At 34.9% G+C, this 57,671-nt stretch carries 52 protein-coding genes and 1 pseudogene (1 of these 53 running past the window's edge); 12 read left to right on the top strand and 41 right to left on the bottom strand.

Features of this window, described 5'->3' with window-relative positions:
* A protein-coding gene (locus tag AC1RNS_RS18820; protein ID WP_492994874.1) for a pyridoxamine 5'-phosphate oxidase family protein crosses the window boundary here: on the bottom strand, positions 1 to 277 show its 5' portion. The gene continues 275 nt to the left of window position 1, outside the view; only the first 277 of its 552 coding nucleotides appear in the window; its start codon is at positions 275 to 277; its stop codon lies off the left edge, out of view.
* A 408-nt stretch (positions 278 to 685) separates the two neighbouring features.
* Here AC1RNS_RS18820 and AC1RNS_RS18815 point away from each other — a divergent pair, with 408 nt between their 5' ends.
* The gene (locus tag AC1RNS_RS18815; protein WP_492994873.1) at positions 686 to 1,678 is read left to right on the top strand and encodes a hypothetical protein; all 993 of its coding nucleotides are present in this window, start codon (positions 686 to 688) and stop codon (positions 1,676 to 1,678) included.
* A gap of 87 nt (positions 1,679 to 1,765) precedes the next feature.
* Here AC1RNS_RS18815 and AC1RNS_RS18810 read toward each other — a convergent pair whose 3' ends face one another.
* Together AC1RNS_RS18810 and AC1RNS_RS18805 are read right to left on the bottom strand one after the other, a co-directional pair.
* The gene (locus AC1RNS_RS18810) at positions 1,766 to 2,563 is read right to left on the bottom strand and encodes a cytochrome c oxidase assembly protein (protein WP_492994871.1); all 798 of its coding nucleotides are present in this window, start codon (positions 2,561 to 2,563) and stop codon (positions 1,766 to 1,768) included.
* A gap of 11 nt (positions 2,564 to 2,574) precedes the next feature.
* Complete coding sequence (locus AC1RNS_RS18805) at positions 2,575 to 3,048, bottom strand: DUF2243 domain-containing protein (RefSeq protein WP_492994889.1); 474 nt, start codon at positions 3,046 to 3,048, stop codon at positions 2,575 to 2,577.
* Between the two features lie 792 nt (positions 3,049 to 3,840).
* On the opposite strand from AC1RNS_RS18805, the gene AC1RNS_RS18800 reads away from it, so the two are divergent.
* Complete coding sequence (locus AC1RNS_RS18800; protein ID WP_492994869.1) at positions 3,841 to 5,487, top strand: alkaline phosphatase; 1,647 nt, start codon at positions 3,841 to 3,843, stop codon at positions 5,485 to 5,487.
* Between the two features lie 108 nt (positions 5,488 to 5,595).
* Here AC1RNS_RS18800 and AC1RNS_RS18795 read toward each other — a convergent pair.
* Positions 5,596 to 7,022 (bottom strand): annotated as a pseudogene (locus AC1RNS_RS18795) (amino acid permease).
* A 275-nt stretch (positions 7,023 to 7,297) separates the two neighbouring features.
* The gene (gene rocF / locus AC1RNS_RS18790; RefSeq protein WP_492994868.1) at positions 7,298 to 8,203 is read right to left on the bottom strand and encodes an arginase; all 906 of its coding nucleotides are present in this window, start codon (positions 8,201 to 8,203) and stop codon (positions 7,298 to 7,300) included.
* Between the two features lie 537 nt (positions 8,204 to 8,740).
* Here rocF and AC1RNS_RS18785 point away from each other — a divergent pair.
* Positions 8,741 to 9,361, top strand: coding sequence for a hypothetical protein (locus AC1RNS_RS18785; protein WP_492994866.1), 621 nt, complete (start codon positions 8,741 to 8,743; stop codon positions 9,359 to 9,361).
* 253 nt (positions 9,362 to 9,614) lie between these two features.
* Here the strand turns inward: AC1RNS_RS18785 and AC1RNS_RS18780 are convergent, their stop codons facing one another.
* Positions 9,615 to 9,764: a hypothetical protein gene (locus tag AC1RNS_RS18780; protein WP_492994865.1), complete on the bottom strand. Its 150-nt coding sequence runs from the start codon at positions 9,762 to 9,764 to the stop codon at positions 9,615 to 9,617.
* 463 nt (positions 9,765 to 10,227) lie between these two features.
* Between AC1RNS_RS18780 and AC1RNS_RS18775 the strand changes: the two genes are divergently transcribed.
* On the top strand, positions 10,228 to 10,677 hold the full coding sequence (locus tag AC1RNS_RS18775; RefSeq protein WP_492994864.1) for a MarR family winged helix-turn-helix transcriptional regulator: 450 nt from the start codon (positions 10,228 to 10,230) through the stop codon (positions 10,675 to 10,677).
* Between the two features lie 361 nt (positions 10,678 to 11,038).
* Here AC1RNS_RS18775 and AC1RNS_RS18770 read toward each other — a convergent pair whose 3' ends face one another.
* The 18 genes from AC1RNS_RS18770 to AC1RNS_RS18685 all read right to left on the bottom strand — a co-directional run bounded on the left by AC1RNS_RS18770 (position 11,039) and on the right by AC1RNS_RS18685 (position 30,480).
* A complete protein-coding gene (locus AC1RNS_RS18770) occupies positions 11,039 to 11,473 on the bottom strand; it encodes a membrane lipoprotein lipid attachment site-containing protein (protein WP_492994863.1) in 435 nt (144 codons plus the stop codon).
* A gap of 95 nt (positions 11,474 to 11,568) precedes the next feature.
* Positions 11,569 to 11,751, bottom strand: coding sequence for a hypothetical protein (locus AC1RNS_RS18765; protein ID WP_492994861.1), 183 nt, complete (start codon positions 11,749 to 11,751; stop codon positions 11,569 to 11,571).
* Positions 11,752 to 12,368: 617 nt separating this feature from the next.
* Positions 12,369 to 13,310, bottom strand: a complete 942-nt coding sequence (locus AC1RNS_RS18760) for an ABC transporter substrate-binding protein (RefSeq protein WP_492994860.1) — start codon at positions 13,308 to 13,310, stop codon at positions 12,369 to 12,371.
* 118 nt (positions 13,311 to 13,428) lie between these two features.
* Positions 13,429 to 13,575 (bottom strand): hypothetical protein, encoded by a 147-nt coding sequence (locus AC1RNS_RS18755; protein ID WP_492994858.1) that lies wholly within the window; start codon positions 13,573 to 13,575, stop codon positions 13,429 to 13,431.
* Positions 13,576 to 13,616: 41 nt separating this feature from the next.
* A complete protein-coding gene (locus AC1RNS_RS18750; protein ID WP_492994857.1) occupies positions 13,617 to 15,026 on the bottom strand; it encodes a helix-turn-helix domain-containing protein in 1,410 nt (469 codons plus the stop codon).
* 210 nt (positions 15,027 to 15,236) lie between these two features.
* Positions 15,237 to 15,959 (bottom strand): SDR family NAD(P)-dependent oxidoreductase, encoded by a 723-nt coding sequence (locus AC1RNS_RS18745; RefSeq protein WP_492994855.1) that lies wholly within the window; start codon positions 15,957 to 15,959, stop codon positions 15,237 to 15,239.
* Positions 15,960 to 16,514: 555 nt separating this feature from the next.
* Positions 16,515 to 17,060, bottom strand: a complete 546-nt coding sequence (locus AC1RNS_RS18740; protein WP_492994854.1) for a type II toxin-antitoxin system HicB family antitoxin — start codon at positions 17,058 to 17,060, stop codon at positions 16,515 to 16,517.
* Between the two features lie 451 nt (positions 17,061 to 17,511).
* On the bottom strand, positions 17,512 to 17,895 hold the full coding sequence (locus AC1RNS_RS18735) for a VOC family protein (RefSeq protein WP_492994888.1): 384 nt from the start codon (positions 17,893 to 17,895) through the stop codon (positions 17,512 to 17,514).
* Positions 17,896 to 17,990: 95 nt separating this feature from the next.
* Positions 17,991 to 18,269, bottom strand: coding sequence for an ArsR/SmtB family transcription factor (locus tag AC1RNS_RS18730; RefSeq protein WP_492994887.1), 279 nt, complete (start codon positions 18,267 to 18,269; stop codon positions 17,991 to 17,993).
* Positions 18,270 to 18,396: 127 nt separating this feature from the next.
* Positions 18,397 to 19,299, bottom strand: coding sequence for a DMT family transporter (locus tag AC1RNS_RS18725; RefSeq protein WP_492994852.1), 903 nt, complete (start codon positions 19,297 to 19,299; stop codon positions 18,397 to 18,399).
* Between the two features lie 25 nt (positions 19,300 to 19,324).
* The gene (locus AC1RNS_RS18720; RefSeq protein ID WP_492994850.1) at positions 19,325 to 20,149 is read right to left on the bottom strand and encodes a helix-turn-helix domain-containing protein; all 825 of its coding nucleotides are present in this window, start codon (positions 20,147 to 20,149) and stop codon (positions 19,325 to 19,327) included.
* Between the two features lie 118 nt (positions 20,150 to 20,267).
* A complete protein-coding gene (locus AC1RNS_RS18715) occupies positions 20,268 to 21,875 on the bottom strand; it encodes a helix-turn-helix domain-containing protein (protein WP_492994849.1) in 1,608 nt (535 codons plus the stop codon).
* Positions 21,876 to 21,977: 102 nt separating this feature from the next.
* Positions 21,978 to 22,943: an ABC transporter substrate-binding protein gene (locus AC1RNS_RS18710; protein ID WP_492994847.1), complete on the bottom strand. Its 966-nt coding sequence runs from the start codon at positions 22,941 to 22,943 to the stop codon at positions 21,978 to 21,980.
* 626 nt (positions 22,944 to 23,569) lie between these two features.
* Complete coding sequence (locus AC1RNS_RS18705) at positions 23,570 to 24,061, bottom strand: YfbM family protein (RefSeq protein ID WP_492994846.1); 492 nt, start codon at positions 24,059 to 24,061, stop codon at positions 23,570 to 23,572.
* Positions 24,062 to 24,361: 300 nt separating this feature from the next.
* Positions 24,362 to 24,781: a pyrimidine dimer DNA glycosylase/endonuclease V gene (locus AC1RNS_RS18700; protein ID WP_492994845.1), complete on the bottom strand. Its 420-nt coding sequence runs from the start codon at positions 24,779 to 24,781 to the stop codon at positions 24,362 to 24,364.
* Between the two features lie 275 nt (positions 24,782 to 25,056).
* A complete protein-coding gene (locus tag AC1RNS_RS18695; RefSeq protein WP_492994844.1) occupies positions 25,057 to 26,586 on the bottom strand; it encodes a multicopper oxidase family protein in 1,530 nt (509 codons plus the stop codon).
* A 111-nt stretch (positions 26,587 to 26,697) separates the two neighbouring features.
* Positions 26,698 to 27,261: a TVP38/TMEM64 family protein gene (locus tag AC1RNS_RS18690; protein ID WP_492994842.1), complete on the bottom strand. Its 564-nt coding sequence runs from the start codon at positions 27,259 to 27,261 to the stop codon at positions 26,698 to 26,700.
* 135 nt (positions 27,262 to 27,396) lie between these two features.
* On the bottom strand, positions 27,397 to 30,480 hold the full coding sequence (locus AC1RNS_RS18685; protein ID WP_492994841.1) for an ATP-binding protein: 3,084 nt from the start codon (positions 30,478 to 30,480) through the stop codon (positions 27,397 to 27,399).
* A gap of 414 nt (positions 30,481 to 30,894) precedes the next feature.
* Between AC1RNS_RS18685 and AC1RNS_RS18680 the strand changes: the two genes are divergently transcribed.
* Both AC1RNS_RS18680 and AC1RNS_RS18675 read left to right on the top strand, forming a co-directional pair.
* Entirely contained in the window at positions 30,895 to 31,698 is an 804-nt protein-coding gene (locus AC1RNS_RS18680) for a hypothetical protein (protein WP_492994839.1), read from the top strand.
* On the top strand, positions 31,695 to 32,096 hold the full coding sequence (locus AC1RNS_RS18675; protein ID WP_492994837.1) for a hypothetical protein: 402 nt from the start codon (positions 31,695 to 31,697) through the stop codon (positions 32,094 to 32,096). Before AC1RNS_RS18680 ends, AC1RNS_RS18675 begins: the two co-directional genes overlap by 4 nt.
* Positions 32,097 to 32,332: 236 nt before the next feature.
* On the opposite strand, the gene AC1RNS_RS18670 is transcribed toward AC1RNS_RS18675, so the two are convergent.
* The 5 genes from AC1RNS_RS18670 to AC1RNS_RS18650 all read right to left on the bottom strand — a co-directional run bounded on the left by AC1RNS_RS18670 (position 32,333) and on the right by AC1RNS_RS18650 (position 36,836).
* Positions 32,333 to 33,997: an AraC family transcriptional regulator gene (locus tag AC1RNS_RS18670; protein ID WP_492994835.1), complete on the bottom strand. Its 1,665-nt coding sequence runs from the start codon at positions 33,995 to 33,997 to the stop codon at positions 32,333 to 32,335.
* 152 nt (positions 33,998 to 34,149) lie between these two features.
* Positions 34,150 to 35,091, bottom strand: coding sequence for an ABC transporter substrate-binding protein (locus tag AC1RNS_RS18665; protein WP_492994834.1), 942 nt, complete (start codon positions 35,089 to 35,091; stop codon positions 34,150 to 34,152).
* 257 nt (positions 35,092 to 35,348) lie between these two features.
* Entirely contained in the window at positions 35,349 to 35,708 is a 360-nt protein-coding gene (locus AC1RNS_RS18660; RefSeq protein ID WP_492994832.1) for a DUF1304 domain-containing protein, read from the bottom strand.
* 68 nt (positions 35,709 to 35,776) lie between these two features.
* Positions 35,777 to 36,403 (bottom strand): nitroreductase family protein, encoded by a 627-nt coding sequence (locus tag AC1RNS_RS18655; RefSeq protein ID WP_492994830.1) that lies wholly within the window; start codon positions 36,401 to 36,403, stop codon positions 35,777 to 35,779.
* Positions 36,404 to 36,431: 28 nt separating this feature from the next.
* The gene (locus tag AC1RNS_RS18650) at positions 36,432 to 36,836 is read right to left on the bottom strand and encodes an Ohr family peroxiredoxin (RefSeq protein ID WP_492994886.1); all 405 of its coding nucleotides are present in this window, start codon (positions 36,834 to 36,836) and stop codon (positions 36,432 to 36,434) included.
* Positions 36,837 to 36,986: 150 nt separating this feature from the next.
* Here AC1RNS_RS18650 and AC1RNS_RS18645 point away from each other — a divergent pair, with 150 nt between their 5' ends.
* Positions 36,987 to 37,424 carry a MarR family winged helix-turn-helix transcriptional regulator gene (locus tag AC1RNS_RS18645; RefSeq protein WP_492994828.1) on the top strand — a complete coding sequence of 146 codons (438 nt, stop codon included), beginning with the start codon at positions 36,987 to 36,989 and terminating at the stop codon, positions 37,422 to 37,424.
* Between the two features lie 249 nt (positions 37,425 to 37,673).
* Here AC1RNS_RS18645 and AC1RNS_RS18640 read toward each other — a convergent pair whose 3' ends face one another.
* A complete protein-coding gene (locus tag AC1RNS_RS18640) occupies positions 37,674 to 38,258 on the bottom strand; it encodes a hypothetical protein (protein ID WP_492994827.1) in 585 nt (194 codons plus the stop codon).
* Positions 38,259 to 38,599: 341 nt separating this feature from the next.
* Between AC1RNS_RS18640 and AC1RNS_RS18635 the strand changes: the two genes are divergently transcribed.
* Together AC1RNS_RS18635 and AC1RNS_RS18630 are read left to right on the top strand one after the other, a co-directional pair.
* On the top strand, positions 38,600 to 39,109 hold the full coding sequence (locus AC1RNS_RS18635) for a YwhD family protein (protein WP_492994826.1): 510 nt from the start codon (positions 38,600 to 38,602) through the stop codon (positions 39,107 to 39,109).
* Positions 39,110 to 39,120: 11 nt separating this feature from the next.
* Positions 39,121 to 39,357, top strand: coding sequence for a DUF362 domain-containing protein (locus tag AC1RNS_RS18630; protein WP_492994825.1), 237 nt, complete (start codon positions 39,121 to 39,123; stop codon positions 39,355 to 39,357).
* A gap of 459 nt (positions 39,358 to 39,816) precedes the next feature.
* Here the strand turns inward: AC1RNS_RS18630 and AC1RNS_RS18625 are convergent, their stop codons facing one another.
* From AC1RNS_RS18625 to AC1RNS_RS18590, 8 genes are all read right to left on the bottom strand, one after another.
* Complete coding sequence (locus AC1RNS_RS18625; RefSeq protein ID WP_492994884.1) at positions 39,817 to 40,869, bottom strand: Cfr family 23S rRNA (adenine(2503)-C(8))-methyltransferase; 1,053 nt, start codon at positions 40,867 to 40,869, stop codon at positions 39,817 to 39,819.
* Between the two features lie 398 nt (positions 40,870 to 41,267).
* Complete coding sequence (locus tag AC1RNS_RS18620) at positions 41,268 to 42,221, bottom strand: alpha/beta fold hydrolase (RefSeq protein ID WP_492994882.1); 954 nt, start codon at positions 42,219 to 42,221, stop codon at positions 41,268 to 41,270.
* Positions 42,222 to 42,653: 432 nt separating this feature from the next.
* The gene (locus AC1RNS_RS18615) at positions 42,654 to 43,103 is read right to left on the bottom strand and encodes a GNAT family N-acetyltransferase (protein ID WP_492994823.1); all 450 of its coding nucleotides are present in this window, start codon (positions 43,101 to 43,103) and stop codon (positions 42,654 to 42,656) included.
* 426 nt (positions 43,104 to 43,529) lie between these two features.
* Positions 43,530 to 44,039 carry a YfiT family bacillithiol transferase gene (locus AC1RNS_RS18610; RefSeq protein WP_492994822.1) on the bottom strand — a complete coding sequence of 170 codons (510 nt, stop codon included), beginning with the start codon at positions 44,037 to 44,039 and terminating at the stop codon, positions 43,530 to 43,532.
* A gap of 167 nt (positions 44,040 to 44,206) precedes the next feature.
* Complete coding sequence (gene scpC, locus AC1RNS_RS18605; RefSeq protein WP_492994820.1) at positions 44,207 to 45,727, bottom strand: succinyl-CoA:acetate CoA-transferase ScpC; 1,521 nt, start codon at positions 45,725 to 45,727, stop codon at positions 44,207 to 44,209.
* A 1,162-nt stretch (positions 45,728 to 46,889) separates the two neighbouring features.
* Positions 46,890 to 48,851 carry a serine hydrolase domain-containing protein gene (locus AC1RNS_RS18600; RefSeq protein ID WP_492994819.1) on the bottom strand — a complete coding sequence of 654 codons (1,962 nt, stop codon included), beginning with the start codon at positions 48,849 to 48,851 and terminating at the stop codon, positions 46,890 to 46,892.
* A 56-nt stretch (positions 48,852 to 48,907) separates the two neighbouring features.
* Positions 48,908 to 49,036 carry a hypothetical protein gene (locus AC1RNS_RS18595; RefSeq protein ID WP_492994890.1) on the bottom strand — a complete coding sequence of 43 codons (129 nt, stop codon included), beginning with the start codon at positions 49,034 to 49,036 and terminating at the stop codon, positions 48,908 to 48,910.
* A gap of 372 nt (positions 49,037 to 49,408) precedes the next feature.
* A complete protein-coding gene (locus tag AC1RNS_RS18590) occupies positions 49,409 to 49,996 on the bottom strand; it encodes a TetR/AcrR family transcriptional regulator (RefSeq protein ID WP_492994817.1) in 588 nt (195 codons plus the stop codon).
* Positions 49,997 to 50,296: 300 nt separating this feature from the next.
* On the opposite strand from AC1RNS_RS18590, the gene AC1RNS_RS18585 reads away from it, so the two are divergent.
* Positions 50,297 to 50,431, top strand: coding sequence for a hypothetical protein (locus AC1RNS_RS18585; protein WP_492994816.1), 135 nt, complete (start codon positions 50,297 to 50,299; stop codon positions 50,429 to 50,431).
* A 287-nt stretch (positions 50,432 to 50,718) separates the two neighbouring features.
* Here AC1RNS_RS18585 and AC1RNS_RS18580 read toward each other — a convergent pair whose 3' ends face one another.
* From AC1RNS_RS18580 to AC1RNS_RS18570, 3 genes are all read right to left on the bottom strand, one after another.
* Entirely contained in the window at positions 50,719 to 52,992 is a 2,274-nt protein-coding gene (locus AC1RNS_RS18580) for a DEAD/DEAH box helicase (protein WP_492994814.1), read from the bottom strand.
* Positions 52,964 to 53,350, bottom strand: a complete 387-nt coding sequence (locus AC1RNS_RS18575) for a YppE family protein (protein ID WP_492994812.1) — start codon at positions 53,348 to 53,350, stop codon at positions 52,964 to 52,966. Before AC1RNS_RS18575 ends, AC1RNS_RS18580 begins: the two co-directional genes overlap by 29 nt.
* 252 nt (positions 53,351 to 53,602) lie before the next feature.
* The gene (locus tag AC1RNS_RS18570) at positions 53,603 to 53,797 is read right to left on the bottom strand and encodes an endonuclease (protein WP_427549022.1); all 195 of its coding nucleotides are present in this window, start codon (positions 53,795 to 53,797) and stop codon (positions 53,603 to 53,605) included.
* 413 nt (positions 53,798 to 54,210) lie between these two features.
* Between AC1RNS_RS18570 and recU the strand changes: the two genes are divergently transcribed.
* Together recU and AC1RNS_RS18560 are read left to right on the top strand one after the other, a co-directional pair.
* Positions 54,211 to 54,861 carry a Holliday junction resolvase RecU gene (recU, locus tag AC1RNS_RS18565; RefSeq protein WP_492994810.1) on the top strand — a complete coding sequence of 217 codons (651 nt, stop codon included), beginning with the start codon at positions 54,211 to 54,213 and terminating at the stop codon, positions 54,859 to 54,861.
* Positions 54,858 to 57,518 carry a PBP1A family penicillin-binding protein gene (locus AC1RNS_RS18560; protein WP_492994809.1) on the top strand — a complete coding sequence of 887 codons (2,661 nt, stop codon included), beginning with the start codon at positions 54,858 to 54,860 and terminating at the stop codon, positions 57,516 to 57,518. Before recU ends, AC1RNS_RS18560 begins: the two co-directional genes overlap by 4 nt.
* Positions 57,519 to 57,671 lie beyond the last annotated feature (153 nt).

The following is a 57,671-nucleotide window of genomic DNA, read 5'->3' as shown; positions in this document are numbered from 1 at the left end:
TATCCGTTTCGGCAGGCGTTGGGTCTACCATAGTGCCATAGTTTTCACTAATTGTAATACATGCATTTGTATTGCTATTTATAATGTTTATTTTCCTTCCTTCATTTGCTCCATGAAAATAAAAAATCCCATCCTTACATACAAAATTTAATGGAATAACATATGGCATGTTATTATCAACTAGCCCAAGAAAGGCAGTTTGAGCACTTACTAAAAAATTTTTGATTTTTCTTTCATCTGTACAGGCTCTATTTGACATTCGAATTGCTGGTTTCATTAGTATTTCATCTCCTTAAAAGTAGTCTATAATAAGACTTTTTTTATAAAAAGGGACAGTTTTATGAAAACTAATGGGTACAAACTGAGACTTCCATGTTGGGTTAGATAAAGGATGCCTGAATATTTATCCATAGATACCATAAGCCAATCCATTTAATCATTAATAGTATATTTCATATTCATATAATAATTTTAAATATTATTATGTACTTGTTGCACATCGCCAACCCTTATTTTCTTCTCCATCTGCTTTTATGGTTTAAGCTATTAAAATAAAAATAAGGTATTTTTTTGTATAAATGTTAACATTCCTCAGTATTTAACATCTATTGGGATTGTTAGGATATATATAACTCGAGTGTTTAGCTATAGCAAAACTATTAATAAATTGGAGGAGATTTTTTCTATGCAAACTACAATTGATATCGATCTTAAATTAAAACAGGGGTTCCGTTCTTTGTTTCCAGATTATGCGACAAAACTAGAGAAGGCTACATCACAGGAGGAAATTAATCAACTCCAAGCAACATTCATTGAAGAAAGAAAGCTGGAGTTAGCTAAGGTTTTAGGGAAGGATATCTTGGAGCTGAATGCCAGCGATTATACAGCACCATTTCCTTTGAAAAAAGAGACGTATGAGATTCTTGTTAATGCTACTGGAGATACGATAAAAAAGCAGCTTCATGTCATTATTGATGGTCTTGAGCGATTAAAAGGAATGGAAAATGATGAGGCGGGCCTTGTAACTGCACAAATGCTTCTTTCTGGTGTACTAGGGATTGGGTTATTATCAACATCAACAGTTGTAGCAAAATTGGCTGTAGGTGCGGTAGAAGCTGTTGCTGCATTAGCTGGTGTCACGGCTGCAACAGTAGGAATAGTTGTTGCGGTAGTAGCCCTTGTTATTGTATCTATCCTAATTCCAATTATCTACTTCATGGAAAAACCTGCAAATGCAATTGTATTGTTAATAAATGAATTAGACAAGCCACTCGTATTTGAACAAGACCATAATGTGCGTGGTGTACCAGCACTTATGACAGAAACGATACCAGAAGGCATTGAAATTCCTGGGATAGCGAAATATCCTGTTGGTGGATTAATAGCATCCCAAAAAGCAGACAAATCCTTGTATGGAACACAATACGGTTTTACGATGCGATATGGCAGTACAGATACTAAATTATCTTTTGGTGTAGAATGTCCTTTAACATCTCTTTATCATGATAATAATTGTTATTGTGCTATAGGTGAAAGTGCCAAAAAAGCCGCAGAAACTACTACAAAGAAAAATAAGCAATTCTGGGAAACTGAAAAAGATGGCATCAAATTAAGTATCCGTTGTAACTCAGGTAGTGGCTCCATTGCCTATTATGTAGCACGCGCATATAAAGCATAGCATGCAGAAGTATCCCTAACAAATTCTCTAGAACAGAGCAGTTGTTAGGGATCTTTTTAATATCTAATCATAAGACACAGGAAAGAGTTAGCTAGATGATATGACCTTTGTAGATAAAGAACCTCTTGTTTTTTTAAACCATTGGTAAAATAGTAAATAAACGAGTCCAATTTCAATTGCATCTCCACCATAATACATTATCATTGCTCCAAGTTCTGCCTGTTCGGAAGATACATGATTAGGAGGATGAGCATAAATATATTTGGATAATATTGAATGAGCTGTTAATGCTACTAATAAAACGATTGAACGGAAGATATAAGATTGCTGATGAGCAGTTGGATCGATATAGATAAAAGCAATGGTAAATAAATAACCAGCTAGAAAAATATGAATGTGGATCAAAATAAATAAAATTGAGCTTTCATGCATCATGTTAAAGAGCGGTGTAGTATAGAGCAACCATAGACCACCTATATTTAAAATAGTTGCTATGATTGGATTACGGACAAAACTAAAGTAAGAGTTTCGTAATATACGGGAAATAAGACGAGCCGTTTTCACTGGAATTGTTCTTAAGAGTAGAGTCATTGGAGCTGCTAGAGCGATTAAAAGTGGTGCTAGCATTCCAAGCAATAAGTGACCAACCATATGCGCTGAAAAATTTATGTGTGTAAGCTCTGCGAATGGACCAATTAAAGTGATAATGGCGCATAAATGCCCTAGTATCCAACTCATTGTGCGAAAATGAGACCAATTTTTTTTATGCTGATTTGAATAAAAAACAGCAACAATGTAGGAGACAAGAGAAATGAGAAATGGTAAAACTAATATCAGCTGAACGAGAATGGAGAAATTTTGGATATGAGATTCATGAGAATGCAAATTTAAACCTCCTAGCTCTTTTGATGATTGGTTTGTATTAGTAAAACTATACCAATAATGATTAGAATTGCTGCAAGTACATTCCAAACTATATCATAGGGAAGAATTTCGACATTGTAACGGATTTGATGCAGTCTCATGAACTTGTGTTGAATGATGCCATCATATAGTTGAAACACCCCTGCACCAAGAAAAATACCACCAAGCCATCTTTTCAACCAAAAACCATGTTTACGATGAAGGTCAGCGAGTAAAAATGCAGCTCCGATTGTTGCGAAAAAGCTAAAGGCATGGAATAAACCATCTGAAACTAATCCAATATTAGCTGTAGATTTATCATAGAAATGGTGCCAATGCAATAATTGATGAAAGACTACCTCATCTATAAATGCTACTACACCTAAACCAAATAATAAGCCCGTCCACAAATTTTGTTGTCCGTATTGATAACGGTTTTCATGTTTATGTTTTTTTCCTTCGTACATATTAGATATGGCCAAATTTTCCACCTCAAATTACATTTCTAATAGTTTAACCATACGATAAGATTTTAAACAATTACAGGAATTTTTTCATAAAATAACCTCTATCAAACTACATCCAAATATTATTACAAGATTTAGCAGGAGCATTATAATAACTTGTTAAGCTGTATCACTTAATGACCATTGGATTAATTCCCTTATCTATTAAATTGTATCGTTTACCCTCTTAATTGTTTGCTTTTAAAACACCTCCAGCTTCCGTTTCAATTATAAGAATTCAGTCCCGTTCTGTTCCCTTAGGCTTCAGTTTAATGCAATTGGTCAATCAGCAATTTTAAACTTCAAATCCTTCCCCTAGAAGTAGAGAAATTTATAAAATTTCGAGCATCCTATATCCTCACTAATAATTGAATTAAAAGTATAAATTAGACGCTTATTAAAACGATGGACGCACATTTCCACCCTTATGACAGTGGTCCTCTTTGGAATGATTAAGAATCAGGAAGAAATATCGATTTATTTTAAACGCTTCCCTTCTGAAATAACTTATATTCTTTACTTATGGACTTTTTCTTTTTTTAAAATAGATAAAATAGCGTCGGATAATCTGTTTTTTCTGAACCAGTCTGATCTGCTATTCTTAATCCTTTTATATATCTATTTCGCCTATCAAATCCATCCTTTCAAGGTTATAAGTTAACAATATTACCATAATTTATTAACATCTATTTAATTAAGACTTTACAACCTTCCTTTAAACTTACCATTGAACTCATCTAAAGGAGGAAAATCATGAAATATTCTAAAAAATGGACTTCTTTGTTTTTAGCAAGTGCTCTTACTTTATCAACAGTTAGTATCGCTACACCACAGGTACAGGCAGAAGAAGTAAAAAAACCAACAAATGTTATTATGCTTGTGATGGATGGTAGCAGTAATAATGCTATTACACTTTCGCGTTGGTATAAGGGAGAAAGCTTGGCAATGGATGAAATTTTAACAGGTGCCATGCGTACGTACTCTGCTGAGTCAGCTATCACAGATTCCGCTCCTGCAGCAACAGCTTTAGCAACTGGACATAAGTCGAATGATAAATTTATTGGTGTATTGCCATCTGTTGTTAATTCACCAGGATTGGAGCAAGTTGCTAAAGAGGACGCATTTAGACCAGTTGCGAATGTTTTGGAAGGCGCAAAACAGCAAGGCAAGGCCACAGGATTAATTTCTACCTCTGAAATCCAGCACGCTACACCAGCAGGCTTTTCAGCTCATGTTAATAATAGAAGCCAATATGGTGATATCGCTGAACAGCAAGTCTATCAAAATATTGATGTTGTTTTAGGTGGTGGCTTAGAATCTTTATCACCTGGAACAACCAAAAATGCGCGTAAAGATGGTGAGGATTTATTGAACGTCCTCAAGGAAAAAAATTATACTCTTGTCAAAACGCGAGAAGAACTACTAAACAGTCAAGCATCAAAAATTTGGGGTAGCTTTGCGCCAAGTGCCCTTGCTTACGATTTTGATCGTGCCAAAACAAGAGCATCTGAACCAACGCTTGCTGAAATGACAGAAAAAGCGATTAATACGCTGAAAAAGGATGAGGATGGCTTCTTCTTATTTGTGGAAGGAAGTAAGGTGGACTGGGCAGCTCATGCTAACGATACTATTGGGATCATTAGTGATATTTTATCGTTTGATGATGCGGTGAAAGAAGCAATCGATTTTGCAAAAGAAGATGGAAATACATTAGTGGTTGCCGTAACAGACCACGGCAATAGCGGTATTACAATGGGGAATATCAACACAACAAGTACTTATTCAAGCATTCCTGTATCAGCCTACATCGATCCATTGAAGAAAGCTACAATGACGATTGAAGGTGCGCTAGGGCAATTAAAAGAAGATCAATCAAACTTAATAGAAGTTGCTGCACTTTATGGTCTGGATAATCTAACAGAAGAAGAACTTACTACACTAAAATCTGCTAAAGATCTAGGCAGCGAAATGGTCAAAATGCTTGCAAATCGTGCCAATATTGGCTATACAACTGGTGGACATACTGGTGAGGATGTATTCTTATACTCCTTCGGCCCCTCTAAAATAACTGGTCTTGTAGAAAATACAGATTTAGCACATGCAATGGCAAAGTTTATGGGCTTTGAGTTAGATAAGCTAACAGACGAATTATATATACCTGCAACAAAAGTGTTTACTGAAAAAGGCTTCACAACAAAAATTGATGTGGCAGATAAAGAAAATCCTACGTTTATTGCCCAAAAAGCTGATGTTACCATTACAATTCCAGTAAACAAAAATAGTATAGTGTATAAAGACGCTTCAATGAATACGTCTAAAACATATACATTTGATACAATCAATGTTTATAACGGTACTGAATTTTATGTTTCTAAAAAGGTTTTAGATACAATAAAATAAATTGAATATGACATCATAAGCTAGATGGTGAGCTTATGATGTCTTTTTTTACTTATGGGTGACTGCTACATTGTTGTTATCTCATGAGATTCATTGTCTCCATTTTGCTTATAGATACATTTTTTGTTCTAATTTTAACTGTACTTCTTGTTGGTTTATTTTTAAATTTGTAACTTTCTTTACTTTTAGATAATAAACAATATAACAGCCGATAAAGAATGCTCCTCCACAATATAGAGCTAATCGTTGAGATGGATCAAATGCTAAGCTTGCCATGACAATACAGTTTGCTGCTAAACCTAAAATTGGGACGAGTGGATAAAGTGGGGCTTTGAATTTTAAATCCTCCACTTTCCCACCTTGACGTATATAGGATCTTCTAAAAGCAATTTGGGAAGCCGTAATGGCAATCCAACCAATTTGTGCGCCTAAGCCTGCTAGGGAAAGAAGCCATACAAATACTGTTTTTGCAGCGAATACGCTTGATAGCAATGACAAACCAGCCACAGCAAGTGTAATCAGTAATGCATTCATAGGAATCCCTCTTTTATTCACCTTTCCTAAAATGGGACTTGCCATCTTTTCAACAGAAAGGGAGAATAGCATACGTGTTGCTGCATAAAGTCCAGAGTTAGCAACAGATAATAATGCTGTTAGAATAACAAAATTCATGATATCTGCTGCATATGGAATTCCGATACTATCTAGCACAACACAAAGGGACTTTCAACAACACCTGCTTTTTCCATAGGTATCATACCTGCCAGTATAACGACAGATAATACGAAGAAGAAAAGTGTCCGCCAAACTGTTTGTTTAATCGATTTAGGGATTGTCTTTTCAGGATTTTCACTCTCCCCCGCAGCAATACCAATTAATTCAGTACCTTGGAATGAAAAATTCACAGTAATCATGGTAATAAGCAAGGCTGATAGCCCATTTGGAAAAAGCCCTCCCTCATAAAAATGAGAAAGAAATGGTGCATCTGTTCCATCTTTCATATCGATTAGACCAAACATAGCTGCCCCACCAACCACAAGGAACATTATGATTGCCAATATTTTAATGCTTGAGAAGACAAATTCTGCTTCACCGAACGCTTTTGCTGATAAACCATTCAATACAAAGAGCAGTGCTGCAAATAGTAGGCACCACATCCATACTGGTGATTCAGGAAACCACCTTTGCATAAGTTGTCCAGCCCCTAAAAATTCGAGAGCAACAGTTACTGCCCAACCTAACCAGTACAGCCAACCGACAGCAAAACCAGTAGCAGGGCCAATAAATTTCGTCGTGTATGTCTGGAATGATCCTGATACTGGCATAGCGACAGATAATTCGCCTAAACATAGCATTGTTAAGTACATGACTAACCCACCTACTAAATAAGCGAGAATGGCACCAGTTGGTCCAGCTTGATTAATTGTGTAGCCGGATCCAAGAAAGAAGCCAGTTCCAATGCATCCTCCAAGTGAGATCATAAATAAGTGTCTTGCTTTCATACTTCTTTTTAACTCATATTGTTCTGCTGCCATAAAAAACTCCTTACGCAAGTTATCTTGTAAGCACTTTCTTTTTTAAGTGCATTAAGATAACTATTAGAAATTTTAATAATTGAATATCCATTTAATATATTATATAAACTGTCAATATTCTGACAAAATAAATGCTAGTGATTAGCTAGAGCAATTGCCTTTTCTATTGTAAACTTAATCTAGGGAGAGCTACCTTCTTACATTTGGTTGTGGCGACCTAATATTTTAAGAAAAGTTCTTCCTTTATAAGGTAATTTATTGCCCTTATCCATGACTTAAAGTAATGTATCGCCAAATAAAGAGCTGATTAAAGCTACAGCAGCGATAGCCGTCTTATTATATTTGTCCAATACTGGGTTTGTCTCTACAAACTCTGCTGAGGTAATGATATTTGCCTCTGATAGCATTTCCATAGCAAGATGGCTTTCACGATAACTAATACCACCTGCAACTGGAGTTCCAACACCTGGTGCATCGTTTGGATCAAGTCCATCTAAATCTAGAGATAAATGGACACCGTCTGTACGTTCCTTTAAATATTCAATCGTTTCTGACATAACGGTTGTCATACCTAATCGATCGATCTCATGCATAGTATATACTTTTATACCTTGTTCTTTAATAAGCTGCTTTTCTCCTGGATCTAAATCACGAGCACCAATAATCACGACATTTTCAGGCTTTACTTTTGGACCATAGCCTCCAATATTAGTGAGTGCAGGATGACCAAGACCTAAGCTTACAGCCAAAGACATTCCATGTATATTGCCCGAAGGAGAGGTTTCACCTGTGTTTAGATCGCCATGTGCATCATACCAAATGACACCTAAATTCTCATAATGTTTTGAGACACCCGCTAATGTTCCAATAGCAATACTATGATCTCCTCCTAAAACTAACGGAAAGCGATTTGAGGAAATAACATGATCTACTTTTTGACCTAGCTTGTCATTAGCATCTGCTACAGTTTTTAAATTTTTTAAGTTAGTCGTTATTTCTGTTTCTTCACTTTCATTTACTATTTTGATATTTAAATCACCTTCGTCATAAATCGAATAGCCAAGGTCCTCAAGTCGGTCTGTTAACCCAGCATATCTAATAGCACTTGGCCCCATATCAACCCCTCTTCTAGTTTGACCAAAATCCATAGGCACCCCAATAATTGTAACTTCTTTGTTCATGATGTTTTCTCCTCTCGATTAATTACTTTCACAGTATAAAGAAAATGAAAAATTGACTCAACCCAACATTTTTTTAAATTTTTATACAGTTTGGATTATTAAAAACATAGATTCTTTCTTGTATAAATAAATGCATAAACACTATTTGAATGCATAATGATACGTTATTTTCCAATTTCGCTTGATTTTTTGTCAGAAATTTCAAAAGAAAAAATAAATACTATTCTATTTTTATAATTTTTTTAATAGAAAATTAACTGCCGCCATAAAAAAATATCCAAATATCGTACTTACACCCAAATGCAAGAAAAGAATAACCAGTTGTTACTAAGTTGACAACTGGTTGGATGAATAACTATATCCTCTATAATCGCTATTCCTTTGAATTTCTAATCCAGGTCAGAGTACTAATTTAAGTAGTTTTTACCACTATCCCACTTGCACAATATACTTTCCATAAAATCATATAAATTTCCCCTTTCCAATATAATACTAATCTATAACAAATGATTTCTTATAAAAGAAGGGTGATGTTAAGTGACGATTATCACAAAGCCATCCATCGGTTTAACGCAATTTACCGATTTTACGATGAAGGGAAGTGCTGCCAAGACAAAGTTTGTGAAAGACATTAAGTATCAGGGGGACTATCATCCGATTAAAGATTATTGGAGAGCATTACGCGAAGGCTTAAAAAAATATCATGAAAATCGTTATAATGATTCCTATTTACTTACAATCATAGACAATGCCATCCCTGTACGTCAGAAGAATTACCAGGAAGCTATAAAAGCCTATTTAAAATTTTTAAAAAATAAAAATGTGCAGTGGTTTGAGCCCGGTAAGTCCAATTGGTATTGTGATGATTTAACTGTACGTTCTAACCCTGAACTCGGTTTAATCATCGATGATATCCCCTATCTAATTAAGCTGTATTTCAAAGGGAAAAATGAACGCATCGATAAACATAAATGCCGATCTGCCTTGACTCTCCTAAAAGATTCTCACTATTTGATAGAACATCCTGAATCGATTAAACATGCTATCTTGAATGTTCAAAAAGGCCGTTTGATTATAGATGATGAATCAACAGAATATCATCAAATTGCCCTCGAATCCGATGCAGCGCAATTTATGTTTATTTGGAATAGACTATAAACCTAATTATCCAATCAATTTTGCTCTCCATAATTGCGTCTGGAATCGGCTTTGTGCTTAGGCCTGCGTGATGCAGGTCAGTTAGCCGTTATCACCTGGATGTGGGTGCGATGATTTTAGGCTAACATCCTTTATTAACTCCTTTTCGATTACGTGACATCCGCCAGAGACTTTGGGCCAACAGATGTTTTTTGTGCGAAAGCGTAGTGCTAACGCAGCAGCAGCAACATGATGTTGGTCACTCAGTCGTGTTTTATTGTTGTTGTTGTTGTTGCTGTCGCTTCGCTTTCGCACAGATAAAACCGTGTTGCTGTCGCTTCGCTTTCGCACAGATAAAACCGTGTTGCTGTCGCTTCGCTTTCGCACAGATTAAAACCGTGTTGCTGTCGCTTCGCTTTCGCACAGATTAACCCGTGTTGCTGTCGCTTCGCTTTCGCACAGATTAAACCGTGTTGCTGTCGCTTCGCTTTCGCACAGATAAATTGCCACAGGACGTGGCGTTCTTAGACTGAGTTCCTCTATTTCAGTGGGTGTTTGGACACCCGCTGAAAAGAACTTAAATTCGCATTCATCTCACCACCTATATAGATGGGAGACTTCTGTATCTGCCGCTATGCTTACGCGCATAAAACATCTGTCGCTATGCTTTCGATACAAAAAACATTTGCTGGAAGAAGTTAAACAATGTGGATTTGGTATTTTTAATCTATCAAATCCACATAATGTCTGTTTAAAAAAGTAATAAATGCTCTGTCACCTACACGTTTCCATATATCCAACATGAAATAAATCATTGACAATGGCTATATTGTTAAGCAAACTTTACTTAACTAATGACCAATAAATAAATTAAGGATGATACAACTATGCATGATTATTTAATACTTATAGACAAAATCAATCAAAGATTTGAGCAGTTTAAATTGTTAGTTATCAAAGAAACCAAAGAGGTTGAGGAATTAGAGAACTTTCACTTAACTCCTCAGCAAGAAATTATTATGTTTTATATCATTCGGAATGAGCCAGTAATTGCAAATAATATTGCAAATCATTTTGATATTTCTAAAAGTGCGGTTAGCCAAGTTATTTCAAAGCTGGAAGAAATGAAAATGATAGTTCGTCAGGAGAATTCACTAAACCGTAGAGAGACTTTCATTTCTCTTGGGAATAGAGGTCAAGAATTTCATCAACTTCTAAAAAAAATTGACGACATTCTCGTAGAAAAGTATTATTCGAAGGTAAGTTTAATTGAGTTAAAAAATGTTCTTGATACATTAGATAAAATTGTTGGAACAAATAACAGCAAAGAGAGTTAAGCTATGGAAAAAAATTAAAGCAACTCACTCATCGCATATATTTACCATCTGATCCTGAAACAGATCGACCAATACTGTCTGCCATATTCGTGATACAGCAAACTTTAATTATAGATGCAGGAAATTCTGATAAGCATGCTAAGTTATTTCTCGATGCACTAGATCAATATCAAACAACAATTACCACTCTGTCGTATTAACACATTGGCATTAGGTTCATAGCTTTGGAACAAATGAAATGAATTTATTAACATTAGCACAGGAAATGACAAAAAGGTCTTGGAAATAATAGATTATGATTGGCCAAACGAAGCTTTGCACTGTTCATTTTTCTTACGCTTGTTTAATTGAGGGTCCTTAATTATTTAATATTAACATCAAAAACAAATGATTCCTTTCCTTTATTCCATATGGCATTAAGTTCATAAATATAATACCCCTCTTTAGATGGCATGGTTATTTTTTCATCTTTAATTTCAACATTTTCAATTGTGCCATCTTCATTCATTTTAGTTGCCGTAATGGAGATTGGACTCTTATCAATGTTAAATTTTAATATACCTCCTTTTTCGACTTCTAATGTTTCGAAGTTATCGGCTATTTCGCTAATATCAGGAGAACGTTTAAGTCTTACTTCAACATCATCCTCTTTCCATTCATATTTACTCGGTAACATATTATAATGCTCCCCATCAAAAATAACTTGGCCTTCTGGTTGTTTATGAATACCAGCTGGTAATACATTGCATCCAGTCAAAATAAGTACTATTACTATTGGTAAAACTATTTTTTTCATTTGACCACTCTCCTTTTTTACTGAATTCTTTTGATTTATTTAAGTCATGCTACGTTAATACTGCAAATAGTCGCATCATTTCTCAATAAAACAATCTAGAATTCTTTAATAAATGCATCCAGTATAAGTACTAAAATGGCTAATAAAACACAAATATTTACAAAGACTATAGCAAATTTATTGTCATCTTTATTTTCTTTCTGCTGCTGTTTAATCTTTCTATATAAAACTTGAATCTTTTTTTGCATCTGTTTTCTATCCTGTTTTTTTAGGCTCAATCATTTTTCCTCCTTTTCCCTTAAGATTATAGGAAAACAATATTTAAAATTCTTTATTGAATTAAATTTTGTGATTAGCTTAAGTACAAATCAATCAATTATGCCTCGGCATAATTGCGTTCGGGATCGGCTTTGGGCTTAGGCCTACGTGATGCAGGTCAGTTAGCCGTTATCGCATGGATGCGATGATTTTAGGCTAACAAAGTAGTTAAATCGATATTAGCATAAATATCCAATAAAAAAATAGAGAACTATCCTTGAAAAAGTTAAAATAATTTTTCGTCTCAATAAGTACATATATTCCTAATCAAAACGACATAACGTAAATTGGATATGGCACAGAATAAACATCTAACAGGAAATATATTTTCTTCTTCATCATGTGAAGAAGAAATTTCGAAAAAAGAAGGTAAAGATAATAGCATGTTGATCAACTTGGAGTACAAAATAAAAACTCCTCTCGTGGTTTGTCTGAACAACAATTACGATACGGAGTTTTCGTTTTTCTTCTATAGCAAAATGTGAAATTATTGAATTAATAGAAAATCAACCATGAGTTATGGTGAAAAGTTCTAAAGCCTTCCCCATTTCCGGCTCTGTTTTATTAAAAATCATGATTACTGTGTATCACTCAGCATTTTTACAACTTCCTTGATTTGAAGCTCTAATGATATTGGATCATTGCCCCAGAATAAATCTGGGTCAAGCTTGTATACACGTTTATTTTTCACAGCTTCAAGAGAGTTCCAAAGCCCCTCTTTCTCTCCCCATACTTCAGATATCAAATCGCCCTGATCAATAAAAATATAGTCGCCAGCATATTCAGGAATGACCTCATATGAAATTTGTCTATAGGCTTCTTTCCCTATCATTTCTTGTTGCTGTTTCACTGGTGGCTTCAATTGAAGGTGTTTATAAATGGCTTCACCACCCCTGTAGCCCCCGTCACCATAAATATAGAATCCTTTATCCACGACAAATACGCCCATTAGTGCAAAGGTTTCTTCTGGTTTAATAATATCTGCAAGCTCTTTCCTCGCTGTCTCAGCTGTCTTATCTAACTTATCTATCCACTGCTCAGCTTCATCTTCCTTGTCCAGAGCCTTGCCTAAATAACGCATCGTTTCATAAATATCTTTTGTAGAGCCGTAAGGGATAGAGAGGGTTGGGGCTATCTTCTCGTACTGCTGAATAATAGTTTCATCATTCACCCAAGTTACGATTAAATCTGGCTTCAACTCCACTATTGTCTCAAGCGACCTCTCTCCCGTAGTGGCAATTCCGTCAATCTGGTCTTTAATGACTTTGTTCTCCAAATCCCATTGTGTTGAACCAATCGGCTTCACACCAAGCACAAGCAGCTCAGGCAAATATCCGTCCGTTACAATTCTTTCAGGCTTGATTGGAATTTCAACATCCCCACGTTTTGTTTTGACTATTTTGGTCGTTGCATCGGGCTCCACTGATGACTTAGTGGTGTCGTTGGAATTACCACAAGCTGTGAGTATGATTATCAGGGTAAGAAACAATATAGTTTTTAAAATCTTATGTAAGTACAAGATAGAACCTCCTAATTTGATAATGATTATCATTCGCGATGATATGTTCATTATAAGGACAGTCTTGTACAAGGACAACGCATATAAATTGGATATTTCATAGGGAAAATTGTTGGAATTAGTTTTGAGTAGTTAACAATTTTACCATTAAGGCGAGTTGTAGCTCTAATGACAGCCCATCATCAAACCAAAATTCATTCAGCTTAAGTAAATGCAGTTGGCAGCCTTGTTCATATACAATACGCTGCCAAACAGAGCGCTCCATCAGCTTGGTCCTGAAAGTCTCGGTATCGTCGCTTGGAACAATCACGAACATGTGAGTTGCTGCATAGAGAGGCAATCCTGCTCTTTCACCTTACGATGAAGACCCGTTTGGAGTACCTCCTGTTGAATTCGCTCAGGTGCACTCAAACCAAGTAGCTGATACAAGGTGTAAACGGAGCGTACGGAAAGATAAGGAATCAGCCATAAGTTATCGTAGCTTAACTCGAATATGCCTGCTGTAGTTCCTGGTGCTAGAAATGGTGTAATGACTTGTCTTGCTTCTAGGGCTGACTGCTGCAAGTTGGCTATCCAATTCTCAGCTTCTTGGGTTCGTCCAAGTAGTTTGCCAAGCAGCCGTACCTCCTCAAGCTTATCCAGCTTTCCCCATGGAATGGTCAGAACTGGAGCAATTTGTTCTAGCTCTTTAAGCTCGTTTGGATAGTTATATAAATAAGTAGGTGCAATAATTAAATCTGGTGCTAGCTGTCGTAACACTTCGACTTGGTTATCAGAGTCAACTTCTACAATGTTAGGTAATCGTTTGCGTAATAGTTGCGATGATTGAAGCAACTCACGCGTAGTAGCAAGGGGTTGAATGCCCAATGCCAGTAATGCACCAACAAACTGTACTCCGACTATACGGTTTGTATGCTTTCTACCACGAAAGCTGCTAGGCGAAAGATGAACGTACTTGCTAAAAGTTTTTCCCAAATACGAGCCGTCTGCAAAGCCTGTCCTATACGCAATATCCTGTAATTTATCATTCGTTCCGAGAAGCATTAGCTTTGCTTGATCAATTCGAATTTGATTCACATATTCAGCAAAGCTCCAGCCTGTTTCCTTCTTAAACAGTGAGGAAAAATAGCTTTCGTTAAAACCAGTCATCTGAGCCATAAAAGAGCGTGTTAACGGTGCTTCAAAATGTTGTTGGATATAAGTAACTGCCTGTTGTATAGCTTTATCGTTCGTTAGAAAGAAGCTATCTACTTGCTTTCTTTCAAAAATGGTATCAAGCAACTCGTGCAGGAGCAAGTGAAGCTTGGGTCCAGCCTCCATTTTCTGAATCTGACGAAACTGCTCTACCAAATTGTATAACAGTCCTTCAGCATAGCGAGGAAACTCCATTATCTGTCCATGTTCAGGAAGATGTGCCATATCAGCCACATACAACAGTGTATCTTTTTCCCGTTTAGCCAATCGATAGCTATTGAATGAAATACTGTATACAGAGGCAAATACTTCATTGTCACTTGGTAGCATAGTAACATGCTGCTCTGGATGAAGAAGGAATATAAATTGCCCTCTCCCTATTTGCCAGGTGCGATTGACAGTTTGAATAATTATTGGTTGGGTAGGAACAATGATAGCAGGAAATGGGCCAGTCAGCGTGACAGGGCTAATTGTTCCTTCATCTGCTAGTAATCTTGTATCCAATAACTCGTATGTCAACATATCTATTTCTCCTCCCAATTTTTTACACAACAATCTCCCGATCACATCGGTTAACTTGAGGAAATTTGTATTGTGTGCATCAATATTTAAACTGTCAGACTATATTCTTATTGGAACCGAATAATTTTCTAACTGGTTCATATTATAGCAGACGAGAAGAGAGCAAATAAATTCTACCAACCACCGCTTCCTGACCAACATAAACAACAATCAAGCATTTAAATCTGTTATAGCAGGGATATTAATCTCCTTTACACATGAAACAGGTGATAAACTTATCACACATTGGACAATGGATACAATATCTTGAACAGGAATACGAGTACCTTCATACAAAAGAATGGCCTTTTCTGCACCTTCTTCATATGGTATTTCTGCAGCAAGTTCTCCTGGATTAATGCATGTTACGGAGATCCTATCTTTTCTTACATGTTCACGTAGCGCATTTGTTATTCCCCGTAAGCCAAATTTAGATGCGACAAACGAAACTTGTGCATTATTCGTATGATCTAAACCTGCCGTTGAACCAATTAAAATTATTTTCCCATTTTTCGCCTGTCTTAAGTTAGGTAATAGTGCTTGGATATAGGTAATAGTGGAAGTTAGATTAATATTGATTAGGTTTGAAATATCTGCTACTTCATCCTTATCAAATGTATAGTCATCCTCAAAACCACGCTTTTCCCATACCCCAACATTATAAATTAATACATCGATGGCAATCCCTTGTAACGTTTCTTTTAAAATAGTAATTTGTTGTTGACTAGATAAATCAATTGAGAGCCACTTACGATTTACTCCATCATTTAGATCTAAACTATTTGGTCTTGTACGTGACACCATCCATACCGTATCACCCTTTATAGGTAAACCCTTTACAAACGCATCCCCTAGTCCTTGACTTGCTCCAAAAATAATAAAATTCTTACTCATGCTATCAACCTTTCTTAATAACTGTAATTATAAATTATTAGAATAAAATTACCTTAAATAGAGAATATCTGATACCAGTTACTCTCTTAATTGTTATTATATTAATAAATTAACTTTTTAACCTCAATCCATTGTCTGAAATTAACTTTCATCAGATTGAACTAGTAAGAAGTTTCAAGTATACTTTTGAATGATAATAATAATCATTTTTACTCAAATTGTCTGCTTAAAAACTGCATGAAAAAATATACTGATGAGCCAGCTGCATGATTCAAACACTACTGTCATATTTCCTTCTTCTCTGATGATTATTATCAACAAAATTAATTATCAATGATTTCTTTTTCTCTATCTGTAGCGGGAGATTCTTCTTTTATAGAAGGAGCAAAAATTAAGAAAACAACGAAACATGGCAGGAGATGAGAATGAATAATTAACTATTTTTATCAAAAAACAAACAACAAAAAAAACGATTGCATATTTGACAATCGCTTCTTACTCATCAATTTACTAAATAGGTATTTTCTATCTTTATATTGAGTTCATTTAACCATTCTAAATTTCTTTTACTTTAATTACAAAACTATCAAATGCTTCTTCCGCCTCAACACGACGTTGTGCTTTACAAATTTCAGGGTATGTAGGACAAAGTCTTAACAACTTCTCTTTTTTGATTTTAATAGGTAAATCACCATCAACCTTTACATCCCAAAATCCTCGTTTATTCTTATATGCAACGGCTCGAAATTCACTTTGCTCATCTCTTTTAAAATAGATATGCCAATGACGTCCAGGTAAATGATCCTCAATTTCCTTCGCATAATCACTATAAGATGTTTTTATAAAAACCAGTTCCATCTCTTCTGTTACAAGATTAGCAGGAATGGGCGCCTGACTTGGTAAATCTTCATTATCATATAGAACACCCGCTAATAAATATGCTAAAGCCTTCTTTGCTTTTTGAATAGCTTCCTCTTTCGTTGAGCCTGAGCTTAAGCAAACCTCCCACCCATAATCCGGAAGTAATGTTGGAAAATGAACTCCGAAACTTAATTCCTCTTGTCTTATAAACGCTGGATAAACCACATTTTCAAATGCCATATCAGCTTTACCTCCCATACATATTGATAAAAATTCAAATGTAAACTTATTTACTTAAACTATAATTGGCTTTGCACTTGAATTTTGTGCGGCTGTACTTCCAAATCTAAATTAATTTCCGTTTCCCATTCAGTTGTCCAAGAAACTAAAAACATCCTCCTATTAGTAATCCAAGCATTTCTTGCACCTCCATAATTTATATAAATTTGAACGCATTCTTTAATTCTCTCTCCCTCTATTACTACATCAAAATAATTATTAACATCATTATTAACCGTAGCCTTGGAATAAAATTTGATTACATCCCCATGATAAATGAATAAATAGAAAAAGCGTGTTTTGAAATTTGATCAAACACGCTTTTATTTCAAATTAATCATCCCAATTGTAAAATGTTAAAATTTAGACCTGTATAACCTCATCGTAAAAATTGGTTAAGATTAACATAAAGTTACTGCTGTATAATCTGAATAAGGTTGCCACATGTATCATCAAAGACAGCTATTGTGATTTCACCCATTTTTGTCGGTTTCATAGTAAACCTTACGTCTTTTTCTACTAATCGTTCATACTCTTTGTCAATATCTGCAACACCAAACATTGTTACTGGAATACCATCTGCAAATAGCTTCTCTTGATACTCTTTCGCAGCAGGGTGCTCATTAGGTTCGAGTAGAAGCTCAATACTATCTTCCTCATCAGGAGAAACAATCGTTATCCATCTATATGCTCCGCTAGGAACGTCATGCTTTTTTACAAAGCCTAGCGTTTTTGTATAAAATTCTAATGCTTTGTCCTGATCTTGGACGAATATACTAGTAATAATGATTTTCAACATATTTTGTCCTCCTTACTATTAACGCTATATAGTTCACTTCTAACAATCTGGCTACAAATTGCAAAACTCATACATCGTCATTAGTAATAACGTTAATCTATCCATTCTTTCAGCAAATTTCTTAGTGGTTCTTTGTTAAACGTAAGTACTCGATATTTCCCCTTTCGTTCCGAAATTACAAGGCCTGCTTCTTCCAATGTATTAAGATGTTTAGCAATCGCCTGACGTGAAATGGTAAGGTTATATTTCATAACAAGACGTGCCGTAAGTTCATACAGCGTCAGCTCATTGCGTTCGGAAAGTTCATCTAATATAATTCGTCGAGTCGAGTCGCTAAGTGCTTTGAATATACTATCTTTGTCCCAATCCATATGTCGATTATAGGTAACCCTACAGTTGCTTGTCAAATATATACAACTGTAGGGTTTCCTAAAAGTTTGCCCTAACCTTCTTTAAATTCAAAGCTATATAAAATTTCTTGCAATCCATCGGTAGTTACTAATCACCATGTTTGTTTTGCAAAAATTTACTCTCTGAAATAAATAATCCTACTAAAGTAAGTATAATTCCAGTCACAGCGAACACTGTAATTCTTTCATGTAGTACAAGTACTGAAGTAATAACGGTGATTACAGGAACCATATAAATATAAACACTGGTTTTAATTGCACCCAATATTTTTACTGCAGAATTCCACGTCACAAAACAAAGTGCAGATGCTCCTACCCCTAAAAATAGAATATTCAATAGGTTAGTTGGCTGCATCAGTTGATTTATATTTGGTTTATATCCAACAATAAATAATGCAGGTACCATAAAAATCAACCCATAGAAAAAAATTCTTCGTGTTGTTTGAATCGTATTATAGTGAAACTCACTGATTTTCTTTGTCAGTATAGAATAGGCAGCCCATACAGCCGCAGCTAATACAGCTAGTATATCTCCCAATGGATTTAATTTTAAGTTGCTACTTCCGTTGAAGCTAATAAAGAAAATTCCAACGAGTGCAACAGCAAAACCTATAAAAAACTGTAATCTTAATTTCTCGCCATCCAAAAATAAATGTGCAAGGAATGCAGTAAAAAATGGTGCTATCGCAATAATGACACCTACATTGGATGCAAAGGTATAGGTTAGTGCTATATTTTCGAGTAAATAATATAGTGTAACACCACATAAACCAGCACCTGCAAAATATAGCTCCTGTTTTTTTTCTTTCACTCTAAACCAGTGAGGATAAACAAGGAGCAGAACAAGGAAACCAATTATAAATCTCAAAAATAAGATTTCAATAGGTGAAATTGCATCTAATAAGATCTTAGTTGATATGAAGGTTGTACCCCAAATAAAAATAGTGACTACTGCTAAAAAATGTCCATGAATCTCTTTTTTTGTATCCATAAAAATCCTCTCTATGTAATTAAGATCAGTTTCGTGCATCCTTGAAAATATTCATATATTGTTTAGGAGTAAGCCCTATAAACTTCTTGAAAAAGTTAGAAAAATGGCTTTGGTCAGTAAACCCTGTTTTAAATGCCACGTCGATTGGTAATACTCCATGTTCTAGCATTTTTTTTGCCTTTTCAATTCGTATAGTTTCCAAATAGCTATATGGGGAGATACCCATTTGCTTTGTAAAAGATCGAAGTAAATAGTATTTACTCAATCCTGTTAGATTACATAGATCTTCTAGTGCAATATTATCCATATAATGTTTTTCTAAAAATTCACAGATTGCTGTTATTTTTGTGTTTTGCTCTGAAATACTTGTTGATATTCCCTGCTCCGTATATTCTTCAATTAATTGTTCTAAAAGAAAATAAAAAACTTCCTCTTTTCTCAAGCAAACTTCTTCCTGCATAAGCATCTGATGTAGATCCCGGAGTACAACTACCAATTCATTATGAAAAAGTACTTGGGGCGTAAAATAAGGCAGTTGTTCTTTTCCCGTAACTGCAAAGACAGCCCTTCTCATAATTTCTGGTTGGATATTTATACAGCGATAATCCAATGTCTTACCATCAATTTGCTCGCAAGCATGATTGTCACGGGGATTAAATAACAACAAATCTCCTGGTTCAATAATATATTCCTTAGATTTGCAGGATAAAAGTCGTTTACCATTTTCTATAAACCCAATCACATAATATTCATGGAAATGATTAGGGAATTTTTGCATAATCCCCTTAAAATGATAGGCTTCAACCTTTAATTGTGCATCATATTTTACTATTCTTATTTCCTGCTTCATATGTTTTGCCTCCTTTCCTGATTACCTGCAGCTCAGTATAGCAAAAACTGAGATCACGTTCTTGTATGATATTGCCCTTTGCTTAATCAAAAATTCTAGGAGACCTTTCTCATTCCATTTACATTAGTAAAGTGCGCTGAATCGTCATCAGTTGATCATCTAAAGAATATGGGTCCTCAAATGCAAAACGATAAGGATTACAAAAAGAAACATTCCCTTTTTGTACAGTATTTAATCCTTTCCAAGCTTCATTTTCAGTCAGCATCGAGATCTTACCATAGGCAGATAAAAAGATATAATCACCGACATATTCTGGTAGATTAGAAATAGGAATTTCCGCACTTAAAGACAACTCATTCATTTCTTTACGCTGTTTAGCAGGTGACTGAAGTTGTAAGGCTTGATACAAGCTATAACTACCATAGCCAGCATATGGGCCTAGGACATACAACTTATTAGCAAGGAACAATAAGTTTGTAACGGATAAGCTTGTCCCTAACTGGCTAATAATTTGTGACCGTATACGTTCAATGCGATATTCATATTTTTCAATCCATTGCTCTGCTTGCTTCACTTTTCCAACCGCTTCACCAATTAAACGCAACTTTGTAAGTGGTGGTGTGTGACGATATGGAATTACAACTGTTGGCGCTATTGACTTAAGCGTTTTATAATGAGCTTCATTTTGCGTAATAATTAAATCTGGTTGTAGTTGCATAATTCGACTTGAACTTGTAGAAAAATCATTTCCTAAATCTACTGTTTGATGTAAATGTGATGATGTTGACTGTAATGGAGCGATAAAATCTTGTTTCAACATACCTGTTCTGGCACCAATCGGAGTAATACCTAAACATAATAAGTGCCCCATATATTGGTCTGCCACTATTCGCTGTGGCATTACTGGAAGTTTGATAGCCTTAACTGCACCTTTTTGAAGCTTTGTATATTGTCGGGGAGATTTTCCAACTACTTGTTTAAAACGGCGACTAAAATAATATTCATCTTGATAGCCAACTGCTTTTGCGATGGAAGCGAGTGTTTCATTTTTGACTAATAGCTTTTTTGCCTCTTCAATTCTAATATTTGTTATATATTGAGTAACACAGTGACTTGTAATTTTTTGAAATACATGGGTAAATTGTCGCCTACTCATCCCAGCTTTTATCGCAAGCTGCTCTACTGTAAGCTCTTCATGATAAAAGGCTTCTATGTAAGCTATTATTTGTTCCACGGCTTGGACACTATTATGTTCTTGATTCGTTTGTTTCATTTGTTCTGTAAGAATAAGCATCATCCATTCTTGAAAATAAAGATGATTTGTACACTGCTGGAAAACATCCTTACTCCACGCATGACGATACATTTGTTCCAAGCCTCTTGTGAGCGAGCGAATCGGTATTTTCACTTTAGTGGGCATATGCTCTTTACTAGTAAGGTGAAAGAAAGGATCCGACACCCCTTTTTCATTCAGCTGAAAAACTTGATAATTTATAAAATAATACGTACAATTTTCTACATGAACAACTTGGGTAGTTGGCGTAAATACAACTACTTCACCTGCTGTTATTGTCAATTTTTGATTTTGAAATTCACTGACTAAACTTCCCTGAACGACAGCTATAAGGCCAAAATTCTTCATTGGCAATTGCTTTACTTTTTCATTCTCTAGCCGCTCCAAAGATAACAAATGAAAAGCTATACTGCTTGGAATAATCTTTTGCATAGATCTTCCTCCTTTTTTCCATAACCCTGCTTTGAAAAAATGACTAAAACCGTACTTCGCAGCTAGGCAAAGAACGGTTAAAAGTCTATACTTACTATGTTATTATTTTTCTATTGGCATTAATAAATCTTGAATAATTTTTAACTGCGCCTCCATTGAATAAGGGTCATCCATGGCAAAAATAGGTGACTCATAAAAATAAACTTGATTGTTTGCTATAGCAGGTATAGTTTTCCAAAAACTACTTTCCATTAATTCTTTTCCTTTAGCTTCATCGATGACCGTAATAAATGCATGGTCGCCCATATATTCTGGAACCATTTCAAGTGAAAGCTCTGCACTGTTAATCGCCTGTCCACGCAGTTCTTCAGCTTGGGGTGTTGGCTGTAGTTTTAGGTAGTCGTAAATCATACTTCCACCATATGCCCCTTTAGGTCCAAAAGCATAGACATTTTTATCGAAAACCGCCATCACAGAAACAGTCTCCCCTTCTTTTATTTTTCCAGATTGAAGAATCTGCTCTTGCACTTTAGCAACATCTCGTTCAAACTGGTCAATCCACTGTTGGGCTTGCTCTGTTTTATCAAACAGCTCAGCAAGTTTCAGAAACTTATCCATTGGGGACGAATAATTTGGTGAAGCATATGCAATATGAACTGTCGGAGCTATTTTACTATAAGATTCTACATTGTCTGGAAGTGAACTAATAATGAGATCTGGATTTATAGAAGTAAGTGCTTCTAAATTAAGAGGAAATCCTCCTAAGCTTTCAATACCATCAAGTGTTCCTTCCTCTAAGTTTGCTAGGTCAATCCACGTCTCTGTTAACATATTATCACGTACACCCATTGGCTTTATTCCTAACTTCAATAATTGTCCCATATACTGATCAGAAGCAACCCGCTCAGGATTAACTGGCACTTCTGTTTCACCTGACTCATGTTTAAACGTTTTTGTTTCCGGATTTTGTGTTGCTGATTGTTTAGCTTCATTACTAGAACAAGCTGCAAATAAGAGGAATATTGCAATAAAACTTGTCACTAGCGTGATATACTTTATCTTTTTCATTTTTTTCTCCTTTAAATTTTATCAATAATAATAATCATTCTCAATTATAAAATGTGCATAACTAGCTATCAATGGATTATTGGGCAAGTTTTTTGGAGTTTTAAACACTTGAGATAATTTCATAAATTTAATTCCTTTAGTTTCAACGGTCTATAACAATTAAAAACAGGCACCTTCCCAAAATGGTCGCAAACAAACTAAACCATACTAAATGTAATGTAAGGAATGCCCTATGTCTATTTCAATTTATGAGTTTAAGGATAAATTCAATTGTCATAAATAAATGTTTAAGGAAGGGATGGATGAATGAATAACAGAATTGATTTTTTAAATTTATCTAACTTGAAAAGCTGAAAAAGATATTCAATATGAAACTTTAATAGATGTGAAATTTCACCAAACAAGAAGTGATTTTATGTAAAACGCAGTATTGGAATAGATAGCAAACGTCCGTTTTCGAGGTAAAAGCGAATAAATGAAGGATTTACAGGTCAATGACAAAGTTCAATAGATTCGTATATAGTTACAAATTCAGGTAAACGAAATACTAAGTTAATTCTCTATTAGGCAAAAGTCTGGCAGGTGCTACGTTATTCGTGTGCCAGACTTTGTAGTATGCATAGGTATTATGAAATACAGAATACTAGTCCTTTGCCTTCAGATATGGTTTCAGCAAAGAACTTGCGAATGTCCATAAAATAACTGTATAGATAGTCAAAAAACTGTTCTGCTTCTCCATCTTTCTCTTCACCGTCGCCGTAGAGAGGATAGATGTTCTCCTCAAGCATCTTATTATAGTTGTATTTAGCTAGAAGCTCATCTTGTGTCATCGCTTCAATGGCTTGATAGGCTTCACAAATTTGTCGGTGAGTTAAATAAAAGGCACCAATATCTCCAAATTCCAAATAGTTAGCCTGATCCATTGGAACGACATAACCAAGAGGTGGCTCGCCATCACAAATATCTTCGCAGAGTAAGTAATAAAGCGCCTGCCATGATTTATCAATATCAAGATTTTCCCTGTTATAGGGGTCCATGTCCTCTAGCATTTTAGTTCCGCTCGCAAGCTGCTGGATTTCTTCTTCTGGCAAAGCAATGTAGTAACCGATCATTCCCATTTGTCAACACCTCCTCATACTCGCTATTACTTTATTTATTCATAATATAATGTGAATATCGGAAGTTTTTAAGTATTTTTTATATAAACTCAATTAATCTTGCAAAATTAGGGTTATAAAAATACAAATACTCTAATTTGATTTTTAAGGTTTTGGCCAAATTTGAGATTATCAGGACACATTATAACAAACTACAAGTATTAGATAATCTTACAGTGGTTTCTTTAGCACATGCTCAAGCACTGTTGTTCATAAATGCTTAAAAACAACACACTACTAGTATAACTTGTGAAGAGAAATCTAGTTAAAACCATCGATACTGTTCTGAAGTATGTCTTTTACGTACCTATATAAATTATTATACATCTCTTCTTCAAAATCTTTCTGACCCCGTATAAATTTTTCCTTCAGATTGTAATAACAAATTTGAAGATATTCAGTGTCATGATGATTTTTAAAAGGTTTAACATGCTTAACTGACTCTAAATTTCCGAAGTATTTATTCATTTTTTCAAATGATCTAATTTGATAACCACGATTTTTCATTTCTTCAATTACTTTTTCTGTATAAATATACAAATCGTTTTTAGAATACTCATATATATAATTAATTAATATATGTTTATCCTCTTTGGCAAATATACTATTTAATTCTCTCCACTGTGAAAGTAGTTGTCCTTTTGGTAGATACTTTAATAAATCCACATGCCATAATCTCATTTTTTATTGCTCCTTTTAATACGGTTCTATTATTACATAGAATTAAGCCCAGGCTTAAAATAAATGTAAACCTGAGCCTTCAGTGAATGAATAATAAAAATACAATCAGGAATCCTGAATGATGGTAAAACATCATTATTTATAGACTTTTTCATTAAAAAATCCACTAAATATAACAATTTCTGAAACCCGAATACCAACTGTAGAGGCTAAAACAATCAAAGTAAGTACAGGGGTCACTCCATTTATTTGTGGCTTCTAAAACAATTCTATAGTTAATTTACTTCAACTTGCCCCATCATTCCATTTTCTTCATGTTCAAGAACATGACAGTGGAACATGTAAATTCCTTTATCATTAAACTTTACTGCTAATTTAACTGTTTGACCAGCTTCGATTGAAACTGTGTCCTTCCAGCCCTTTAGGTTTGCAGGAGGTTCTTTTCCATCCATTGAAACTATTTTAAATTGCGTACCATGGATGTGGAAAGGATGTATCATGCCACCCATCATATCTGGTTTATTGTGTAATTCCCATATTTCAGTATCACCTTGTCTTTGAGTGAAATCAATACGGTTCATATCAAATTTTTTATCATTTATTGTTACCATTTTTCCCATTCCGAAAAGTTCAAGTTTTTTCGTTACTGGTAAGTTTCTCTCAGCATCTGTAACCATATAATCATTTAAATTTTTTGGGATTTCACTTACATTCTTCTTTTGTTCATCAACTGTAAATGGTAATAAAATTCTATCTTCTTTATTTACTAAAGCGATTTTACTTTTAGAATCAAATTTTGAAAAGTCAACAATAATTTCTGCTCTCTCACCTGGTGTTAATGAAATTTCATTCATAGAAATTGGTTTATTTAAAAAACCACCATCAGTCGCTATTTGTTGGAACTTATCTCCCGTATTTAATTTAAATGTATAATTCCGTGCATTCGATCCGTTCAATAAACGAAGTCTCACTTTTTCTTTACCTACTGTAAGTTTTGGATTTAGTGTACCATTTATTAACAATGCGTCTCCAATTGTACCATCTTCACTAAGCACTGATTGGTAGTCAAATTGTTTTTTTTCAGTAAATTGTCTATCTTGAAATATTAAAGGAAAATCATTTTCTCCGTATTCTTTTGGTAATTCAAGTTTTTTGGAATGCTCATCTTCAATATAGATTAAACCAGCTAAACCCTTGTACACCTGTTCAGCTGTTGCACCCTCTGGATGTGGATGAAACCATAATGTTGCTGCTTCCTGACTTACTGTAAATTTCACATCTTTTAATGCACCTGGTTCAAGTATTTGATGTGGACCTCCATCGCCTTCGCCTGGAATCTCTACGCCATGCCAATGGAATGTTGTTTGTTCGGATAAATCATTTTTAGTTCTAAATGTTACAGTTTCTCCTTCTTTCAAATGGATAATTGGTCCTAAGAAAGATCCATTATATCCATATGTTTCAGTTTCAATGCCTTTAAAGATTTCCGTCGTTCCTTGCTGTGCAGTAATATGAACGATTCCATCCTTGGGTTCTATGAATGGAGGCAGCGCTATTTCATTTTCCCCAGTGGAATTATTTAATGATAATGGATTTGTATGATTCGCATGGCCGTTTTCCATATCTTCCATTTCCTCCTGAGTCATGTTGGAATGATCCATCCCCTCCATGTTCGACATTTCTTTATGACCCATATTGGAATGATCCATGGTATTGCCTTCATTAGCTCCTGAATTACCTGCACTGCATCCTCCAATGATAACCGTTCCAAGTAGTAATGAAGTAATCAAAATTTTAGAATTCATTATGTTTCCCCCTTTATTTTCATTACAATGGAACTGTAACAAAAAAATATGGAGAATCTGTGGATATTAAAATAAACATTCATCTTATGATAAACCTCAATTGAAAGAATACTAAGTATTTCTATTTGCTGTCTCTTTTCTTCTAACTCTCCCAATCCACATCAATATAAGAACGAAGACTGCTAAAATGACAATTTTCCATTTTAGATTGACTTGCATAAAACCAAAGACTGCACCAGCTTCTATAATAAGTGAAGGTATTTTCCCTAAAGTACTAGCCATTGCAAATAAAGTAAGGGAGACTTTTGAATAAGCACTTCCTAGTGTTATAGCACCAGATGGCATAAAAGGGAGAATTCTCAAACTTAAAATAATCCAAAAAGCCTTATATCCTTCAAGATACTTTAGCTTCAACATTATTGGGTGTTGGAAATCCTTTAATCTCCATTTTTTCAGACCCTTTCTATATAAAATAAAGCTAATTAATGCACCTAATCCCTCACCAATAATTGAAACAATTAACCCATGATAAAGCCCAAAAAACGTAAGGTTAGCTGCTGTAATAAAAACACTCGGTAATACGCCTATAATACTAATAAGAATATTAACAAATAAGCTAATAAATATTGCAAAAAGACCTGTATATTCAAATATGTGAAGGGTAGTTTCTTTCATAATCCATCCCATTCTTTAATTTTAGAATCCAGCCCTACCACTATCAGTACACTCTGCTCGATAGACTTGTCAGGCTAAGTAGAGAGATTTTTACTCTAATGACCATGAAGACCTTTTATTTATCAAACAAACCTATCAATCATCAATTGATTGCTGTAAAAGATCTGGTAACTGTTTAGGAATGCAAAATGAAACGATTGTGCCTTTATCTAGTTGGCTTTCAATCTGAATACCTCCTCCGAAAATTCGTTTAAGACGATGGTTTGTATTGGATATGCCGATACCGTGTTCATGCTTGTTTGTCCTTAAAAGAATTGTCTCAACTTGACTATCTGTCATACCAACCCCATTATCCTCTATAGAAACAACATGATAGTTCTCGTAGTTTTTTACTGAAATGACAACGATTCCACCTTCTGTTTTTTTGAGAATGCCATGATTTAGCGCATTTTCTACGATTGTTTGAATTGAAAGAGGTGGTATGAGAATCCCCTTAAGCTCATCTAAATCCCAAGAAACTTCAAGTCGATCGCCAAATCTTTCACTTTCGATAAATAGGTAGGAATGTACAAGGTCAAGTTCTTCTTCTATGGGAATTAAGTTTTTTATGTTGTCTGTACTAAAACTTTTTTGTAAATAATTACCGAATTCAATCAATAAATCTGTCATTCTGGAAGGATTTAATTCACCTAAAGAAGAGATTGTATTTAACGTGTTAAAAAGAAAATGTGGCTTTATTTGAGCTTGTAAATATGCCGCTTCTAAACGTAATTGCTCTTTAATTGCTTGATTTTGTGCAAGCAGCGATTGAACACGTGCTTTTAGTTCAAGGGCATTTGTAGGCTTTGAAACATAATCGTTTGCCCCTGCAAGAAATCCTGTGTAAACATCTATTGGTTGGGTTCTAGCAGTCAGCAGCAAGACGGGAAGCTCTACAATTGTAAAACGCTTGCGAATTTCCTTACATAATTCATAGCCTGACATTTTTGGCATCATAACATCGGAAATGATAATATCCCAATTCCCAATTTCAATCATTTTCAGCGCTTCTACTCCACTTGTGACCGTGTGAATATTATATAGTCCTCCCAAAATACTACTAATAACCTTTAAGTTAATCGGATCGTCATCAACAATAAGTATGTTACTGCTTAGCATTACCCTTTGCTCATCATCAGTTAATTGTTTCTCTGTGGTATCAAGAGAATTTTTAGTTAATGAATCCACATCTGTTGCTGAAACTTCCTTTTCTATAGATACATTTGTATTGATTGCTAGTGGTAACGTGAAAGACAAGGTTGTCCCCTTGTCTTCTACTGATCGTACTGTAATTGTGCCCCCATGGAGTTCAATTAACTGTTTGGCTATATTTAAACCAAGTCCGATTCCCGTTGTAGTAGTCTTTTCAAAACGCTCATAACGAAGGAAAATGCGTTCGATTTCATTCTCACTCATCCCTATGCCAGTATCACTGATAAATATCGTTGCTACCCTATCATCATGAATGGCATTAATCGTAATACTTCCCTCATGCGTGAATTTGACAGCATTATGAAGTAAATTAAAAACAATTTGAACAAGCCTGCTCTCATCCGCATAAACTGGGGGGAATAATGCTGAAATCTCTGAGATAATCTCCACCTTTTTTGTATTTTTTATAAATTGAATCATATCAATAACCCCAGATGTAACACTATATATATTTAATGTTTTTTGATTTAGCTGAATCTGTCCTTCTTCTAATTGATTGATATCTAATAAATCATTCAAAGTAAATGCCATTCGATTGCCAATTTGTAATAGCAACTCCAGATTTTCTTTACTTTTTTTTGTTAATTGCGATGATTCACTTTCAAGAAGCGTTTGTGTAATGTTTAGTATACCGTGTAATGGATTACGAAGTTCGTGGGAAGTATTCGCAAGAAATATATCTTTCTGAACATCCAACCTTACTAGTTTTTCATACTGTTCATTATTTAATCGAATCACATTTATATGTCGTCTAATCAGTAGAAGAGCAATAACAATTATAGAAATGAAATAATCAAATGGATAATAGGGTATATTCACTACAAGAATTTTAATGGCAGTTCCCCAAATACCATTTGATATGAAGCAAATTAAATAAAAGAGTATAAAAATCCCATCAATATTTCCTTTTACAATAGCTGAAATAGTAGGCACGATAAGCTGAGTGGCAATAAAAATTCCGTAAATAATTACAATCAATTTCATAGGTGTGTAGTGCAAAGCTGATGTTGTCAATAGCGTCAGAGATATGGGGATGAATAATACATATAATACATTTGATACTGAAGACTTAATTTTATAGAGTTCATTAATAAATTTTAATGTTAAGAGCAGTAGTCCGATTAATAGTACTATCAGTAATTTAATGTAGAGTGCATTCTTTATAGGGAGATCTAACAGAACATTATCGTCTATTAAAATAATAAATCCATTAAGAATGAGTAAAAAACTAAAATAGAATAATTCCTTTTCATATTGCCCTCTTCCAAGGGAGAAAATGGACAGCGCATAGAAACCGTGTAGAAAAAAAATTACACTAACTAGCAATTGCAATGATTCTGAAAAGGTAGCTCCTTTAGTAATTGCAGATTGGAGCCCAAAATGAACCGAATCTTTTAAACCTCCCGAATTAAAACTATCATAATTGGATACTTGAATAATTAAGTCAATTTCTTTTGCTTTAGAGGAAAATATAGCCGTCATGGGTCCCTGTTTTTTAATTTTCTCTATTGGGGATTTGTTAGCAAGGTTTTCACTATTCACCAATTTTCCGTTCACATAAATACTTGCAAACGACCCGAATCCTTCTAATTTAATTCCATAAATAGTTTCTTCCTGATTGGGAAGCAAAATTTTAAGCCTGTAGGAGCCATAACCTATTGCTGATCCCTCTAACGACTCCATTTTCTCTCTCCAATTCCCAGGAACTTGTATATACTGTTGTTCGTTATTCACACCAGAATCGTCAATAATAAACTTTGAAGGATAAAATAGCCATTCACCATTTAAAAAAATAACTTTATCTTCCTTTAACGTAACATGACGTAAATCAACAATTCCTTTTTCTGCCGTTTGATTCGTAGGAGCATTAAAATAAAGAAACCATCCAAAGCGCAATGATAATAAGCTAACAATAAAACTTATAATTATCAGTAATTTTTTTGATTTCGTAAATTTATGTGCTATCAAAATTATTTACCTATTTTTTTACCTTTCAATAAATTTCGTTATAATTGCTTTAAGCCCTAGCTCTTTTAGTGCGAGGTTTTCTAATGTATAATTTTTACTACCCTTACTATATTCCTTCACTTACTCCAATTTAACTATTTTTTAACTTCTTGTCACTAACAACTTTCTGTACTGCCCTATACTACCAGTAAATATTGTTTCTATACTTTCATTACGAGCATACTATAATCAGAACGCAATACAATTCGAACATTTTCAACATAAAAAGAAGACTGGATTCTATATCTTAGAATAACAGTCTTCTAATTATTACTTACCTTATAATTTTCAAAGCTGGACGGATAACTTTTCGTGCGTTAAATGATGATGACACTATATAATAGAAGAAACTCATACTAAAAGGGACGTGATGACATGAAAATAATTCATATTCCTATTGATGCTGAACGTATTATTAGTACTTCTAGTAAAGGCGATCAATCGAAATGGCGTATTGGCAACAAGTGGGTCAAACAAAATGCACGCGGATATGAAGGACAAGCAGAAGTACTCGCTTCACTCGTGCTTGAATGCTCAACACTTGATCACTCAAACTATGTCGTCTATCAGCCATGTACTATTCAGTTAACTAACGATGAGCAATTTGATGGCTGCTATTCACCAGACTTTCGTGGTACAAAACAGGAAGTGACACTTGAGCGTCTGTTTGAAGCAAATTTCAGCTCGACTGACCCGATTACAAATAACAACACACTTTCTACTACAGAAAAATTCGAGCAATTAATGGGGCAGGTCGAGCAGTTTACAGGTCTTGATGTACGCCAACAGATTGCCCAGCTCTTCGCTTTCGATGCCCTCATTTTAAATGAAGACCGGCATACGAATAACATTTTATTTTTATATGATCCAAAAGAAAAAACGTGGGAGCTAGCACCTATTTTCGATAACGGACTTAGCCTGTTATCTGATGAAAATGACTATCCTCCTAGCAAACCATTAACGATTTTAAAGCGAAAAGTGAAGGCAAAACCACTGAATTCATCTTTTGCAAGGCAACTTGCCCTATACAAGGGACCACCATTTATCGATAAAGATAAGTTAATGGCTGCAATCGAACAATCACTGTATGATTTTGGCCGTTCAAAGGACGTATTACTTTCACAGTTGCGTGATCCCACATTGAAACATTTATTCATGGAAGGGAGTGAAGGTAAATGATTGATTACATGTCGTTTGACGTGCTGTGGATGGATGACATTATTGCACATGTTGAGTTAAAACCGGCTAATGGTGGCACACCTTATGTCATTAACTATATTGATGATTTTAACAAACAATTTTCACCGACTATGGAGGGGCATATTTCCTTAGAAGAACTAGAACGTTGGCTAAAATGGCGAACTTTCCCCCCTACTCGGGTCAATGCCAAAGAATTACTGGCTTCACTGGAAATGCAAGCCTATAATCGTTGGGGCATCGTGCGTAAAACTCATGGTGTCATGGCAGATGACGAAATTTGGCTACGTTTTAAAGGCGAAACCCTCACACATCGGGATGTCTGCTTACGAAAAGAGCTATACTATCCTGAGGAACCAAATTTTCGAGAGTTTCAATAAGTTAAACCATTTAAATGCAATAACCACCTATCGCATCATTTGATAGGTGGTTATTGCATTTAAAATTTATTAAACTAGTGAAGTACTTTTCTACTGAGAATGGAAGAATATTTACGGATTTACAAGTTAAATCAAGAATTTGTTTGAATTTTTAAACTGCGAAAGTTGTGTTAATAATTATTAGGAAACAGAATATAAATTAAATTTGTTTGTGTATACCTTTTTTAACTCCCTGATCAATTAATAGTGCTCTTCTTTAAAATATACGGCAGCACCTCTAACAATCGTCCACGTGTAATGGGATCATCATAATTCCATATAGCATCCATATAATGAATCTTTCTAGGTGTTAACTCGGTTATAGATGCAATCTGAGGACAGTGAGCAACTGTTTGCAATTCTGAGCGAGAAGTCAAAATGAAATTGCGATCTCCAGCATAGTGATTTATTTGATGCTGCTGAATTTCTATCCATGCTTGTTCTTGCTCGATTAGGTGCATCACTTTGGGAGTGGGACGAAAGCCAAGCGATTCATATAGGGTAGCAGCCAATCCGTTCTGGCCCATAATATAAAGTTTTGCACCTAACTTGAGATAAACAGTAGCTGTCTCTCCAGCAACATAAGCATCTGCTAATTGCCTACGTACCAATCTTACTTTGTCCTCATATGTAGTAATCCACTTCTCTGCTACTTTACTACGTTCAAATAGCTTAGCGATATACCGTAACCGTTCAAATAAACTAAACTTCTTGTCCAGTACAACAGTTGGAGCAAGCGCATCTAGTTCCTGCAAATCTTGTGGATAATAGCTAAGCAATATGAATTCAGGCTGCAACTGTGCTATTTTATCCGGATCTGCCCAATACCCGATACTATGAATATTTCGCAGCTTATTGCGATAAATCACGTTATCTTTCATGTTAGAGATGGCCGCTCCTATAGGAGATATGCCTAAAACTAGTAATTCCCCAAGTGTATATTTGCCATCTGTCACAATACGTGTTGCATCTTTAGGAACAAAAACCTTTCTACCAATTGAATCTATAACTGTTCTTTGTTGGGTATGAAGATAGATATTCGTGTATTCACGCGGAGTGTTTCCAGTTAATTTATGAAAACACCGGCTGAAATAGTATTCATCCTTAAATCCAATTTGTCGAGCTATTTTGCTCAATGGCTCGGTAGAATTACACAGAAGTTCTTTTGCCTGGTTTATACGTAAATGGACCAAGTAATCAGTTGGCTTTTTGCCAGTCAATGTTTTAAACTTTTGACTATATTTCCATCTGACCATTCCAGCCATGTTAGCTAGTTGTTCTACTGTTAAGTCCTCTTCATAGTGCTGTTCCATATACTGTACAGTTTGTTGAACCAAATCTATCTTTTCTTTGTTCTGCAACGGGGAAACTTGCTCATCTACCTGAGCCATCAACCCTAGAAAAAGCTGAAGTCTACCTTGCATCAAAGCCATTTCTGATGTGGATAAAGAGGAACAAAATCGATTACTTATCCATGCTTCATTTCCTAATACTTGCTTGACTTGAGAAAATAACAGACTATACGGATAACCACAAATCAATGGTGGATGAGCGACTGGATTCAAAGTCATTCCTTCTACTTCAAAGGTTTCAAAGATAAAGCGTGCAAGCTGTGCCTCTTTGTTATCTGATTGTACAATGCAGCTTTGTACAGGTAAAACTAGAATGCAGCTTCCTTGTCGTAGATCGATTGCAATTTTGTCTACATACAGCCGTATGCCATGACTGAGTGCTATCAATAATGTGCATAAATTTGTTTCATTGTTATTTATTCCCTCAACATGACTACTCTCTGGCATTATCTGGTCAACTTGAAACCTATCATAGTGTTGTAGCCTAATATACAGGGGTGCTAGATTCATAAGCAACTCTCCAACTATCGAAAATGATTCTCATTATCATTATTTTAACATATAATGACCTGCTTTCCACTATAGTTCAGCTTTAATAGTTCGAGTATGTGTTATTTTAGAAAACTAGCGGTTTAAAGATCTGAATGGGCAGATACAATTTCTTACTGTTTGTGCATCCATTGTGGCAGCTTTTCAAACAATTGCTCCAAAGCTAACAAATTATCTGTATTCCATTCATTAGGAACAACATAAACATTTCCCTTTTTGACTGCAGGCAAAGTTCCCCATATCGGGCTTTGTAGCAGTCGGTCAGCTTCTGCTTCACTTTCATCATCCTCTTGTACAATTACAAACAAATGATCACCAGCAAACTCTGGAAGCACCTCTTCGGAAACTTCAAGGAAAGATACCCCTTCTACATCAATAATATTCTTCTGTACAGCTGGTGGAACGGCAAAACCGTTTTCTCCATATATAATGGCACCAAAATTACGATCGCCCATAACATAAAGTATTTTACCTAACTGGTAGAATACTGTTGCGGTCTCCCCTTCTGCTAATTGAAGCTTATCAAACATTTCTTTAGACTGTGTTTCAAACTTAGCAATTATTTTATCTACTTCTTCCTGTTTACCTAAGATATTCCCCATCTCTTTTACACGTTCTGTATAAGGGAGAGCTGGGTTAAAGGGAATAGTAGTTGCGATTTTTGACAATTCTTCGTTAAGATTTGGATCCGACTTGTAATAACCATTAATAATCAGATCAGGTTTTAAAGTCAGAATCGTCTCTAAGCTAGCAGGATTTCCAATATCAACGATCCCTTCAAGTTTATCTCCATAGTAACTAGCAGGATCTTGAGGAAGATTATTACCAACAAGGGGAATATCCATCGCCAAGAAATCACCAGTCGTCTGACCAATATAAACCACTCGTTTTGGATCTGCAGGTATTTTAACCTGTTCACCTGTAATCGTTGTATATTGAACTGTTGTCTCACTTTCCTCTACTTGCACATCAGATTGAGCTGTTTTCTCGGTTTCCTTTTCCTGCGCATCAGATGCGTTGCCATTAGAATTGCATGCAGATAATATCAACAACAACAGGAGGAAACTCCCTCCCCATAGTATAAATTGCTTTCGTAGAAGCTTCTTCACATTTATTACCTCTTTCCTTTTCACCTTTAATTGAAAATGATTATCATTTACAGCATTATTATAGTTGGTATAAAAAGCGGAAACAATGGAAAAAACGCAACGATTTATTTGGATAAATGTCAATAGTCATTCAAGAGCAGAAATATTCGGTCAATTATTTTGTTTTGTTGATTAATAATTCGGTCTTAAAAACTCATTACCTATTAGAAAAACAAAGTTATGATTGCTAAAATTGCTGGACCACCTTGTTTTAATATAATCGACTTTGAACTAGTTAAGCTTCCATAAATTGCGACAATTATAACAAAGATTAAAAAAATGGCGACAATTTCATTTCTTTGATGAGAGAAAAATAAACCATACAATAAGGCGGTGGCAATAAATCCATTATAAACGCCTTGATTTTTGAACAGAACTTGGACATTATGATTCTCTAATGTATTCTCAGACATATTAAATGTTTTTGCTGTTCTTTTTGATGTAGTTACAAACGCTTCTAAATACATAATATAAAGATGTTCAACTGCTACGACTAAGCTTAAAATAAAAGTTAATGAAGACATCTTAATCACTCCTAAAAAAGTTTAAAAAAGCAATGTCCGCAAATGTATTTGGGACATTGCCTAAAAATTTATTTATTGAATCTTACAATGCGATCAATGGGAAGACGAGAAGAACCATAAGCTGGGGCTGCTGCTTCACCAATTGCTAATAACAATATAGGAATTTCATTTGCAGGTAATTCCATGTACTCAGCAAACTTAGTTTTATCAAACCCACCCATCGGAACTGTATCATACCCCATTTCTTTTGCCAATAACATGATTTGCATAGACACTAAGCCAGCATCAAAATGTACTATGTTTTCTAATGTTTTTGATGAAGCAGAACCATACATTGCTAATGCGTCTTGTGCTAGCTTATTGGCAATTTCTTCTGGCATATAGCCTAGCTCCACATTTTTTGCATAGATCTCCTCAGCATTTACATACATTTCAATATCTCCAATGACAGCAATAATGGCAGAGGCTGTTTCTATTTGCTCTTGATTGAATGAAAAGAAATTAATATTCTTTTGAATTTCCTTATCATCAATGACGATAAATCGCCATGGTTGCATATTACTCGAAGAAGGAGCTGAAGTAGCATCTTGTAGTAGCTGTCCTATTGTTTCACGAGATATTTTAGTTTTAGCGTTGTATTTACGAACCGATTTACGCTCCTGCATAATCTGTTTTACTGGTGTAGTTGATGACATGTAATCTCCCTCTTTTTCGAAAAAAAATTTAAACTGCTTTAATTGTTACATTAATATTTCCCATTGTTGCTTTTGAATATGGACAAACAGTATGCGTTAACTCTAATAATTCCTGTGCTTCTTCCAAGGCTAATCCTTCAATATGTCCTTCGATAACAACAGCAAGCACATAATCAAAAGCAGCTTGTTCCATTAATTTAACTGTTGCTTTAATCGTTGATGAATTTTTAAGTTTTTTCTGGCGTTTAATTAAATCTAATGCACTATTAAAGCAGGCACTATAACCAGCAGCAAATAATTGTTCTGGGTTTGTAACATTGTCTAATTTTGAGCCAGGTGGTGCAATTTTTAAAGATAGCGATTGATCCTCTGCATATGATGTGCCACTACGCCCACCATTATTAATCATCGTAGTTGAATATAATTCTTTCATCATCGAAAACCTCTAATCTATTTTAGTATTTTAAATTGCAAACAATCTAATTTTTACAAATTGAATTGTACACAATTTAATTGCGTTTGACAAGTAGAAACTTTATTTTTAATATAAATGGTAGTAGAAGAACTTTAAGAGGGGATTTTTATGCCTAATCATTTAGATAATCAACTGTGCTTTCTTTTGTATGCTACATCAAAAGAAATCATTCGACATTACACAATATTATTGAAGCCCTATGATCTAACTTATACAGGTTATATCACCTTACTAGCTTTAGAAGAAAACGAACAAATAACTGTGAAAGAGTTGGGACAACGTTTATTTTTAGATTCAGGTACATTAACACCGTTACTAAAAAAGTTAGAGGCAAAGGGTTACATTTGCCGTGAGCGTTCCAGGAATGACGAACGACAAATGCAAATTTATTTAACACAGGAAGGAAGTAATGTTCGTCGTAAGCTCCCTGAAGTGTCTCGTCAAGTAATGAGGCAATCAAATATCTCAGAGCAGCAATTTATACAACTGAAAAATGTTCTTCAGGATATCATATACAACGATTGGAAAATAAAAGATGAAAATTAGGGCATAGCTTTGCAATTAAAAACTCCCCTTAGAAAAAAGACTATAGCATCTGTCTTTAAAGGGGAGCATAACCTTCTTGTAAACACATCATTCTTGGAAATACATTCGTAGCTATAGTTAAGTAACAGTTCTATTTGGAAATTTTCAAACTCGCATTAACCAGTTAGAGAAATTTCCTTCGTGCATTGACTGCTACCCAGTTGTGCTTTTCCCCGCTTCCTAAAATCCCTAAAATATGTATACCCAAATTTAAAATAAGTCATAACCATTAATTAAAAAATTGATTTTTATTTTTGTAATACATAGTTGAATCCTTTTTTCCTTTTCCTCTTCTGAGTATTTTTTAGGTGTTTTCATACAAATTCCTAAATCGATCCATGTAACTTTCTTATTTTCTTTATCCCAAAAGATATGTTCAAGTTTAAAATCATAGTCATATCTATTTACATCCATCATAGCTCTTTTTGCTTTAACCAAATGACCAAGAATTATTTTTAATTCTGTAAGACAAATACCCTTTTTTAAAATCTCTGGTAAGGGCCTTCCCTTTGCTTTTTCTATAAATAAAAAATCTCTGGTCTTATATGCGAAAATCGTTGGAAAATAAGGGCTATCATTTAGATCTAATAATGCATGAATATCATTGTCGCCTTTTCCTTTAGATAACAATTTTTTTAAAATAATATCTTTCCCATTAAGATCAAATATAATAGAACGTTTTATATTGTTTTGTATTATTTTAATACTTTCACCCAATATCCTTTCATTTCCATATGAATAAATAATATTTTGACTTTCCTTCGGTAGTCCATGAAAATACTTTGTAACTTGCACTTTTATTTCTCCTTTCGTCTATAACAAAATTCGACAAAAGGAATTATTATCCTTCAATAACTTATATCTGCTTCTCATAACACTATCTATACTATGATTAGCGTTTTTCAAAATTAAAGTTCAAATTACTTTATTATAGTAACCTTACCATTCCAAAAAATTTCAGACGTAAGCCTGAAGACAAGAAATGAAAATAAGTTGTATATTTTATTTATAATAATTAATTAAAAAGTATTAGAGGATTCAGAGTATAGGTTTATTCAAAACAAATAAAATGCTGGGAGCTTACAATTTCAATCTTATATTAATCTAGAAATACAAATTGTCTGAAGGTGATTTCTATGAAAAAAAAAATGCATTTTACTATTTTAAGTAACGATTCAACTGATGGAGATGGAGGTTATGGAGTAGGTACCCTTGATTTAAATAATGTAACACCTATTATTATAGATTGTGAAAACAACCACGTATTTATTGACTTAGAAGCCTTACATGGGCGAAGTATAATTGAAAAAAAAGTTCGCTTTTCCCCTGATTTAGCTCATGCTAGTGACAATTATAATCGTTATTGGATTGTTTGGGTAGCTATTCAAATTGCTCAAAATGGACCTTTTTATGCGGGATGTACAGCAAGTGAAGTACGCGTATCAAAAGAAGAACGCCGAATTAAACTTGGCTATAAATCATTGCCAGAACAAGTAAATTATTTAGACAAGGCACTTAAAGGGAAATTTATCTTGAATCATGTAGATATAAATTCGAAACAACTACTTTATCAGTTTTTATCTGGATTTAATGAAGAGTACTGGAAACAGTCACCTGAAGAATTAAGACAACAACTATCTAGATAGGAGGATTTATAATGGCTTTTGTAATTACAGAATTATGTAGGGATGAAAAAGCAGCTGTCTGTTTGGATGTTTGTCCTGTAAATTGCATTGTTATGACAGATACCCAATATGTAATTAATCCTGATATTTGCATTGATTGCGGTGCTTGTGAATTAGTTTGTCCAGTAGAGGCTATTTATTTTGAGGACGATTTGCCTACTGAATATAATTCGGCAACCCTATTAGCACTTAATCATTTTCGAAACTAAAACGGGATTTGATAATGGTTATGTTTAACTGTCAAATGTTTTTGAAGGGTTTATTACATTAAAACATGATACATAAGCATTTTAAAACTTGGAACATTAATAAATAAAAAAGTAACGGATTTGGAAACTGCCTATCGTCCAAATCCGTTTTATTTGAATAAATTATCAATTATTTTGTGTAGTCAATATTGAACTATGTCGTGGATAACTCAAATGCAATGCACACGACTAACATCCCCTTCTCAAAGATGTGCAGCAAAGGAAATACCTTCTTTAGGCATTCAGAATTTTGTAATCACAAACTAGTTGATTTGAAGTATGCTTTAGAACTATAGAAAAATAAATAATAAACAGACATGATGTTGTAATAATGGAAAGTCCCACATATCCCTTTAGTGTGAGAGAGGCAATCTCTTAGGATACTTCCCACGTTCTAAACATTACTTTCACTTTTATTTATTAATTATTGTTTTTTTGATAGTTTCCATATAACTGCCCGCAAGCAGCATCTATATCAATACCAAATTGACTTCTAATGGTAACGTTAATTCCTGCTGACTTTAATTCTTTATAGAAGTTTAGAACATGATTCTCATTTACTTCTTCAAACCTCATAGGTGAACTAACAGTTGGGTTAAACCTAATGATGTTTACATGGAATAGGTTCCCTCTCTTATATCTACCTCTTAAAAGTTTTACTACTTCTTTTGCATGATCAATAGAATCATTTACTCCTGGTAATATAATATAAGCAATGTAAACTTTTCTTGAGGTCATACGTATATGCTCATCTAATGTATCCATTACATCCAATAATGGGTAGCGTTCATTAATTGGCATTAGCTTGCTCCGCTGTTCATTATAAGGAGAATGTAATGAAAACGTTAGATTGATCTGCGGATAATTTTGGGTCATTTTTTCAATACCCGGAATAATGCCTATAGTCGATATCGATATTCTACGAGGACTTAAGGCAAACAACTCAGAATTTGTCAGTACATTTAAAGCATCATAAACTTGTACATTAGCTAATGCTTCTCCCATTCCCATAAAAGAAATACTATCAATTGAATGTCCCTTTAAGTGAAAATACAAAATTTGGTCAGTAATTTCATCTGATGTTAAGTTGCGTTTTAAACCTATATCTCCAGTTGCACAAAATTTACAACCAAAATTACAACCGCACTGCGAGGATATACAAAATGACTCCCAACCAGCTTTATATTTCATATTTACCGTTTCTATTTTTTCGTCTCCTGCAATTCCAAATAAGATTTTTGAAACTTGCTCAGAATGTTGTTCCTTTAAAGGAGTAACATCTAAAATAGACTCTCCAAATTCTTTAACTAATTTCTCTCTCAACGATTTAGGAAGCACATTCATTTCATTGAACTTATCTATTCTTTCTTTAAAAATGGCATTCAATATTTGTTTCATTCTAAAATTAGGGTAATTATGTTCCTTTAAGAAATCGTTTAATCTTATATACTTATTGCTTTGTTTTAATTGCATCATGCTCATCCTTCCTTATGACTCTCTAGTTTTATAGGAGTAAATAGAAAGGAGTTGTCTATCCCTTAAGTTAAAAATAAACACAAAAAAGGCACCAATAGAATTATCGGTGCCAAACTTCATACAAAAAATATGCTCAAATACATAAGGACACTAAGTCATTACTTTGTAATTTACTTGGCATAGAGGCAAAGCTCCGATAACTATTTTTATATGGTTGTATAGCATAAAAAAGGACAGACTACTCCCTTTGTCCGCTAAACCATTTCCAAGTTTTACATTTTTACCAAAAAGAATTCTAAAAACAGTTAACAATGCTTGCACCTCCCCAGTCAAATTTATTATCGAGTAATTTAACATAATATTGAGTATATGTAAAGTGCTTCTTATAAAATGTATTATTTTATTTCATCCATATACGCCCTGAAATTTTCTACAATTTCTTTTGCTTTGGTACGATATAAATAATGATCTCCTTCAAATGTCATCACTTTCCCATGTTCAGAATCTTTTATTTGTTTTTGATGCTCTGGTATCCATCTGTCAGTTACTGGGTGATTCTCTTGTATAAAGAATATAACGGGAAGATTTTTTGGGAATGATAAATTTTCAGCTGCTCTAAAATTTTCATACATAATTTCAGCTTCATTTAACTGGCTAGGATTATACATGTTTTTGTGCTTAAGAATTCTCATTTGTTCTTTTGTTTTATCATCATAGGGAAGTACCGCGTATGGGTCATCACCTAGCTTCACCTGCAATCTTGCTAAACCCGATTTTTTAAGTAGTTTTATAGTTCTTATTATGGAAGAATCAATTTTTTTCTCACTTATCGTTGGAACACTGCTATCTAGCCCGACAAATGCACTCACTTCGTTTGGATATTTGTTCACATAATCTAGTCCATAAAGACCTGAAATGGAATGGCCCATTAGAATATACCGTTCAATATGAAGACGTTGTAAAGCTTCATGTATTTCACTGACAATATTCGCTGTGCTTCGTTCCTTTTCAGTTAGATCACTTAATCCATAACCAAAAGGCTCAATTACAACAACTTTGTAAAATGGAGATAATTCATCTACTAGTGGTTTAAAATCAAGTGCTGGTGCTGCTGTTCCATAACCAGGTAAAAGCACGATGGTTTCTTCGCCTTCTCCTTGAATGAAGACATTCATATCCTTCCCGTCTACAGTTACAGGCTGACCATAAATATCTATTTTTCCTTGCTCGAATTTGTTACAGACAATATTAACAATAAAAACAATGGCCAGAAAAAGTACTGTTGCAATAGCTATAACTCCTATTGCTTTAAGCATAAAGATGAGTGGTTTACCCATCCTCATTTTCATTACCTCTTCTTTTAGTTTCACTCTCATCTTCTCCTTTTTCTATCTATTTATTAGACATCATATATGAGCATTAAGGATAGCTTATTGGACGAAGATATATTCTCTATGACGATAATATGAACGGAATATGAACAAACAAAAAATGTTAAGGCGCCACATGCAAGAAAGTCTGCATATGACGCCTTAAGATGGGGAATATGAAAATGTTTAAATAATTCGAATGGTCAACATGAATCAAATTGGTGTTGTGATTGGCAAAGTGACAATGAAAGTCAAGCTTGCTTTCCCACACGGATGTAGCCTTGCTAAAGCGATTTATAATTACAAATCTTTAGAAATAATAAAGTTGATTTTTAGACTAGAAAATGCAATAATCATCTATCAAAATGAATGAGATAAATAGTTTAAAACTTTTGTTTATACAGTGAATATCTACATTTTCTTATACAACATTTCAATGTGCTCTATACCATCCTCCAAGTATACTTCTGACACTGACTCAAATCCTAAATCATTGTAAAATTTCAACAAATAGGCCTGTGCAGAAATTCTAATAGTTTGTTCTCCCAAACTATCTGTCACAAAGTTTATAGCATTTTGAACCAATTTCCTAGAAATGCCTTTCTTTCGATGTTCTGCTTTAGTGAGAACTCTGCCAATCGCTGCTTCTGAGTATGAAATATTTGGAGGTAAAATTCTTAAATATGCTACTATTTCAGAATTATCTTCAATAAACAGATGATAGGATACTTCATCTTTTGAATCTAAATCTTGGAATATACATTGCTGCTCGACTACAAATACTTCTGCTCTTACTTTTAATATTTCATATAATTCTTTTGTAGTTAATTGATTAAATTCTTTTACGTGCCAATTCATCATCTTGTTTGATTCTCCTTAACGAATTAAATTTAATTAATATAGCGTAATATAGAACTAAGTAGACCAAAGAACCTTATTAGTATTAGCTTAATATATACCCACTTTGTTGTATTTGCAACAATAAAATGAATTTGTCACTTTGTTCTCTTTATAGAGTCGAACTTCATGTTCAAAAAGGAGAATTTACCGGTTTCTTGGACCAAACGAAGCTACACGTTAAAAATGCTACTCAGACTCGTTTAACCATTTGAAGGGGTCTTTAAAATTTTGGGAGAGTGACATTAAAGTTGTTTAATTTAAAAGTTCAAATAAGTATAACCCCCTCCAAATTTAGGACGGGGTTAACCTGAAAATCTAACATTATTTAAAAATAGAGCCCTTTTCTTTATAAACAATCGAACCTAGGTCACTACCATAAAAATTGTATTATTGCGATAATGCGATTTGTATGTGGGCTAAGTGATGCTCTTCGTGCCAAGCTAGCTTTGCCATTTTTGTTGCAACTGTTATTTTACCGTTTGTCTGGTGAGTAAAGATTCGATCTAATTGAACTTCAGTTAAATTATTTCCTAAAAAAACGATACGCTCATTTATACCTTCTAACATTTTAATTGAGGGTTCTACAGGAAGCATTGTATCTGATTGAATCGCCCACTTTTCTTCATCAAAAGCTGGTACTATTGGATTCTCATCTGTTAAAGCTAGCTTCAAACGTTGATACATGTTTAACTGGGAATCTGCAATGTGATGAACAAGTTGACGAACTGTCCAGCCACCCTCACGATAAGTACTGCTTAATTCCTCTTCATTTAATGAGCCCACTGTTTCTCTTAATCGAGTCGTGTAAGTTTCGATTTTCTTTAGCCATTCATGTATATTTTCAAATGTTACTTTTTCAGGAACTTGTAGTTTGCCAATTGGGTATCTTACATCCATTTTTAATCCTCTTTTCCCTATTAATTATCTTGTTAGTTATTCTTTTGTTTATTCATTTCACTGATAATAATAGTTAAATAACACTTTAAAATATATTCATCTAGACCATGAAGAAAATATAGTAAGTGCTACACGCTACATTTAGTAGCACTTTGTAGTCCCCTACATTAATTTGTTACTTCTTTCTCTTCCATTAACATAGTTCCTTTTTCTATTAGGTTTGTATGGAAAGAGAAAGCTTTTTGTAGAATATGTGGTGTTTGGCCGCCAACTTTCTCTTTCGCTTCTTCAAAGTAAGCACGTAATTGCGGTCTATACTTAGGGTGTGCGATTTCGATAAGCTTTTCCGCTCTCTTTACTGGTGGAAGTCCACGAAGATCAGCATATCCCTGTTCTGTCACAATCACATCCACATCATGCTCTGTATGGTCAATATGCGATACGAAAGGCACAATCGTTGAAATCGCTCCATCTTTTGCTAGTGAAGACGTTACAAAGATAGTAATTCTAGCATTCCTAGCAAAGTCCCCAGATCCACCAATACCATTCATAATTTTTGTACCGTTAATGTGTGTTGAATTGACGTTTCCGTAAATATCTACTTCTATTGCAGTGTTAAAAGAGATCACGCCTAAACGACGAATAATTTCTGGATTGTTCGAAATTTCCTGAGGTCTAAACATAATTTTATCTTTGTATTTCTCTAAATCTGCTGCTAATGAATCCACACGCTTTTTCGAAAGTGAGAATGCAGTACCAGCTGCAAATTTAACGATACCAGCGTCAATTAAATCAAAGACACCATCTTGTAATACTTCAGAAAACACTTCTAGATCTTTAAATTGAGAATTTTTCATACCATTTAAAACGGCATTCGCAACAGACCCTACCCCAGATTGTAATGGAGCTAATGATTCTGGCAATTTTCCTGCTGCTACTTCACCTGCTAAAAAGTTTAATAAGTGATTGGCAATTTGCTGTGTTTCTTCGTTTGGCTCGAATAATGGTGAAGGAACATCAGGTTGCTCTGATAAAACAATTCCTTTTACTTTTTCAGGATCAACTTTGATGCCAATTTCTCCAATTCGATCTGAAACTTTGTAAATTGGAATTTCGCTACGCTCACCTTGCTCTTTCTGTACAAAGATATCATGAAGGCCTTCGTATGCTTTAGGTGCCGTAGTGTTGATTTCAATGATAACGTTTTCAGCTTGTTCTACAAAAATTGGTGAATTTCCTACAGAGCCGGTTGGAATAATATAACCTTCTTCAGTAATTCCAGCTGCTTCGATAATGGCATAATCAATTTTTCCTAATGTTCCTTTTCTTACTTCTTCCGCTGTATGTGATAAATGCTGGTCAATGTAGTATATTTCACTTTTGTTGATTTTCCCACGCATTACAGAGTTTCCTTGGTAGGGAACACGTAAGTTAATGATTTCTGCCTCAGCCATTGATTGGTCAGCAGTTGGTCCTAATGAAGCACCAGTATATAAGTTGACTTTAAAGTTATCTTGCTTACCACGCTTAGAAAGTGCAAGTGGAAATTCTTTTGGCTCACCAAATAGTGTAAATCCACTCATCCCAAGGTTCATTCCGTCTTCAATCCAAGAAGCTGCTTCCTCAACTGAAACAACTTTGTCCAAAAATGCTTTACTTCTAATGAATTGGCTTAAATCTTTTTGCATTAACAATCACCTCGTAATAGTTTTGTATTACTTTTATACTTTGTAAATTTTGCGGGTTAAAATGCATAACATTATTGCAAATCAAAACTCACTTTACATTGTATTCTTCTGCATGAGTTTCTTATCTTCATTGTAAAAAGAACTCAACCATTCGTCTATCACATGATTTCTATGATAATGATAGAAAAAAACTATAATAAATAACTATCAAGAATTAATCCCTTTTTTCCTGTTGAAAATGGAGCTTTTTATAGTAGCTTACTAACTAGTTAGAATCTTGTTTATCTGCAAAGATAACAAGTGTTCCTGACGCTGCTGCTTCATTATTTCCAAATGGCGTGATTATTGTACTAAAGAACATTTCTCTGTCAGTTAAGATTGAACATTGATATTTTCAATCAAGGGCAACAATTTTCTCTCACATATAGTACATCTGTATTAGGTATATATTATAAACACTTAAATTATATACATACATTCTAAAATATTATCGAAAGGGTTTAAGCTACTCAGAAACTACAACAAACACTGTATACCCTTGTAGCCTTCTTTAAACCTCTTTATCAGAACATTCATTTGTATTATTTTGGAAAAATATTAATAATTTACCAAATGTTATTTCTGGAATTAATCAGAACCACCAGTCTTGTACTGCGCCCCAATTGTTAGACACACTATCTAACAATTGGAGGTGCAGCGGTCTTTTTATGGATTTATACAACTATAGTAGTCGTTGCTTAAACTATAGCTATGTTTTAATCACTGAATTAGAACATTCCCTAAAATATTGAGCATAGCCAGCCGAAATAATTAATTTATAATGGAACAATACTGCTCCTAAGTTTAATTATGCCTTGTATTACCTTCATATGGGTATCTTGTTCCACCCTACCATCCCAGTTAATTATCTAACGATGGTTCACCATGTACTATTGTACGCAATTTGGCACTAGGTCTATTTCACCCTTAATTTTGAAGGCTGATAATCTACCACTTGTGACAGAAAGTCAAAAAAATCCGATAGGAATATAAAAAACAGGCAAGGTGAATAACTTTGCCTGCTTTTATTAAAATCTATATGATATTTAAACGTTAACCAGAGTGGAGTTTGATAGATTCTTATGCTGACATTAAAAGTAGTAGTAAGAATTTTGTTGACAATTTAGATAGTCCAAAACAACAAAAAGCGGTACTGAATCATCAATACAATGAACATACAGATTGTTGCTATCAATATAGCATTCCATATTTTTCTTTTTCCGCTAACTTGCTTATCCCTAAATGATCTTAAAATAGGGATAGCTGCAATTACCATGCCAATAGAAAAAACGGCATTGATTATTAGGTGTATCCTAAAATCTCCAATTGGAGAGGACATAGCCGACATAAATCTCAATATAGTCACTATCATGTTGATTATACATAATAGACCGATAACTGGTAATAAATTTGTTTGTTTATATGCCGGTATATAAAGAGTGATCCCCTGCTTTTTACGTTTTCTCAACAAAATGACAGATATGAGCGCAGCGATGGAGCCTGTAATAAAAATTATTGTACAAAAAACAAAAGCAATCTGATTGATCTGGATGTTTTTGTAAAGCGGCATTTTTAAATAGTCCCGAATATTTCCTGTGCGAACTTTATCAACCTGACCGTTTTCATCTAACTCAAAGGATAAAAAAGCGAGAGACCCTCCGCTTCGTTCCAATATAGATGGATTGGAATCCATTCGTTCAAAAACCAAGGGGGCGACCTCTGCAAAGTGAAGTGTTTCTCGATTTGGATCGATGGAAGGCCGTACTTCAATTTCCCCGTTACCCATGTCCTTTACAATAATACTATCACCAGAAACCAAATATAAACTTGAAAGGAAGTTGCTATGAATCATTCGGCCCGAATAATAAGTTCCACTGAGATTTTGGGTATGGCGTTTTGGCACAGTAACCGTTGCTTGATGAGAAAACTGGGCAGAAAGCTTATCTACAATTTCAGTCCGCACACCACCCGATTCTCCAGCTACGTTGGTAAGCACACTAACACCGAAATTCTCTTCCGGGACGAGACTTAAAAATGCGGAAAAATTGGTTGTATTTCCTCCATGTTCAAGTAAACGAACTCCGTTTTCCTGACGCATCCAAAACCCATGGGCATTAGAAGGCATACCAGCAGTAACAGAAAGGGAATCCGTATGCATTTCTTTAAGCGTTTGAGGCGAGTTAAATAATAAGTTTTCTAAAGCACCCTCATAATCCATTTGGGCGATCATAAACTTTGCCATATCTTCTGCGGTTGAGGTAATCGCTCCAGCAGGTGCCTCATTTAAAAAGTTTTCTGGTAGCAGCTCAAATCCTTCTGACGCCCTGCCATAACCCTTGCTTTTATTTTCTACAAACTCTGGCAGGTGATAATAATTTGCATAGGCAGTACTTCTTTGCATATGTAAAGGATCAAAGATATGGTTTTTTACATATTCTTCAAAGAGTTCCCCAGATTTAACTTCCACTATATATCCGGCAATGTCTGTACCGAAGTTAGAATATGCGATAACCGTTCCTGGTTCATATATTTGCTTGGGTTGATGTTTTGCACTCACCCATTTTTCAAGAGGAATAACTTTTTCTTTATCAAAAGTAAGCATTTCACTTGCATTTTCTTCAAATCCTGCGGTATGGTTCATTAAATCTAATATCGTAATTGGTTTATCATAAACCAAATTAAGGCGCTCATACCCGATATATTCTCGTATATCTGTATGCAGATCAATCTTTCCTTCTTCAACTAGTTGCATTACTGCTGTCCATGTAAAAATTTTGCTGACCGATCCAATTTCAAATACAGTAGATGTGGGATCGACAGGAATATCCTCCTTTATGTTTGCTACCCCATACCCTTTGCTGAAAATTAGCCTTCCGTCTTTAACTATAGAAACTGCCGCACCCGGTACGGTAACTCCTATTTTACCTTCCATAATATCATCAACTATTGTTTCGATTTTTGAAATATCCACACCTGATGGAGTTACTTCAGCACTTGCAAATGTTGACATAGGAAAGTAGAAAAAGCAACTGAAAATTGTAATTACGGTGGTTACAAAAGCAACCAGCCTATTTGTTTTTTTCATTATAAGTCTCCTTATTTCCATTACATAATCTTAATATATTTTTAGAAACACAAGTTTTATCTCTTTGTTTGTATGCCTTGCCTGTCAACCGAGCATGTGTAATATGTACGCTTGGCAATGTCGATACCGATGACGAGGACTTTTTCAGTGGCTTGATTAATCTTTTGGTTCGTATTAGAATTCATAAATGGAGTTCTCCTGTGTGATGGTGAATCAATTTAGGCGTTGACACTCATACATCATACAAGAGGGCTTTTTCTTTTTAAGCTCCCGTAAATCCTTCTAATAGGAATGCCCCTAAAATATGAAATAAGAACACCCCAGTTAGATATATATCCTAAAAAAACAGAATAGAAATTCCGATACAAATTTGTCCGCAAATTCTTGCTTTCTTGTTTTATCCACTTTTTTATGTAAGACAACTCCAATCACAAGCAAAATTATGCTGACAGCAATATTTAATATAATGAATAGTGGTGCTAATGTTTTTCAAAAATCCTGAAGGTCTTCAATAAATTCTCAGCCATCTTCTTTTACCTCCATTGATTTTTTTCTCTTTATTCAAAAATTGTATCTATCGTACTATTTAATAGAAATTCAAATACTTCAAAACGGTCATAAGCAAGTTTATCTTTCAATGTCACTAAAAATAGCATCGAACTTATAACAGCATATGCTTTTGCTTTTTCAACTTTCAGTCTGAGTCCTGCAAGATCAATGGTATCGTAGAAAAAAGTTTCGCTATCAAAGTGTAGTTTTTCGATACGGTCTTTAGGTATTTTGTTTAAAAAGGCTAAGAAATCTGGAGTTCCCAGATCATATAGAAATGGTGATTTATCAAATTCTTTAAAATGCCATTTCATGGCACTAATAAAACCAGCTTTGCCCCTTTCACTATTAATAATTTCTTGCAAATTGCTTTTTAACCTATTTTGCACGCGCTCTAAGGTGTCGCAAAACAAATCCTCTTTAGCCGAATACAATAAATAAAATGATCCTGTTGATATTCCTATTTTTGCTGTTAATTCACCAATACTTGTTTTCTTGTAACCATGTAATGCCCAACTCCGCTCACATTCAGTACAAAGCTTTATTCTTAGCTCAACTTTTTCTTCATCAGAAAAGCCTTTTGGTCCTTTTGCCATTTATTACACCTCCTCATTTTATTATGAATTAATTTGTTTTTTAATTCATAATAAAATAATACTCTCTCTTGTATTGGCTGTCAACCATACTTGAAAATAATTAACATAATGCTAAAGGCAAAGTGTATATTTTTCAGTAGTTTCAACAGGATATTTTCACAGGTGTGTGCAGGAAATTTTTATAGTTAATTAAAAAAATAAACTTAAAACGTCTAATAATACAAATTAATGCTTCTTTATCATAAATAACAAATTCATTTTAAAGTATCTTGATGATGTAATTTTCGAGGAGGAAAGGTTATGATCACTGTTTATTTGCATGGGATGAGATTCAATATCGAAAAATTGCGCATTGAAATGGAGAAGGAATATGGGAATAGTCTTAGCAAATTAAAGATGGCTAGAATAAGAGGCTCTTTATCAAAACATTATTAAAGCAGTCACAGATATTTTAACAAATAAAGAAACGGCACATAAATACATTGATTCAGATGAAGATGATTTACAATTAGAAATTAAACGGTTAACCAAACAAGAACAATCAAATCACGAAAAATTGTACTTGGATGGAACTTGGTCAAAAGAGAAACTAGATGAAAATCGTATATAATTGGATGAACAACTCAAAACTCCATGATGATTTAACCGTAAAGTGATTTATAAATTAATAAAAGAAGAGGGATTGAAGATTTAGTCCATATCCTCTTCCCCTCTATATTTAACTAATAATTATTATTTAACATTTGAAGTAGTTTCACGACTTTACTTTTTACATTAATCATAGAGTCTTGTGGACCAATACAAGACGGACAGCCCGTCTCACAAGGACAGCTTATGACATGGTGCTGCGTTTTTGTTAATAAGTCCTCCCATAAATCATAGACCTTTTCACTTAATCCGATTCCTCCAGGATACTTATCGTAAACAAAAAATGTTGGTAGCTCATTATGGGATGCTTTGACTTGAGGCACGACTGCTACATCACTACTATCACATTGAATGAACAGAGGAATAAAGGCATTCATTGCATAGGCTATTCCAATCATTACCTCAGTCAATTCCGCCTCTGACCACTGTTCTGATATATGAAGTGATAGCCAAGAAGCACTTGTATGCATCTCATCTGGTGGTAAATGTATTGGACCCGATCCGATATTATCGTGTGTGCCAAAGCGTATTTTTTTAAATAGTGTGGCTTGAGCAACTAACCCAACATCACCAAAGCTAATTGTACCACCACTATAATCTCTATTACGATCCTCTTCTAGCACTTTCATTTCAACTGCTAGATTAGCATCTGTGTAATAATCGACATCTACTTCTCGTACAAAGGCTTTCTTTTCTTCCCAATCAAGCTTTTCTACTTGAAATTGAATGCCCTGATGTAAATAGATTGCCTCTTCATGCAATAATGTCATTGCGCTGTGACGATCCATTTCACCGATGACCTTTGTTTGTGCAGGAATTGTCATATCGATGATTACCACATTTTCCTGAGAGGCTGAGCGCAGACTAATATCGTGCGCCGGGAAACGATCACTCATCCAATGCCACTTATCGCTTGTTTTAAAAACAACGCCTTCCTCTGCTAGGTAATCTAATAATTCTTGAATTTCATACTCTCCGTATGCATCATGCGTTGAAAAAGGTAGCTCAAATGCTGCACATTTTAAGTGGTCCATTAAAATCAACATATTTTCGGGATAAATACGTGCTTCTTCAGGTGCACTCCCAAGTAAAAAGAGTGGGTGATTGACCACATACTGATCCAGTGCAGACGATTGTGCTACATAAATAATTAACGCCTCGTCCTGCCGACGACCAGCACGTCCCGCTTGCTGCCAGGCACTTGCAATATTTCCTGGGTAACCCGTCATAATGCATGCTTGAAGTTGACCAATATCCACTCCTAATTCCAATGCATTTGTGCTAACAACTGTTTGAATAGTCCCCTCTCGAAGACCACGTTCAATCACTCTTCGCTCAGAAGGTAAATAGCCTCCACGATACCCTCGTACTGATTCATCAAGAAGCTTATCTCGTGTCAGCTCCTTTAAATAAGTAACTATCATTTCTACTCTTACACGGCTTTTAGCAAAGATAATGGTTTGAATACCTGCTATATATAATCTTTTAGCTAGGTCACTTACCTCTAAGATAGCACTACGACGCACGCCAAATGTTTTATGAACAATAGGTGGATTATAAAAAAGAAATGTTTTTTTACCAACTGGCGCTCCTGAATCAGCAATTAATGTATGAGTCTCATTTGTTAGAAGTTCTGCTAATTCCTTTGGATTTTTTATAGTTGCTGAAGTACAAATAAACACCGGCTTGCTACCATAAAATGCACAGATCCGCTTAAGTCTGCGTATAACATGGGCTACATGTGAACCAAATACACCTTTATATGTATGTAATTCATCAATAACTATATACTGTAAATTTTCAAAAAGGGATACCCATTTCGTATGGTGTGGTAATATTCCTGAATGCAGCATATCAGGATTTGTCATTACAATATGCCCTGCCTTGCGAACCTTTTGGCGAATTCCAGGTGAGGTATCTCCATCATATGTGTAGCTTAATATCTCTTCTCCACTTTGTTCAATTAACTCATTTAAATCATTTTTCTGATCCTGTGCTAAAGCCTTTGTCGGAAATAAATAAATAGCTCTTGCATTTTTATCCTCTAATATTGTTTGGAGAACTGGTAGATGATAGCAATATGATTTACCTGATGCTGTTGGTGTAACAGCAGTAAAGGACGTACCACTCTGTGCCAAATCGAAGGCTTCTCGCTGATGTGTATAAAGCTGCTCGATTCCTCTTGACTGAAGTGCCTTTACCAGAGAAGGATGTAGATTTCCCGGGAACGGAGCATATTTTGCTTCACGTCCTTCAAGTGTCTGCCAGTGTAAAATTCTTTCTTTTAATTCCTCATCATATCTCCACTCGTTTAATAATTCATTGATGGTTCTCTTTTTGGATAACACCTTTTGTTCCCTCCTTCACGATTCGCTCAAAATTTTTCAATGTAAAGGAGGTAGAATGAATAGCATCTAAAAAACGTTTTTTACTTGTTTCTTTAAAAAAAGATTGCACAACAAATTGCTCCATGGATTCCACCACAGAAGCAATTTGTTGGATATGCATATACTTTGGATTATTGTTTTGAATCCACAAATTGGCCTCCTGTTGCCACTCTATTAAATGTTGATGAATAGCATCAGCATGTGGCTTAACCTCCTTAAAAAAATCAGGTGTACGATCCTCTTCACGCATTTGCCAAAAGCGTGCAACACTTTTTTCACATTCATCTATTAATATGGAAGTTTGCTGTATTAATAACAATTTCGCACCTCATCTCATTCATTACAACAATTATAAATCTTGCTTGTTTGAACTTAAAAACTTTTCTTCAGCATGTATGGTAGTACTGACATCGAAAATCTCAACTATGATACATGACAAGCAAGTTGTTTATAATAATAGCATGTCTCTCTCACCTCTTGCTTTACAAGTATAGAAAATGGTAAATATTGTATTTAAAATACTCATATTGAGGGAGTTACTTTGCATATGAGATAAGTGTACCAAAGTCCATCATTTTTCACTACTTATAGGCGAACAAGCATTCTTTACTTGCCAGTTCTTTTCTGCTAAGCTTACTTTCTGGCTAACAGCTTCAAGTTGCATAAAAAAATGCATGCTATGCGCATTGCTTTCCAAAGACACTCTTGTTATAAGTAATTGATTGACCAGATCCAACTGCGCAACTAATTGTTCTAACTTATTCAATACAACGCCTCCTTTGCTTTACTTATATATTTCCCCGCATGTATAAAATTACCTTCATGCGTGACAAAAAAAGCGTAAGTTAGCTGAAAGAAGAAGAATTTCGATATTTTTTTATTAAAACATCTTTATGGCTATGCTGTACGAATAATCTTCTAGCTAGATTGGGGCGAATAGAAAGGACAAATTTACTACTGAATTGCTTGAAAACTTTATCTGTTTTTTTGGCATTTTGAGTAGAAAGCACAGCCCTTTTTTTGACAACTTTTCGACTTTAGAAGGCGGAAAGTGTACTATATTGATTGATTCTTGTCGTATGATTTCTGCTATGGTTTGAACGAGCCAGAGGTGGAGAACTGCTACTGAATCATGGTAAACTAGTGTATATAATAGCAGTATTATAGAGGGTGAACTAAATGACAATTCGTTATCCAAATGGGAAATTGTATACCCCAAATCAAGCAATTCAAAATGGGTCAAAGAAGGATGATAACAAAGAAATTTCTTTTAGTAATCGAGGGAAAACACTAGAAGATGAAATCAATGAAGCAAACGACTATTATTTAAAAAGACGACTTGCTATCATTCATAAGAAACCTGTTCCCGTACAAATCGTCAAAGTAGAGTATCCATCACGAAGTGCTGCAGTAATTCGCGAAGCATACTTCCGAACACCTTCAACAACAGATTATAATGGTGTTTGGAAAGGGCTTTATATTGATTTTGATGCAAAAGAGACAGCTTCCAAAACAAGTTTTCCTTTAAAAAATATACACTTACATCAAATGACTCATATGCAGCAAGTGACGGAACAAAATGGTGTGGCTTTTATTATCGTTCGTTTTTCAGCTTTTGAACGATATTTTATTGTGCCATATGAAGTTTTACAAAAGGCCTGGCAAGCAATGGAGAATGGTGAGCGTAAATCGATACCTTTTTCAACGATTGAAAGAGAAGCTTTCGAAATTCCTACAAGCTATTATCCACGTATCGACTTTTTACCGATTATCCAGCAGCTCATTGAAGCAAAAAGCCATGGTTCTGAAAGTGAGGAGATTGTAGAATGACTGAACGTCGTCAAACACGCGGTGAGCGCCAAAAAGCTCTCGCTCAAAAAAATAAAAAGAAAGTGCCCAAATCATCTGGAAAGCTATGGTTTAAGCGCATTTTCTTAACGCTGTTGGCAATAGGTGCTGCATGTTTTATTGGAGGAGCTGGAATGTTCGCTTTTTATGCTAGTAGCGCACCTGAGCTAAAGGAAGAATTACTGAAGGATCCTGTTTCTTCAGAGTTCTTTGATAAAAATGGTGATCTATTTGCAACAATCGGTGCAGAAAATCGTAAATATATAAAATATGATGATATACCTGAGGATATGATTAATGCTATCCTTGCTACGGAAGATGTACGCTTTTTCGATCACCATGGTATGGATTTTTATCGTCTTGGCGGGGCAATTATTGCCAACTTCCGCGACGGCTTTGGATCACAGGGGGCTTCAACTTTAACACAGCAAGTTGTGAAGAACTCTTTTTTACAAAATGAGAAAAAATTAAAACGTAAAGCACAAGAGGCTTGGCTTGCCTTCCAATTAGAGCGTAAATATTCAAAAGAAGAAATCTTTGAAATGTACTTTAATAAAATGCTTATGTCAGGTCGTGTATACGGTTTCGGAACAGCCGCTCAATATTTCTATGGTAAGGATTTAAAAGATTTAACATTAGATGAAGAAGCATTACTTGCAGGTTTAGTACAGCGTCCAAATGCTTACGATCCATTAAAAAATCCTGAACTTGCAGAAAAGCGTCGTAATACAGTTTTAGGATTAATGTATCAACATGGTAAAATTACAAAAGCTGAAATGGAAGAAGCAAAAAAAGTAGACGTTCAAGCAGGTTTAGCCGATGATACAACACGTCAAAAATTTGCTGGCTCTAAATATGATGCATTCCTTGATATCGTCATAAATGAACTAGAGAAAAATGGTGATGGTACTGCCATGGCAGAAGGTATTAAGGTGTACACAACACTTGATCCAAATGCTCAATCAATTGTTGAAAACATCATGAATGATGATAGTAATTTCCCAACAGAAAAAATTCAATCTGGTGTAGCTGTTGTTGATACAAAAACTGGTCAAATTCAAGCAGTTGGTGGTGGACGCAAGTATGGCAATCGTGGTTGGAACTATGCAGACGATCTAAAACAAAATCAGCCAGGCTCTACTATGAAGCCATTATTGGATTATGGTCCAGCCATTGAATATTTAAAATGGTCAACAGGTCAAACACTTGTGGATGAACCTATGAAATACACAGGAACTCAGCAAACCATTACAAACTGGGATGGTAAATATATGGGGGCTATGACAGCACGTAAGGCATTATATGCTTCCCGAAACGTTCCAGCTGTTAAAGCTTTAAAAGAGGTTGGTCCTGATAAGGCACAGGAATTCATTGGCCGTTTAGGTATTGAGTCGAAAAACGTCTATGAATCCGATGCGATTGGTGGTGGAGATATTGCCATGTCTCCTATCCAAATGGCGGCTTCCTATGCAGCATTTGGAAATAACGGTGTTTATACTGACCCTCATGCAATTTTAAAAATTGTTTACCGGGATGGTAAGTCAACAAAGGACTACACACCAAAGCCTAATGTTGCGATGAGTGATTACACGGCTTACATGGTAACAGACATGCTACGAGATGTAGTTGGCAATAAGCCTGATGCTTCAGGTACTGCTGCCAATGTTTCTGGGTTAGATATTGCTGGTAAAACGGGTACAACTAACTATTCAAAAGCTGATTTTGATAAATATAACTTACCAAGCACAAGTGTGCCAGATTCATGGTTTGCAGGTTACACAACTAACTATTCAATCGCCATATGGAGTGGTTACGAAAAACACTTTGACCCTATCACAACTTGGGATGAACGTCGTTTACCACAGCATCTATTTAAACAAATCATGAAAGAAATTTCGGCGAATGTTGAAACACCACGTTTCAAAAAACCAAGTTCTGTTGTAGAGGTTACAATTGAGGCAGGCTCAAAACCGCTGAAATTAGCAAGTGATTTCACACCAAGTAACAAACGCCAAACTGAACTATTTGTTCGTGGCACAGAGCCTACAGAAGTATCAAATGAATACGAGGCACCTGAACTTTCAACACCTTATAATGTTTCAGCAAATTTAGATTTAGGCGCTCAATCAATCAATATTTCTTGGGATCATGATGCCATCCTAAATCCTGAAACAAACGAGCCATTGCCAACAACCTTCGAGGTCTCTGCTACACGAGAAGGTGGAGAAACAATTCCTCTTGGGACAACAGAAAGCAAAGGCCTAACAGTTGCAAACAATTTAGAGGATGGCAATTACACGATCTCTGTCGTCGCTATTGTGGACGGTACACGAAGCGAACCAGGTACAACCTCCTTCCAAGTGTCGAGTATGCCAGACGAAAACCTTGAGCCTGAAACTCCGGATGAGCCTGATTTAGAACAACCCACGACACCAGATCAAGGTAACAGCAATGGTAATAATGGCAATCATAATGGAAATAGTAATAATAATGGTAACGGCAACCCTAATGGTAATAACGGCAGTAGTGGCAATGATGGTAGCAACAACACCAATGATGGCACTACTAACGGTGGTCAACCACCTACACCGCCGACTGACCCTGTCGTTCCAAATGAAGAAAACGATAGTACAGAATAAAAAAAGCAGAGGAGCTATCAATAATGATGCTCCTCTGCTCATGTTGTTGAAATACTATTATGTCAATGAAATCAAAGTGACAATTTAAAAAGTATAGCCCTTTTTCAAAACGAGGGGTTGATCTACGTTCCGACTGAGTGCTTTCCTGGGGGC

The organism is Lysinibacillus sp. GW821-FHT14F06 (assembly GCF_058803665.1).
The sequence above is the reverse complement of the archived record's forward strand: the minus strand, read 5'-3'. Positions and strand labels throughout refer to the sequence as shown.

Excerpts from the sequence above, each read along its gene's own strand:
- AC1RNS_RS18815 (WP_492994873.1), top strand. The coding sequence starts at position 686 with ATGCAAACTACAATTGATATCGATCTTAAATTAAAACAGGGGTTCCGT.
- AC1RNS_RS18805 (WP_492994889.1), bottom strand. The coding sequence starts at position 3,048 with ATGTACGAAGGAAAAAAACATAAACATGAAAACCGTTATCAATACGGA.
- AC1RNS_RS18800 (WP_492994869.1), top strand. The coding sequence starts at position 3,841 with ATGAAATATTCTAAAAAATGGACTTCTTTGTTTTTAGCAAGTGCTCTT.
- rocF (WP_492994868.1), bottom strand. The coding sequence starts at position 8,203 with ATGAACAAAGAAGTTACAATTATTGGGGTGCCTATGGATTTTGGTCAA.
- AC1RNS_RS18775 (WP_492994864.1), top strand. The coding sequence starts at position 10,228 with ATGCATGATTATTTAATACTTATAGACAAAATCAATCAAAGATTTGAG.
- AC1RNS_RS18770 (WP_492994863.1), bottom strand. The coding sequence starts at position 11,473 with ATGAAAAAAATAGTTTTACCAATAGTAATAGTACTTATTTTGACTGGA.
- AC1RNS_RS18755 (WP_492994858.1), bottom strand. The coding sequence starts at position 13,575 with ATGGAGCGCTCTGTTTGGCAGCGTATTGTATATGAACAAGGCTGCCAA.
- AC1RNS_RS18750 (WP_492994857.1), bottom strand. The coding sequence starts at position 15,026 with ATGTTGACATACGAGTTATTGGATACAAGATTACTAGCAGATGAAGGA.
- AC1RNS_RS18745 (WP_492994855.1), bottom strand. The coding sequence starts at position 15,959 with ATGAGTAAGAATTTTATTATTTTTGGAGCAAGTCAAGGACTAGGGGAT.
- AC1RNS_RS18740 (WP_492994854.1), bottom strand. The coding sequence starts at position 17,060 with ATGGCATTTGAAAATGTGGTTTATCCAGCGTTTATAAGACAAGAGGAA.
- AC1RNS_RS18730 (WP_492994887.1), bottom strand. The coding sequence starts at position 18,269 with ATGGATTGGGACAAAGATAGTATATTCAAAGCACTTAGCGACTCGACT.
- AC1RNS_RS18725 (WP_492994852.1), bottom strand. The coding sequence starts at position 19,299 with ATGGATACAAAAAAAGAGATTCATGGACATTTTTTAGCAGTAGTCACT.
- AC1RNS_RS18720 (WP_492994850.1), bottom strand. The coding sequence starts at position 20,149 with ATGAAGCAGGAAATAAGAATAGTAAAATATGATGCACAATTAAAGGTT.
- AC1RNS_RS18715 (WP_492994849.1), bottom strand. The coding sequence starts at position 21,875 with ATGCAAAAGATTATTCCAAGCAGTATAGCTTTTCATTTGTTATCTTTG.
- AC1RNS_RS18710 (WP_492994847.1), bottom strand. The coding sequence starts at position 22,943 with ATGAAAAAGATAAAGTATATCACGCTAGTGACAAGTTTTATTGCAATA.
- AC1RNS_RS18705 (WP_492994846.1), bottom strand. The coding sequence starts at position 24,061 with ATGGGAATGATCGGTTACTACATTGCTTTGCCAGAAGAAGAAATCCAG.
- AC1RNS_RS18700 (WP_492994845.1), bottom strand. The coding sequence starts at position 24,781 with ATGAGATTATGGCATGTGGATTTATTAAAGTATCTACCAAAAGGACAA.
- AC1RNS_RS18695 (WP_492994844.1), bottom strand. The coding sequence starts at position 26,586 with ATGAATTCTAAAATTTTGATTACTTCATTACTACTTGGAACGGTTATC.
- AC1RNS_RS18690 (WP_492994842.1), bottom strand. The coding sequence starts at position 27,261 with ATGAAAGAAACTACCCTTCACATATTTGAATATACAGGTCTTTTTGCA.
- AC1RNS_RS18680 (WP_492994839.1), top strand. The coding sequence starts at position 30,895 with ATGAAAATAATTCATATTCCTATTGATGCTGAACGTATTATTAGTACT.
- AC1RNS_RS18675 (WP_492994837.1), top strand. The coding sequence starts at position 31,695 with ATGATTGATTACATGTCGTTTGACGTGCTGTGGATGGATGACATTATT.
- AC1RNS_RS18670 (WP_492994835.1), bottom strand. The coding sequence starts at position 33,997 with ATGAATCTAGCACCCCTGTATATTAGGCTACAACACTATGATAGGTTT.
- AC1RNS_RS18660 (WP_492994832.1), bottom strand. The coding sequence starts at position 35,708 with ATGTCTTCATTAACTTTTATTTTAAGCTTAGTCGTAGCAGTTGAACAT.
- AC1RNS_RS18655 (WP_492994830.1), bottom strand. The coding sequence starts at position 36,403 with ATGTCATCAACTACACCAGTAAAACAGATTATGCAGGAGCGTAAATCG.
- AC1RNS_RS18650 (WP_492994886.1), bottom strand. The coding sequence starts at position 36,836 with ATGAAAGAATTATATTCAACTACGATGATTAATAATGGTGGGCGTAGT.
- AC1RNS_RS18645 (WP_492994828.1), top strand. The coding sequence starts at position 36,987 with ATGCCTAATCATTTAGATAATCAACTGTGCTTTCTTTTGTATGCTACA.
- AC1RNS_RS18635 (WP_492994826.1), top strand. The coding sequence starts at position 38,600 with ATGAAAAAAAAAATGCATTTTACTATTTTAAGTAACGATTCAACTGAT.
- AC1RNS_RS18630 (WP_492994825.1), top strand. The coding sequence starts at position 39,121 with ATGGCTTTTGTAATTACAGAATTATGTAGGGATGAAAAAGCAGCTGTC.
- AC1RNS_RS18625 (WP_492994884.1), bottom strand. The coding sequence starts at position 40,869 with ATGCAATTAAAACAAAGCAATAAGTATATAAGATTAAACGATTTCTTA.
- AC1RNS_RS18620 (WP_492994882.1), bottom strand. The coding sequence starts at position 42,221 with ATGAAAATGAGGATGGGTAAACCACTCATCTTTATGCTTAAAGCAATA.
- AC1RNS_RS18615 (WP_492994823.1), bottom strand. The coding sequence starts at position 43,103 with ATGATGAATTGGCACGTAAAAGAATTTAATCAATTAACTACAAAAGAA.
- AC1RNS_RS18610 (WP_492994822.1), bottom strand. The coding sequence starts at position 44,039 with ATGGATGTAAGATACCCAATTGGCAAACTACAAGTTCCTGAAAAAGTA.
- scpC (WP_492994820.1), bottom strand. The coding sequence starts at position 45,727 with ATGCAAAAAGATTTAAGCCAATTCATTAGAAGTAAAGCATTTTTGGAC.
- AC1RNS_RS18600 (WP_492994819.1), bottom strand. The coding sequence starts at position 48,851 with ATGAAAAAAACAAATAGGCTGGTTGCTTTTGTAACCACCGTAATTACA.
- AC1RNS_RS18595 (WP_492994890.1), bottom strand. The coding sequence starts at position 49,036 with ATGAATTCTAATACGAACCAAAAGATTAATCAAGCCACTGAAAAAGTC.
- AC1RNS_RS18590 (WP_492994817.1), bottom strand. The coding sequence starts at position 49,996 with ATGGCAAAAGGACCAAAAGGCTTTTCTGATGAAGAAAAAGTTGAGCTA.
- AC1RNS_RS18585 (WP_492994816.1), top strand. The coding sequence starts at position 50,297 with ATGATCACTGTTTATTTGCATGGGATGAGATTCAATATCGAAAAATTG.
- recU (WP_492994810.1), top strand. The coding sequence starts at position 54,211 with ATGACAATTCGTTATCCAAATGGGAAATTGTATACCCCAAATCAAGCA.
- AC1RNS_RS18560 (WP_492994809.1), top strand. The coding sequence starts at position 54,858 with ATGACTGAACGTCGTCAAACACGCGGTGAGCGCCAAAAAGCTCTCGCT.